This window comes from Cobetia sp. BL01, from assembly GCF_056493605.1.
Window position 1 is genome coordinate 173,014 of sequence record NZ_JBVBEE010000001.1, and the last position, 57,671, is coordinate 230,684.

The 57,671-nt window shown below is 64.1% G+C and carries 49 protein-coding genes (1 of these 49 running past the window's edge); 21 read left to right on the plus strand and 28 right to left on the minus strand.

The genetic code is table 11. The annotated features are described in order from the left end of the window. Positions 1-172 precede the first annotated feature (172 nt). Positions 173-934, plus strand: coding sequence for a sulfite exporter TauE/SafE family protein (locus ACZYGA_RS00690; protein ID WP_167592983.1), 762 nt, complete (start codon positions 173-175; stop codon positions 932-934). Then, positions 934-1,230, plus strand: a complete 297-nt coding sequence (locus ACZYGA_RS00695; protein ID WP_404625270.1) for a hypothetical protein — start codon at positions 934-936, stop codon at positions 1,228-1,230. The genes ACZYGA_RS00690 and ACZYGA_RS00695 overlap by 1 nt, the downstream gene beginning before the upstream one ends. Before the next feature lie 124 nt (positions 1,231-1,354). On the opposite strand, the gene glmS is transcribed toward ACZYGA_RS00695, so the two are convergent. The 11 genes from glmS to ACZYGA_RS00750 all read right to left on the minus strand — a co-directional run bounded on the left by glmS (position 1,355) and on the right by ACZYGA_RS00750 (position 17,255). Continuing rightward, complete coding sequence (gene glmS, locus ACZYGA_RS00700) at positions 1,355-3,307, minus strand: glutamine--fructose-6-phosphate transaminase (isomerizing) (RefSeq protein ID WP_404625268.1); 1,953 nt, start codon at positions 3,305-3,307, stop codon at positions 1,355-1,357. Positions 3,308-3,543: 236 nt separating this feature from the next. Then, positions 3,544-4,890: a UDP-glucose dehydrogenase family protein gene (locus ACZYGA_RS00705; protein ID WP_404625266.1), complete on the minus strand. Its 1,347-nt coding sequence runs from the start codon at positions 4,888-4,890 to the stop codon at positions 3,544-3,546. A 265-nt stretch (positions 4,891-5,155) separates the two neighbouring features. Next, a complete protein-coding gene (locus ACZYGA_RS00710; protein WP_167592982.1) occupies positions 5,156-6,022 on the minus strand; it encodes a glycosyltransferase family A protein in 867 nt (288 codons plus the stop codon). Between the two features lie 43 nt (positions 6,023-6,065). Next, complete coding sequence (locus tag ACZYGA_RS00715) at positions 6,066-6,821, minus strand: glycosyltransferase family 2 protein (protein WP_404625265.1); 756 nt, start codon at positions 6,819-6,821, stop codon at positions 6,066-6,068. Beyond that, positions 6,814-8,052, minus strand: coding sequence for a glycosyltransferase (locus ACZYGA_RS00720; protein ID WP_404625263.1), 1,239 nt, complete (start codon positions 8,050-8,052; stop codon positions 6,814-6,816). Before ACZYGA_RS00720 ends, ACZYGA_RS00715 begins: the two co-directional genes overlap by 8 nt. Before the next feature lies 1 nt (position 8,053). Then, positions 8,054-9,550, minus strand: coding sequence for a polysaccharide pyruvyl transferase family protein (locus ACZYGA_RS00725; protein WP_303563982.1), 1,497 nt, complete (start codon positions 9,548-9,550; stop codon positions 8,054-8,056). Positions 9,551-9,650: 100 nt separating this feature from the next. Beyond that, a complete protein-coding gene (locus ACZYGA_RS00730; protein ID WP_404625262.1) occupies positions 9,651-11,003 on the minus strand; it encodes a polysaccharide biosynthesis protein in 1,353 nt (450 codons plus the stop codon). Beyond that, positions 11,000-12,067, minus strand: a complete 1,068-nt coding sequence (locus ACZYGA_RS00735; RefSeq protein ID WP_404625260.1) for an EpsG family protein — start codon at positions 12,065-12,067, stop codon at positions 11,000-11,002. Before ACZYGA_RS00735 ends, ACZYGA_RS00730 begins: the two co-directional genes overlap by 4 nt. Positions 12,068-12,069: 2 nt before the next feature. Next, the gene (locus ACZYGA_RS00740) at positions 12,070-13,365 is read right to left on the minus strand and encodes a sugar transferase (RefSeq protein ID WP_404625258.1); all 1,296 of its coding nucleotides are present in this window, start codon (positions 13,363-13,365) and stop codon (positions 12,070-12,072) included. Between the two features lie 274 nt (positions 13,366-13,639). Beyond that, positions 13,640-15,988, minus strand: coding sequence for a polysaccharide biosynthesis tyrosine autokinase (locus tag ACZYGA_RS00745; RefSeq protein WP_404625257.1), 2,349 nt, complete (start codon positions 15,986-15,988; stop codon positions 13,640-13,642). Positions 15,989-16,058: 70 nt separating this feature from the next. Next, a complete protein-coding gene (locus ACZYGA_RS00750; protein WP_084208231.1) occupies positions 16,059-17,255 on the minus strand; it encodes a polysaccharide export protein in 1,197 nt (398 codons plus the stop codon). 782 nt (positions 17,256-18,037) lie between these two features. On the opposite strand from ACZYGA_RS00750, the gene ACZYGA_RS00755 reads away from it, so the two are divergent. The 6 genes from ACZYGA_RS00755 (at position 18,038) to ACZYGA_RS00780 (ending at position 23,657) form a co-directional block, all read left to right on the plus strand. Further along, positions 18,038-18,367: a hypothetical protein gene (locus ACZYGA_RS00755; RefSeq protein WP_404625255.1), complete on the plus strand. Its 330-nt coding sequence runs from the start codon at positions 18,038-18,040 to the stop codon at positions 18,365-18,367. Between the two features lie 170 nt (positions 18,368-18,537). Continuing rightward, a complete protein-coding gene (locus ACZYGA_RS00760) occupies positions 18,538-18,963 on the plus strand; it encodes a hypothetical protein (RefSeq protein WP_404625253.1) in 426 nt (141 codons plus the stop codon). Then, a complete protein-coding gene (locus ACZYGA_RS00765) occupies positions 18,963-19,736 on the plus strand; it encodes a hypothetical protein (RefSeq protein ID WP_404625251.1) in 774 nt (257 codons plus the stop codon). Before ACZYGA_RS00760 ends, ACZYGA_RS00765 begins: the two co-directional genes overlap by 1 nt. Then, the gene (locus tag ACZYGA_RS00770; protein ID WP_404625249.1) at positions 19,736-20,704 is read left to right on the plus strand and encodes a hypothetical protein; all 969 of its coding nucleotides are present in this window, start codon (positions 19,736-19,738) and stop codon (positions 20,702-20,704) included. Before ACZYGA_RS00765 ends, ACZYGA_RS00770 begins: the two co-directional genes overlap by 1 nt. 99 nt (positions 20,705-20,803) lie before the next feature. Next, positions 20,804-23,248 carry a YjbH domain-containing protein gene (locus ACZYGA_RS00775; RefSeq protein WP_404625247.1) on the plus strand — a complete coding sequence of 815 codons (2,445 nt, stop codon included), beginning with the start codon at positions 20,804-20,806 and terminating at the stop codon, positions 23,246-23,248. A 79-nt stretch (positions 23,249-23,327) separates the two neighbouring features. After that, a complete protein-coding gene (locus tag ACZYGA_RS00780) occupies positions 23,328-23,657 on the plus strand; it encodes a YkgJ family cysteine cluster protein (RefSeq protein ID WP_077374131.1) in 330 nt (109 codons plus the stop codon). A 139-nt stretch (positions 23,658-23,796) separates the two neighbouring features. Here the strand turns inward: ACZYGA_RS00780 and ACZYGA_RS00785 are convergent, their stop codons facing one another. Both ACZYGA_RS00785 and ACZYGA_RS00790 read right to left on the minus strand, forming a co-directional pair. After that, on the minus strand, positions 23,797-25,488 hold the full coding sequence (locus tag ACZYGA_RS00785) for an acetyl-CoA hydrolase/transferase family protein (RefSeq protein WP_255304534.1): 1,692 nt from the start codon (positions 25,486-25,488) through the stop codon (positions 23,797-23,799). A gap of 282 nt (positions 25,489-25,770) precedes the next feature. Further along, entirely contained in the window at positions 25,771-26,712 is a 942-nt protein-coding gene (locus ACZYGA_RS00790) for a LysR family transcriptional regulator (protein WP_077374134.1), read from the minus strand. Between the two features lie 293 nt (positions 26,713-27,005). Here ACZYGA_RS00790 and ACZYGA_RS00795 point away from each other — a divergent pair, with 293 nt between their 5' ends. Together ACZYGA_RS00795 and ppnN are read left to right on the plus strand one after the other, a co-directional pair. After that, positions 27,006-27,305 (plus strand): hypothetical protein, encoded by a 300-nt coding sequence (locus ACZYGA_RS00795; RefSeq protein ID WP_077374137.1) that lies wholly within the window; start codon positions 27,006-27,008, stop codon positions 27,303-27,305. Positions 27,306-27,321: 16 nt separating this feature from the next. Beyond that, positions 27,322-28,734, plus strand: coding sequence for a nucleotide 5'-monophosphate nucleosidase PpnN (ppnN, locus tag ACZYGA_RS00800; RefSeq protein ID WP_077374140.1), 1,413 nt, complete (start codon positions 27,322-27,324; stop codon positions 28,732-28,734). 94 nt (positions 28,735-28,828) lie between these two features. Here ppnN and ACZYGA_RS00805 read toward each other — a convergent pair whose 3' ends face one another. The 3 genes from ACZYGA_RS00805 to ACZYGA_RS00815 all read right to left on the minus strand — a co-directional run bounded on the left by ACZYGA_RS00805 (position 28,829) and on the right by ACZYGA_RS00815 (position 32,199). Then, a complete protein-coding gene (locus ACZYGA_RS00805; RefSeq protein WP_404625244.1) occupies positions 28,829-29,242 on the minus strand; it encodes a hypothetical protein in 414 nt (137 codons plus the stop codon). 87 nt (positions 29,243-29,329) lie between these two features. After that, complete coding sequence (locus ACZYGA_RS00810; protein WP_077374146.1) at positions 29,330-29,791, minus strand: flavodoxin domain-containing protein; 462 nt, start codon at positions 29,789-29,791, stop codon at positions 29,330-29,332. Positions 29,792-30,177: 386 nt separating this feature from the next. Then, positions 30,178-32,199, minus strand: coding sequence for a TonB-dependent receptor domain-containing protein (locus tag ACZYGA_RS00815; RefSeq protein WP_404625241.1), 2,022 nt, complete (start codon positions 32,197-32,199; stop codon positions 30,178-30,180). Positions 32,200-33,009: 810 nt separating this feature from the next. Here ACZYGA_RS00815 and ACZYGA_RS00820 point away from each other — a divergent pair. Both ACZYGA_RS00820 and ACZYGA_RS00825 read left to right on the plus strand, forming a co-directional pair. Continuing rightward, complete coding sequence (locus ACZYGA_RS00820; protein ID WP_077374153.1) at positions 33,010-33,918, plus strand: LysR family transcriptional regulator; 909 nt, start codon at positions 33,010-33,012, stop codon at positions 33,916-33,918. Positions 33,919-34,066: 148 nt separating this feature from the next. Then, complete coding sequence (locus ACZYGA_RS00825) at positions 34,067-34,498, plus strand: secondary thiamine-phosphate synthase enzyme YjbQ (protein ID WP_404625239.1); 432 nt, start codon at positions 34,067-34,069, stop codon at positions 34,496-34,498. A 24-nt stretch (positions 34,499-34,522) separates the two neighbouring features. On the opposite strand, the gene ACZYGA_RS00830 is transcribed toward ACZYGA_RS00825, so the two are convergent. The 6 genes from ACZYGA_RS00830 to ACZYGA_RS00855 form a co-directional block, all read right to left on the minus strand. Continuing rightward, positions 34,523-35,077 carry a DUF6161 domain-containing protein gene (locus tag ACZYGA_RS00830; protein WP_479398296.1) on the minus strand — a complete coding sequence of 185 codons (555 nt, stop codon included), beginning with the start codon at positions 35,075-35,077 and terminating at the stop codon, positions 34,523-34,525. A gap of 223 nt (positions 35,078-35,300) precedes the next feature. After that, a complete protein-coding gene (locus tag ACZYGA_RS00835; RefSeq protein WP_479398298.1) occupies positions 35,301-36,680 on the minus strand; it encodes an IS1380-like element ISPsp9 family transposase in 1,380 nt (459 codons plus the stop codon). A 78-nt stretch (positions 36,681-36,758) separates the two neighbouring features. Next, on the minus strand, positions 36,759-37,463 hold the full coding sequence (locus tag ACZYGA_RS00840; RefSeq protein WP_479398299.1) for a hypothetical protein: 705 nt from the start codon (positions 37,461-37,463) through the stop codon (positions 36,759-36,761). A 251-nt stretch (positions 37,464-37,714) separates the two neighbouring features. Further along, positions 37,715-38,158 carry a phosphate-starvation-inducible protein PsiE gene (locus tag ACZYGA_RS00845; RefSeq protein ID WP_240916616.1) on the minus strand — a complete coding sequence of 148 codons (444 nt, stop codon included), beginning with the start codon at positions 38,156-38,158 and terminating at the stop codon, positions 37,715-37,717. Positions 38,159-38,291: 133 nt separating this feature from the next. Beyond that, positions 38,292-38,990, minus strand: coding sequence for a DnaA regulatory inactivator Hda (hda, locus tag ACZYGA_RS00850; RefSeq protein ID WP_084208224.1), 699 nt, complete (start codon positions 38,988-38,990; stop codon positions 38,292-38,294). 37 nt (positions 38,991-39,027) lie between these two features. Then, positions 39,028-40,137 (minus strand): AI-2E family transporter, encoded by a 1,110-nt coding sequence (locus ACZYGA_RS00855; RefSeq protein ID WP_127734819.1) that lies wholly within the window; start codon positions 40,135-40,137, stop codon positions 39,028-39,030. Positions 40,138-40,445: 308 nt separating this feature from the next. On the opposite strand from ACZYGA_RS00855, the gene purM reads away from it, so the two are divergent. Beyond that, a complete protein-coding gene (gene purM / locus ACZYGA_RS00860; RefSeq protein ID WP_077374169.1) occupies positions 40,446-41,528 on the plus strand; it encodes a phosphoribosylformylglycinamidine cyclo-ligase in 1,083 nt (360 codons plus the stop codon). After that, entirely contained in the window at positions 41,525-42,301 is a 777-nt protein-coding gene (gene purN / locus ACZYGA_RS00865) for a phosphoribosylglycinamide formyltransferase (RefSeq protein ID WP_176494409.1), read from the plus strand. The genes purM and purN overlap by 4 nt, the downstream gene beginning before the upstream one ends. 132 nt (positions 42,302-42,433) lie before the next feature. On the opposite strand, the gene ACZYGA_RS00870 is transcribed toward purN, so the two are convergent. The 4 genes from ACZYGA_RS00870 to ACZYGA_RS00885 form a co-directional block, all read right to left on the minus strand. Beyond that, the gene (locus ACZYGA_RS00870; RefSeq protein ID WP_404625235.1) at positions 42,434-44,425 is read right to left on the minus strand and encodes an autotransporter outer membrane beta-barrel domain-containing protein; all 1,992 of its coding nucleotides are present in this window, start codon (positions 44,423-44,425) and stop codon (positions 42,434-42,436) included. A 264-nt stretch (positions 44,426-44,689) separates the two neighbouring features. Further along, positions 44,690-45,256: a dCTP deaminase gene (dcd, locus tag ACZYGA_RS00875; protein ID WP_043334107.1), complete on the minus strand. Its 567-nt coding sequence runs from the start codon at positions 45,254-45,256 to the stop codon at positions 44,690-44,692. A gap of 127 nt (positions 45,257-45,383) precedes the next feature. Continuing rightward, positions 45,384-46,184: an iron-sulfur cluster carrier protein ApbC gene (gene apbC / locus ACZYGA_RS00880; RefSeq protein WP_404625233.1), complete on the minus strand. Its 801-nt coding sequence runs from the start codon at positions 46,182-46,184 to the stop codon at positions 45,384-45,386. Between the two features lie 167 nt (positions 46,185-46,351). Further along, entirely contained in the window at positions 46,352-47,065 is a 714-nt protein-coding gene (locus ACZYGA_RS00885) for an RNA pseudouridine synthase (RefSeq protein WP_404625232.1), read from the minus strand. Positions 47,066-47,469: 404 nt separating this feature from the next. Here ACZYGA_RS00885 and ACZYGA_RS00890 point away from each other — a divergent pair, with 404 nt between their 5' ends. Next, positions 47,470-48,174: a cell wall hydrolase gene (locus ACZYGA_RS00890; RefSeq protein ID WP_404625230.1), complete on the plus strand. Its 705-nt coding sequence runs from the start codon at positions 47,470-47,472 to the stop codon at positions 48,172-48,174. A 122-nt stretch (positions 48,175-48,296) separates the two neighbouring features. On the opposite strand, the gene ACZYGA_RS00895 is transcribed toward ACZYGA_RS00890, so the two are convergent. Further along, positions 48,297-48,770 (minus strand): tellurite resistance TerB family protein, encoded by a 474-nt coding sequence (locus ACZYGA_RS00895; RefSeq protein WP_077374187.1) that lies wholly within the window; start codon positions 48,768-48,770, stop codon positions 48,297-48,299. 247 nt (positions 48,771-49,017) lie between these two features. Between ACZYGA_RS00895 and metG the strand changes: the two genes are divergently transcribed. Then, complete coding sequence (metG, locus tag ACZYGA_RS00900; RefSeq protein ID WP_404625228.1) at positions 49,018-51,069, plus strand: methionine--tRNA ligase; 2,052 nt, start codon at positions 49,018-49,020, stop codon at positions 51,067-51,069. A gap of 109 nt (positions 51,070-51,178) precedes the next feature. Here the strand turns inward: metG and ACZYGA_RS00905 are convergent, their stop codons facing one another. After that, on the minus strand, positions 51,179-51,679 hold the full coding sequence (locus ACZYGA_RS00905) for a DUF3465 domain-containing protein (protein ID WP_136938641.1): 501 nt from the start codon (positions 51,677-51,679) through the stop codon (positions 51,179-51,181). A gap of 341 nt (positions 51,680-52,020) precedes the next feature. Between ACZYGA_RS00905 and rsxA the strand changes: the two genes are divergently transcribed. The 5 genes from rsxA to rsxG form a co-directional block, all read left to right on the plus strand. Then, positions 52,021-52,602 carry an electron transport complex subunit RsxA gene (rsxA, locus tag ACZYGA_RS00910; protein WP_077374196.1) on the plus strand — a complete coding sequence of 194 codons (582 nt, stop codon included), beginning with the start codon at positions 52,021-52,023 and terminating at the stop codon, positions 52,600-52,602. 1 nt (position 52,603) lies between these two features. Continuing rightward, entirely contained in the window at positions 52,604-53,251 is a 648-nt protein-coding gene (rsxB, locus tag ACZYGA_RS00915) for an electron transport complex subunit RsxB (protein WP_176494413.1), read from the plus strand. Then, on the plus strand, positions 53,251-56,214 hold the full coding sequence (rsxC, locus tag ACZYGA_RS00920; RefSeq protein WP_404625226.1) for an electron transport complex subunit RsxC: 2,964 nt from the start codon (positions 53,251-53,253) through the stop codon (positions 56,212-56,214). Before rsxB ends, rsxC begins: the two co-directional genes overlap by 1 nt. 91 nt (positions 56,215-56,305) lie before the next feature. After that, positions 56,306-57,346, plus strand: a complete 1,041-nt coding sequence (rsxD, locus tag ACZYGA_RS00925) for an electron transport complex subunit RsxD (protein WP_404625225.1) — start codon at positions 56,306-56,308, stop codon at positions 57,344-57,346. After that, positions 57,343-57,671 carry the 5' end (the start) of an electron transport complex subunit RsxG gene (gene rsxG / locus ACZYGA_RS00930; RefSeq protein ID WP_404625223.1) on the plus strand. Its footprint extends 451 nt past the window's final position, so only the first 329 of its 780 coding nucleotides appear in the window; the start codon lies at positions 57,343-57,345; its stop codon lies off the right edge, out of view. Before rsxD ends, rsxG begins: the two co-directional genes overlap by 4 nt.

The window sequence follows — 57,671 nt, forward strand, 5'->3', positions numbered from 1 at the left end:
GCAGGATGGGCCGAGCTGCTGACACGCTTCATCCGCGAAAGCTCACATGACTCACCCTCGCCGGCTGGCAGCCACGAGACTGTCGCCCTTTTGCGGCTGGCCCGCGCTATCATGGCAGCGCAATGCCTCCACCCTCCCCTCGCGCCGAACGGGGCCACCCAACGGAGTCACCATGACCCTCTGGCAACTCGCTGCCATCCTGTTGAGCCTGGCACTGGCCAGCTACATCCAGACCCTCACCGGCTTTGCCTTCGGGCTCATCGTCATGGGCCTGCTGGCCACTCTCGATGTCCTGCCCATCGAGAGCGCCGCCCTGCTCTGCGCCCTCTTGAGCCTGTTCAACAACTGCATGGCACTGCGGGGCCACTGGCGAGAAATCGACCTGCGCCTCGCGCGGCGACTGCTGGTCACCAGCCTGCCGCTGCTGCCGGTCGGCTATTACCTGGCCACCTGGCTGGGAGAGGAGCGCGCGCCCCTGCTCGGCATGCTGCTGGGATGCGTGATCCTGATCGCCTGCCTGGCGCTGCTGATGCAACCCAAGCCGCGTGAGACGCTGTCTCCCCGTTGGCACTTCCATGCCGCCGGCGGGCTCTCGGGCCTGATGGGCGGGCTGTTCGCCGCCAACGGGCCGCCGCTGGTGGTAATGCTCTACCGCCAGCCGATGACGCTGGTGGCGATCCGCTGCACCCTGTTCGCTGTCTTTCTGGTCGGGGGCGCCATGCGCATGGGACTCTCGATCATCTCTCCCGGACGCGCCGGCGAGCACCTGAGTGAACTGCTGATGATCGGTGCCGCAGGCGTGTTCGTGGTCATCGCCTTCACGGAGCTCGCACGCCGCTTCCCCCCCCCGCTCAGTGACCATCACCTCCGCCAGGTGGCCTACGCCATCCTGCTGGTCTCCAGTGGCAATCTGATCCTCAAGGGGTTGATCTGATGCGCGATATTCCACCGTCACAGGTCGAGGAAGCGCCGGGAGAGGAAGGCTTCATCGAACTGGCGCCAGGCACACTGGAGGCCATCAAGGCCGCGGGCAGGAAACTCGACGATGACGTCAAGGCGGGGCGTGTCAGCTCAGGCAGTTCACGCTGTATCACGGGGCCGGGGGGAGATCGTTTCTGCATTCGTCATCAGGGCCCCACCCCCGAGCCCCCGGACACCTGCGAGACGGACACCACAGCCGGGCGGCGCAGCTGGTGGCGCCGTCTGTCGTCATGGGTCCTGCCGGGCTGAGCTGCATCAAGCAGGCAGCGTCAGGCAACCGCCGGCGGCATGATGCGCGCACACGAAAAAAGGGACTGCCCATGGGCAGTCCCTTTCGTCTTCATGCGAGACACAATTCAGTGCCCGCGCGGGATCACTCTACCGTGACACTCTTGGCGAGATTGCGCGGCTGATCGACATCGGTGCCCTTGAGCACGGCGACGTGATAGGACAGCAGCTGCAGCGGGACCGCATAGACGATCGGCGCGAGGAAGCGACACACCCCCGGCACGGTGACGACGTGCACGCCCTCACCGGCCTTGAGGCTGACTTCCGGGTCGGCGAACACGAACAGCTGGCCGCCACGCGCGCGGACTTCCTGAAGGTTGGACTTCAGCTTCTCCATCAGGTCATCCATCGGCGCGACCGCCACCACCGGCATGTCCTCATCGATCAAGGCCAGCGGGCCGTGCTTGAGCTCACCCGCCGCATAGGCTTCGGCGTGGATATAGGAGATTTCCTTGAGCTTGAGCGCACCCTCCATCGCGATCGGGTACTGGCTGCCGCGCCCGAGGAACAGGGTGTGATGGCGATGCATGAACTTCTCGGCCAACTGGGCGATTTCCCCGTTCAGCCCCAGCGATTGCTCGATGACATGCGGCAGGTCCTTGAGACGCATCAGCAGCTGACGCGTGAGCAGGTCATCTTCCTCGTCCTGCGGCTGTCGACGGCTCTGGCGCAGGGCCAGCGTGGTCAGCATCAGCGCCATCAGCTGGGTGGTGAAGGCCTTGGTGGAAGCCACCCCGATCTCCGGCCCGGCATGGGTCAGCAGTGACAGATCCGACTCACGAACCAGCGAGCTTCCCGCCACGTTGCAGATGGCCAGACTCGCCAGGTAATGCCCTGCCTGCGGCCCCTCGCGGTTGAGCTTCTGGATATCCCGCAGGGCCGCCAGCGTGTCGGCAGTCTCGCCGGACTGCGACAGGGTGATGAACAGCGTGCCCGGTGCCGCGACACGCTCGCGGTAACGAAACTCCGAGGCCACCTCGACCTGCGCCGGAATGCCGGCGACCTCTTCGAGCCAGTAACGCGCCACCATGCCGGCGTGATAGCTGGTCCCGCAGGCGATGATCTGCACCTGACGCACATCGGCCAGCAGCTGCGTCAGTCGCTCGACATCGACGACTTCCCTGCCCTTCTCGGCGCCATCATCCGCGGCCAGGAAGGAATGGCGCGAGACCTCGAAGGCCTCCAGGCGCACGCCCTGCGGGTCGAGACGCTCGGCCAGGGTACGCGACAGCACGGTGGGCTGCTCCATGATCTCCTTCATCATGAAGTGGCGATACTCACCCTTGCCCGCCGCTTCGACGCTGTGCTCATAGCGCACCACTTCGCGGGTCACCGGCGTGAGCTCATCCTGCTCGGCGCCGCGTTCCAGCACCTGGATGCCACTCGGGCTGATGGCCACCATGTCGCCCTCATCCAGATAGATGAAGCGGTCGGTGACCGGCAGCAGTGCCAGCGGGTCAGAAGCGATGAAGTGCTCCTCGATTCCCACACCCACGACCAGCGGGCTGCCCTGACGGGCGCCGACCAGCAGCTCGGGATTCTGCTGTTCCATCACCGCCAGCGCGAAGGCACCATCCAGACGCGCGGTGACCACATTGACCGCCTCCGGCAGCGCACGGCCAGCGCGCAGTTCGCGGTCGACCAGATGCGCGACCACCTCGGTGTCCGTCTCGGAGGTGAAGGCGTAGCCCTCCTGCTCCAGCTCACGGCGCAGCGCCTCGTGGTTCTCGATGATGCCATTGTGCACCACGGCCACGCGCTCGCCCGAGAGGTGCGGGTGCGCGTTGTGCTGGGCCGGACGCCCGTGGGTGGCCCAGCGGGTATGGGCGACGCCGATGGCACCGGACAGCGGCGCTTCACGCAGCTCGTCCTCCAGCGCGCGGACCTTGCCGACGGCACGCGCACGGCGCAGTTCACCGGCGGGGTCGATCACGGCCACGCCAGCGGAGTCGTAACCCCGGTATTCGAGGCGATGCAGCCCCTCGATGAGAATCTTGCTGATGTCACGCTGAGCCAGGCCGGCAACGATGCCACACATGGAAAGCTCCTTGTCTGCTGCCGCCCCGTGCCAGGCACGGAGCGGTTCGAACGAATGGGGGGCAAGGCGGTGCCCTTGCAGAGGTCACGGACGCGACCGCCTTGCCGAGAGGCTGAGTCAGAGAACTGAGCCACAGAACTGAGCCAGAGAACTGAGCCAGAGGGCTGAGTCAAAGACTGAGTCGGGATGCCGCGACGACGGCTTGCAACCGCACGTGTCGCAGGCCGCCGCCTGGGTCAGTCGCGCGTCAGCGCCAGGGTGTCGCCACGGCCGACCGCGTAATACATCAGGCCGGCAGACTTCATGGCGGACGGCTCGAAGAGGTTGCGGCCATCCACCACCACCGGGAAGGCCAGCTGGGTCTTGAGCCAGCCGGCATCCAGCGTGCGGAATTCCTTCCACTCGGTGCAGATCACCAGCGCATCCGCGCCCTTGACCGCCTGGATGCGATCCGCCACCAGCACCAGATCATCGCGCTCGCCGTAGATGCGGCGTGTCTCACGCATGGATTCCGGGTCATAGGCCTGCACCTTGGCACCCGCCGCCCACAGCGCTTCCATCAGCGTGCGGCTCGGCGCGTCACGCATGTCATCGGTGTTCGGCTTGAAGGCCAGCCCCCAGACGGCGATGGTCTTGCCGGCGAGATCGCCATCGAAGGCGCGTGACAGCTTCTCGAACAGCGTGACCTTCTGACGCTTGTTGACGGATTCCACCGCGGTGAGCAGCTCGGCCTCATAGCCTACCTGACTGGCGGTACGTGCCAGTGCCTGGACATCCTTCGGGAAGCAGGAGCCACCGTAGCCACAGCCCGGGTAGATGAAGTGGTAGCCGATGCGGGGGTCACTGCCGATCCCGCGGCGCACTTCCTCGATATCCGCGCCCAGGCGCTCGGCCAGGTTGGAGATCTCGTTCATGAAGCTGATCTTGGTGGCCAGCATCGCGTTGGCGGCGTACTTGGTCAGCTCGGCGGCGCGCACATCCATGAACATCAGCTTTTCATGGTTGCGGTTGTAGGGGGCGTAGCATTCGCGCATGCGCTCGCGCACCTTCTCGGAATCGGTGCCGACCACGATGCGGGCCCCACGCGTGAAGTCCTCCAGCGCCGCGCCCTCCTTGAGGAATTCCGGGTTGGAGCAGACATCGAAATCCACGCTCACGCCGCGGTGCTTGAGCACTTCAGCCACGCGGGCGTGCACGCGGTCTGCCGTGCCCACCGGCACGGTGGACTTGTCGATGATGACCTTGTAGTCATCCATGTACTCACCGATGCTCTCGGCCACCGCCAGCACGTACTTGAGGTCAGCACTGCCATCTTCATCCGGCGGCGTGCCCACGGCGATGAACTGCAGCACGCCGTGCGCGACGGCCTCGCGGGCGTCGGTGGTGAAGCTCAGACGGCCGGCTTCCACGTTGCGCAGCAACATGCTCTCGAGTCCCGGCTCGTAGATGGGAATCTCGCCCTGCTTGAGGCGCTCGATCTTGGCGGCGTCCACGTCCATGCACACCACATCATGTCCCACATCGGCCAGGCAGGTACCGGTGACCAGGCCTACATAACCGCTTCCGAAAATCGTGATCTTCATTGAATGTCATCCTTGTTGGCCTGACGGCCATCTCGAGTGTGAACGCAATGCGCCAAAGCGATGCATGAGCGATACCGGTCGGGGCGGATCTCCACTGCAGGGAGACCGTGAACCACTGACAGATCGCCCCTCGGCCCGAATCCGGCGTGACGTTACCCAACCCACTGACGGGCAACGTCAGTGGGGAGAGAGAAAAGCGCAGAGACTGCCATCCATCGGCGTCTGCCCATGCCGATTCGGGCGTACGTGTGTGTCGCGCGGGCGACTAGCGGAAGAAATTGCCGACGAAGGTCGCCAGATAGCCGCGCTTGAAGGCGATCGGGGCCTTGCGAACCAGGAATGCCAGTGCCAGCGGCGAGAAGCGACTGCCAGTGACCCGGGCGAACATCCGCCCCTTGGTGCGCGCCTTGGCGGGCGAGCTGTAGAAGTCGCTGCCGGAGGTGACCCCCGCATGGGCGACGATGCCCAGATTGGCGCGCATCAGGCGCGCGCCCTGACGGCGGGCATCGCTCATCACGATGAATTCCTCGCCGGAGGGCTGGTCGGTGCCCAGCCCGAACTGCTCATCGAAGCGGGCATGGAACTGGCAGAGATCCAGCGCCATGTCCACCGAGCGCACGCGAGCCAGTGACATCAGGGTGTGGGCCTTGAAGGCGACCGGCGGTGCCGGACGATCCGGGTCCCGTTCGTGCAAGGGGAAGGCCTTGACGTGCGGGAAGCTGATCGCCGCCGCCTCGGTACAGGTGAAGGCTTCCATCACCAGCGACACGGCCTGGGGATGCAGCTGGACATCGTCGTCCAGGATGTAGGCGTAGCGTGTCGGGCAGGCCGCCAGCGCGATGTTGCGGCTCTTGGAGAGACCACGCCCCGCGACCGCCAGATACTCGAAACGGCTGTCGAAATGGGCCAGCACGTACTCGCGGAAGATATCGCGCTGCGCCTCGTCCTGATGGGCTTCCGACAGCTGATGCACGATCAGGAAGCGGGCACCGGGCAGCTCGTCATAACGCGGCACGCTGTAGATCCCGGCATCCAGGGTCGAGATCAGGAAGGTCAGTTCCGGCACCTGACGACGGGCGCTGTCTTCCACCTGACGCTGATGCTTCAGCACACGAGCACGGGATTCCTGCATGGGGCGGCCTGCATGACGAGCGGGATCGACGGAGATAGTTTCATCAACGATGTTTTGCATAACCGTTCACCGCGTAATGGACAAAGTTGCGACTGGCGCTGATCACATCCATCCCCAGCACCTCACGATACAGACGCCACTGGTAGGCGGCGGCCTTGAACTTGTTGGAGGACACGCTGCTCTCGCGACGCGTGTAACGCGCCAGCGGCTCGGGCATGCCCTGCGCCGGGCCCAGCTGACCGATGATGATCAGCCACAGCGCCAGGTCCTGACGCTTGCGGATGGTCGGCATGTAGAAACGCCCGAAGCGCCCCGCGTCATAGATGGCGGTCAGGCAGCCGATGGAGTTGGAGCGCAGCATGTCGTCACGCGTCAGACGCGCCGGCGGTGCGAAGTGGGAGACATGGTTGCCCTGCTCATCCACCATCTCGTAGCCGGTGTAGGACAGTCCGGCGCCGGTCTCCTGCATGAAGGCGATCTGGCGTTCGATCTTCTCCGGCAGCCAGGCATCATCGGCGTCCAGGAAGGCGATGTAGCGACCCTGGGCCTCGGCGATGGCACGGTTGCGGGCACGCCCCGGCCCGCCGTTGGTGTCGGTCTCGAGGATGCGGATCTCGACGTCGCCGGTCGCCAGTGCCGCGAAATCCTCGCGCAGTCGCGCGGCGGCACCATCGGGTGAGGCATCGTCGCTGATCAGGATCTCGCGCACCGGCTCGCTCTGGGCCAGCACGGAATCGACGGCGGCATGCAGGCGGCGGTCATAGCCGTAGTTGGGCATGATGACGGACACATCAGCCATGGGCCTTCTCCTTGGAATGAGGCGAGTGGGATCCACTGACGCTGACGTCGTTCACGAATGCGCGCTGGCGCGAATCGGCCGGCACCAGGCGCGTGATCAGGCGTTGATAGTCCGGCAGCACCGCATCACGGCTGTAGTGGGCAAAGCTCTCGCGTGCGGCCTTCGAGAGATGCAGCAGGCGATGGTCGTCAAATTCGAGACGCGCCAGTTCATGCGCCAGCTCCTGCACGATCTCCACCTCACCGGCACTGTCCGCTTCGGCACTCAGCACGCCATCGACATCGTGGCGAATCAATGCCAGCGGGCCTGAGCGCACCGGGCGTGACAGGCACGGCAGGCCCTCACGCTTGGCTTCCAGCACGTTCATCGGCAGGCATTCACGCTCGGACGTCAGCAACAGCAGACGGGCTCGGCGCAACTCACGCGAGACGTCCTGCAGCGCGCCGGTGAACAGCACCCGGGTGTCATCCGGCACGCTGTCATCGTTGGCGCCCTGGAAGACCTTCAGCCCCAGCTCGTGGCACAGCGCCAGCAAGGACTCACGTTCCGGACCATCCCCGACCAGCACCAGACGCCCGCGGCGGTAGCCCGAATGGGCAAAGGCGCGGATCGCCAGATCGACACGCTTGATCGGCGCCAGACGCCCCACCATCACCACGTCGGCCTGACGCTCGCACTCGGCGCGCGTCTCGCGCTCCGCGAGATCATCCAGATAGTTGGGAATCACCGTCGGTTGCAGACCACGCCGCCGCCAGCATTCCGCATCCACCTCGTTGAGCACCTGCAGGACATCGAGATGACGATAGAGCAGGTGCTTGATGACGCGCTTGGCGCGACGATCGTGATGGTAGGCGCTGTGCTCCTGGGCGATGACGCGGGTCAGCGGGCGCGAATTGCCCGCCTCGTCACGGCCTCCGGTGCCACGTGCCGCCAGCTGGGCCGCCAGATGGAAGGCGAAGTAGCCACTGACCATCACCTCGATACGCGCCTCCAGCATCAGACGACGCAGATGCGTCACCCAGTGGCGGAAGTTCTTGCGCGTACCGGTGGCGGGCAGGCCCAGGGTGCGGTATTCGACACCCTCGAGACGGCCCCAGTAGGGCTCGCCTTCACGCACCGATACCAGCGTGACCTGATGGCTGTCGCGCAGATCACGCGCCAGGCCGTGCATCACCTTCTCGACGCCACCGCAGGCGCTGATGTCCTGGATCAACAGAGCGACATGGGCCATGTCAGACTCCTCGCACGACAGGCTCGCTGTCGTGGGTGGCGTGCTCAGCGGCCGGGGCGTCCGTGGCCACGGGGTCCGTCGCGTCAGGTGCCTTGGCAGCCGTCGGCGCCGGATAGGCGTCATCATTGAGCTTGAGCTCACGCTGGCCCCAGACACCGGCGCGTCCCGGTGCGCGGCGCAGGAAGTCCCGCGTGATGTCGGCGGTGATCGCCAGCTTGTCAGCGATGACGCGCTCGGCAAGCGCCGGGAAGGCCTTGTCGGCGACCAGCGCCTCGATGTCGGCCACGATGCGTGCCGGGTCGAAGTTCTCGATGTCCTGAACGCTGTCGCCGAGCCCGAAGTCACGCATGATGCCCGGCGCCTTGGGGCCACAGTAGGACAGCGCGTAGACCGGCGTGCCGGACATCAGCGCGAAGATGACCGAGTGGAAACGCGTGCCCACCAGGAATTCGGCGTCGCGGTAGAGATCCACCAGCGCATCCGGGCTCGGGTCGCCCTGCACCAGCTCGATGCGCGTGGCGAGCTCCTCGCCCCCGTCAGCGGCGGCCAGTGCCTTCTGCAGGTGATCGAACACCAGCTGGGAGATGCGCTGGTCATTCTCGATATCGGTCGGGCCCAGCACGTGCGGCACGATCATCAGGCGCTCGATGCCCAGACGCTCCCGGGATTCCAGCAGTGAACGCGACAGCACCTCGACACGCTCGGCGAAGGCCTGCTGATCCAGCCCCCACCAGTCACGCAGGGTGATCACGGCATAGGGAGAGGCCACGCCGCCCGGTGCCTTGACCTCGGCATGTTCATCGCTCGCCCGCGGGGCCATGGCGAAGGCCATGTCGGTGCCCAGCAGCGCATGCGGCAGCTTCGGGTCGGCCTTCTGGGTCATGGCGTGGGTGATCTCCTCACGCGAGACCACCAGGCAGTCGCTCAGGGTGCGCAGGAAGAAGCGCTCCTGGGCCGGAGTCTTGAACGGGCCGAAGGAGTGGCCCAGCAACAGCACGCGCTTGCCGGCCTTGCGCGCCAGCATCACCGGCGCCAGATAGCCGATCAGCGCCAGCCAGGAAGACAGGGTCTTCTTGAAGCTGCCGTTGTGGAAGATATGACCGCCCTTCACCACCACCAGGTCGGCACCGTCGATGACATCGTTGCCGCTCTTGCCCTGCTTGCCGAATGCCATCTTGGCCCCCAGCCCCAGCAGCGAGGTGACGAAGCGCAGCTTGTCACGCATCGGCGGCATCAAGGGCTGACCGACGGTGACGCGCTCGCGGTAGCGGCGACGAATGTGGCGGAAGGGCCCGCGCTCGGTGGCGAACACCTGATCATCGATGGGCAGGATATCGATGCGATGGCCTTCGGCCTTCGCCACGCCTTCACCGGAGACATCGCTGCGGCCGTGTTCGGCATCGATCAGCTGGTCGAGGAAGTCGATGGTGCCCATCAGGATGGCGGAGTCGCCCTTGTTGTCGTCATGCCATCCGTGCGTCATGCATATCTTGGCCATGCTGTTCGTCCTTCTGTCCGTAATGTCGCTGTTCGGTGTGCACGATGCCCGGGCATCGCCACGTGAAATATCGTGTACTCGTCGGCCCCAAGGCCGAACGTCAAGGGCTGGCCGTCGCGGCCGCCTCTTGCTGGCGAGCCGGCTGGAAGAGGATCGCCATCGCCAGCATCACCAGCTCCGCGGTGACCGGCACGCACAGGAAGAGGTGGTAGAGGTCGATGCCCAGAAGGCTGCCGCTCTCGCCGGACGCGTTGCCGAGCGAGTGATTGAGCGCCGCGATCGAAAGGCCCCCACCGACCACCAGAATGGCCCCGGTGCTCTGGCACAGCAGGCGCTTGCCATTCAGGCGCAGTGCCGCCAGGCGCGTGAAGGCGCAGGTCACGAAGGCGTGCACCAGGTAGACCAGCGCGAAGGCGCGCAGTGTCATGGTCAGGCGCGGGTAGGCGCCGCTCAGGAAGTGCTCGGCCAGCCACGGCGCCACCAGTGCCAGACCGCCCGCCACCGGCAGCGCGAAGCCGCTGGCGATGATCAGGTATTCCTTGAGGCGGCCATCACCCTGGGTCAGCTTGGGCAGGTAGTAGCGATACAGGCTGGTGGGGAAGACATAGAGCGCGAACACGATGGAGGTCACCACCGAGACACTGGCCACCTGGGCGGGCGCGAAGGCGAGCCCGGCCAGGATCACCCAGGCCTGCAGGTAGGCGAATGACATCAGGTTGTTGTAGAGAAAGCCGCGTCCACGCGCGAAGTCCGCCTTGCTCGGCAGGCGACCCGAGCTTGCGCCATCGCGGCTGGCAGCCGCCGCCCGGGCATCCGCCGCCGCGTCATGTGACAGCCACATGCCCAGCGCCATCACGATGACCAGCGCGAGGGCACCGACCATCACGAAGGTGGCCACCGGTGCCAGGCCGAACATGCCGGACGGCGTGGTCAGCTCGGCGCTGAATTCGGCGCCGGTCAGCAGCGCGACGCCCTGATGATAGAGCGCCGGACCTGCCGCGCAGGCGACCGCGATCGCCACCGCCAGCGAGATCAGCACCGTCATCAGATTGACGCGCCCCAGGCGCTCCTGACGCTGCAGGCGCGAATTGACCATCTGCAGGCCGACCTGCTCCGCCCCGGCACGCAGGGCACAGAAGGCGAAGATGAAGGCAGACAGCCCCAGCAGCGGCGCGATGCCCACGGCGAAGGCGATGGCCAGCAAGGCGTAGAGGCCGATGCCGACGCCCATCCAGCGGCGCAGCGCCGCGCCGCTGGCGCCATCTTCGGTGACCAGCAGCACCTCGTTGCCGCCCATGCGCGCCAGCACCCCCAGCAACACCGCATAGTTGAGGGCCAGGGCATATTCCCCGAAGGCCTCGGGCGCCACGGCTCGCGCCAACAGCAGGCCCGCCGCGGACGACAGGCCACGCGCCATCAGGTTGAACAGCGAGAAGATCAGCGCTTCGCTCATGACTGACCTCCATTGCCGACCACCAGTGCTTCATCGCTCAAGAAATAGAGTTGGTAGTTGTTCAAGAAATCATGATCCTGATTGCCGGCCGCCACCTTCAGCGACATGAAGAACAACGCCATCATCAGCGCACCGCTGATCAGACTGGGCAGCAGCTTGTCGCGGAAGTGCTCGATGACGTCACAGATGACGAAGATGGCAAACGGCAGGAAGTAGTAGCTGGCGCGGGCCACGTGCTCACCATAGGTGATGAACAGGGTGTAGAGCGCCACGCCGATGAACATCAGATTGAAGGCCCAGGGGTCCAGTGACAGGCGGAAATGCTTCCAGAGTCCCAGCGTCCCCAGGCAGATCAGCAGATAGATGACATAGAGCTTCTGCCCGCCCCCGGAAAAATCCTCGAAATAGTGGGCATAGAGCCCCAGCGCACTGAGCGCGCTCTTGGCCAGCGGTCCTGCCACGAAACACAGCGGCAGCAGCCCCAGATAGACCCAGAAGGGATAGGCGCGTCGCAGCAGCGGGTAGAGCACCAGCAACGGCAGATACAGCGCCAGGGTGTAGTGGAAGCTGGTGCCGACGAGCATCAGCACCAGCGCCGGCAGCCGCATGCCACGCTCCAGACAGGCCATCGCCACCATGAACAGGGCGATCGCCACGTGCTGCTTGACGAAGCCGAAGGCCGAGAGATAGATCAGCGGCAGGCAGACGAAGAACAGCAGGCACCAGGCCAGGTTGCGGCGGCTCATCACCAGTGCGGTGACGAAGCACGACACGTAGAGGAAGGCAGTGATGAAGAAGAACAGCTGCGGTTCCCCCCAGGCCCGTGCCATGCGCGCCAGTGCCGCCGGCGCGGGTTCGAGGAAGCTCAGGTCGACCTGCCAGGTGGCCATCTGGCGATACGAGAAGTAGTCGTATCCTGCGTCGTAACGCAATGCCATGAACGCCAGACACAGCCCGCCACCCAGCCAGGCACCCACCATGCGGGTGCGCTCGCTGGCCGCCAGTGGCAGAACTGCCACCAGCAGGGCCATGAAGCCGACGTAATAGCCACTGACGGTCAGCATGCTCAGCGTGCCCCGAAACCGGTCAGCATGGTCTTGATGGTACGACCGACGATCAACAGATCCAGCCACACGGAGAAGCGCTTGATGTAATAGAAGTCGTGCTCGAGCTTCTCGCGCGCCTCGTCAGCGTCGGAGGCGTACCCCTGGGTCACCTGCGCCCAGCCGGTGATGCCCGGACGTACCACGTGACGGTAGTTGTAGAACGGGATCTGTTCGGCGAATTCATTCACGAACTTGACCTGCTCCGGACGCGGACCGATGAGGCTCATCTCGCCCTTGAGCACGTTGATGAACTGCGGCAGCTCATCGATGCGGGTCTTGCGGATCACGCGGCCGATACGGGTCACGCGCATGTCGTTGGCCTGGGCGAACTGGGCACCGGACTTCTCGCTGTCATGGCACATGCTGCGGAACTTGAACATGCGATACGGACGACCGCCCTGACCGACACGCTCCTGCACGAAGAACACGCCACCCGGCGAATCCAGACGGATCAGCACGGCAGTCACCAGGCAGATCGGCAGCACGAACGGGGCCACCGCCAGCACGGCCAGCACATCGAACAGACGCTTGAACAGCTCATATTCACTGTTGGGTGCCAGCTGACCGAAGCTGTTCTCGCGCACCTGGTTCAGCTCCACGCGGCCGGTGAGCGACTCGCGCACTTCACTGGCGTCGTAGACCGGAATGCGGTTGAGCACGCAGTTGGCCAGGAAACGCTGCCACTCGGCCGGCATCTCGGCTTCCAGGTCCGCGACCACGCCGTTGTAGCGCTCCTGGCCCAGGTCCGGTGCGCGCATCAGGTTCCAGCGCGCCCCACGAGTGGTGAACAGGTTGCGATAGTCACCGAACGGCACCACGGCCAGCTTGCGGATGCGGGTGCGCTGCTCGGCCCAGAAGCCGATGGAGCAGATCAGCATCGCCGCGAGCCAGGAGCTGCCCAGCACGATACGGCTGAAGCGCAGATCCAGCGCGATCAGCACGCTCATCGCCAGCAGATAGCTGATGGTGATGGCCGGCAGCACGTAGGCGAACGCCTTGGCACCGGGGTAGCGCGACATGTGACGGATCGCCTGCAGCGCGAGCAGGAAGCCACCGCTGGCCGCGATGACGCTGTGCATGCGCATCTCGCTGACCCAGGGGCGCAGGCCATTGATCAGCAACAGCGGGACACCCACCGCCAGAATCAGACCCACCAGCGCCTGACACAGCGAGTTGAACATCAGACGTTCGTACATGCGCGAATGTCGCTGACGCCCCTCGAGTCCGGTCGTCGCTGGATTTGTCGTCGTGTTCATGTGCCTGTCTCCCCCTTGGTTTGCGTTCGAGTGGTGTTTCCGTTCATCACACCCGGTGCCGTCTCTCGCCGCCCTTGCGGCCTGCACCGGTCTATCGCAAATCGTGCTGTCTTCTCATCACGCCGCATGCGCCCTTCGGGCCGGCATGCCGCGCCGTGTCGGTGACGTGGTGTCGAGTGACACCGGGTCTTGCGATACGTCGTCTTCCGCCTGGGTGTCTGTTGACGAGCTGTCATCAGACATAGGGGCGTCGCCGTGGATGGCTAGTCAGCACTCACGTATTTGCGCCGCCCTGATACTGGTAGTCGTGATAGCTGTAGCCGTAGCTGTAGGCCGTGGTCGCCTTGCGCTCGACGGCGTTGAGGATGGCGCCATCCACGCTCACGCCACTGGAAGCGAAGCGCTCCAATGCGGCTTCGATTTCCTTGGGCGAGTTGTGCATGAAGCGCGTCACCATCACGCTGACGCCGCACAGCTTGCCGACGATGGCTGCATCGGTGACCGCCAGGATCGGCGGCGTATCCACGATGACCATGTCGAAGTTCTCGCTGGCCCACTCGAGCAGCTCGGAGAAGCGCGCCTGCAGCAGCAACTCGGAGGGATTGCTCGGTGAGGTGCCGCGAGCCACGTAGCAAAGGGTGTCCGGCGTCTCCCCGCCTTCACCGACCACCGCCAGGCTCTCGTCGGCGATGCTGCGGATGATGGCGCTGCGCTCCACCTTGCCGAGCAGGTAGTCGCTCAGCCCCGGTGCCACGGCGCCCACCTGTTGGCCCGCCATGCTCTGATGCACGTGACCACGGCGCATGTCGGCATCGATCACCAGCACGCGGTTGCCTGCCTGGGCACAGACGGCGGCCAGGTTGGCGGACACGAAGCTCTTGCCGATGCCCGGGCTGGGGCCGCAGATCATCAGGCGGTTGTCGGGAGCTTCCATCATCGCGAAGTGCAGGCTGGTACGCAGACCCCGCAGACCCTCGATGGAGAGATCCGCCGGATTGCGCACGGCCAGCAGGCCAGGCGCGGCATTGCCGGCCGCCGCCGTGGCGCCCTTGCCGAGCTTGAAGGAGGAGAAGCGCTTGATGCCACGCGCCAGACGACGATTGAGGCGCGCCTGCTCCTCGGAGAGCGGCAGGGTCGCATGCACGTTGAGGCCGAGATCGGAAAGCTCCGACGGTGTCTCGATGCCACGATGCAGCAGCGAGCGCAGCAGCACGAAGACCACACCCAGCATGGCGCCCAGCAGGGTCGCGATCACCACGATCATCGCCTTGCGCGGGCTGACCGGGTGCGGCTGCGCCACGGCCTCATCCAGGATGCGGATGTTGCCGATGGTGCTGGCCTGGGCGATGTTCATTTCCTGGGTCTTGTTGAGCAGCTGCACGTAGATCTGCTGATTGACCTCGACTTCACGCTCCAGACGCAGGATCTCCTGCTGGGTGTCCGGAAGATCCCCCACCTGCTTCTCGAGCTCACTGCGCGTGCGCTCAAGATCCGCGCGCTTCTTGCGCAGTGCCACGTAGCTTGGGTGACTCGGGTTGAACTTGCCGGAGAGCTCCGCTTCCTCGAGCTGGGTCTGGTTGAGCTGGTTGTCGATGTTCACCAGCTGCTCGAGCACCGACTTGGTCTCGAGATCCAGATTCACGCTGTCACTCTTGCCGCGATAGGCATTGAGACGCTCTTCGGCCTCGGTCAGCTTCTTGCGGACGGTCGGCACCTGTTCCTTGAGGAATTCGAGCGACTTCTCCGCTTCCGCCGATTGACGGTCGATGTTCTGCTGCTGATAGGTCTCGGTGATGCGTTCAAGCACCTGCTGGGTGCGCAGCGGGTCTTCCCCCACCAGTGCCAGCCCCAGCACGCCGGTTTCCTTGCCCATCTCGGCCACCGCGAAGCGCGCGCGCAGCGCATTGGTGGCTTCCAGAGTGGACTGGTGCATCAGGGTGAACTCGGCCCCCTCGCCCGCGGTGAGCGAGGTCACCTCGAGACTCACCTCGCCCAACGGTCCCTCGAAACGCTCACGCTTGCCCACCGAGCCTGTGCCGAGCACCTTGCCGTCGTAGCGCAGTTCATAGCGGCCCTGCTCACCCGAGCCGAGCGTCACCAGCGTCAGCGGGACGTTGTCCCAGGCCTTGGGCACGGCCAGGCTGGCCACTTCCAGTGACTCGCCGGCCCACACCATGCTGGAACCGGACAGCCAGCTCGGGCGCTCCACCTCGTGGCTGCGCAGGAAGGTCCCGATCACCGGGTACTGGTAAGGCTTGACCACCAGATCCAGCTGCTCCTTCTTGACGGTCTCGCCCAGCACCAGGCGCGAGGTGATGGTCTGGATCTCGGATTCCGACGGCGGCGCCTCCCCCCGCAGCATGCTGGAGACATCCCGCAGCGGATTCATGTTGCTGCCACCATCCTCGACCTGCACCAGCGCATCGGCCTTGTAGATCGGCGTCGCCAGCAGCGCATAGAGCACCGCCAGCACGGTGAAGGTGCCGGTGATCAGCGCCAGCGTCAGGCGGCTGTCATACAGCTGACCCAGCATGCGGCCCAGATCGAGACTGGTGCGCGCCGGTACCGCTGCGGGTTCGGTGGCCCCCGTCTGACGGGAGGAATGGGCATTGCGAATCGACATCGTTGAGTCACTCTCCTGGTGTCCTGCCCGTGCATCGCGACGGGCAGGGACGCCTTGACGACCCCTCGCCTTACTGGCCGAGGGTATCGAGGTTGTCCTGGATTTCGGTGCTGTAGTAGATGGAGCTCACGGTGGGCAGCAACTGACTGATCACGCGGTTCCAGCGCGACACCGGCGCGGCCGTGACATAGACGACATCCTGCGGCTTGAGCGCGAAGTCGGCGCCCAGAATCAGGGCCGTGGTGTTGCGAGCATCCAGCTGATAGACGGTGGCCAGCTTCTCGGGGTCTTCCCGGTCCCGCCGTACCACGAAGATGCCGGAGGCATCCGCGGAGTCTTCCTTGATGCCGCCCGCCTGGGCGATGGCATCGGTCAGCGAGATGGGGCTTCTGCCCAGCGGCAGGCTGACCGACTTGTCGACCTCACCCATCACGAACACCTTGCGGGTCCCGACATCCGGCACATACAGGACATCACCGTCCTTGAGCAGCCGATCACGTGCCTCGCCGGTCGCCGCATTGCGCTGTGCCAGCAGCTCATAGAGGGAGATGACGGTCTCCTCGCCATTGCGCTTGAGCACCACGTTGTGCCAGTCCGCGTCTCCTGTCATGCCGCCGGCGGCGGCGATGGCATCGAGCAGACTCAACGGCACATCATTGATGGGCTGCACGCCAGGCTGCTCCACCTCACCGCTGATCCGCACCTTCTGACTGCGGAAGGCCGCCACCTTGACGTCGATCTGCGGCTCGTTGAGATAGGGCTGGAGGCGCTCGCCCAGCACCCGACGGATCTCGTCCAGGGTCTTGCCGCTGACCTGGACACGGCCGATATAGGGATAGAAGAGCGTGCCGTCGGCATGCACCACGTTGCCGGCTTCCTGGGCGCTGCGCTCGGAGCCCGTGGGCAACGACAGCTCCGGGTGGTCATAGACGACGATATTGAGAATGTCGCCCGGCCCCACGTGGTACTGATAATCCGGCGCCAGTTGCGCACGGGTGCTGCTGTTGAGCTCCTGGGTCAGCGCCTGCTCCAGCTCGCGCTGGGTGCCGTCACCCCGAGCCGCCTGGCGTGCCTGGGCATCCGCCCGCGCCTGGGCCTTGATCAGGCCGAAGGTGATGGGCTCCACATCGACGATGTCATCCACCGGCGCGGCCGAGGTGTCATAGTCGATGTCGCCGCCGGGCGCGAAGACGCAGCCCGCCAGTCCGGTGAGGGCGCCGAGGCTCAAGCTGGCGCCCAGAAGTCGTGCGATCAGTGCATTTTTCATCTGAAGTCCGTTGAGTCGACAGACCCGAGCAGCGATTGATGCGAGGCTGCCCCGATCATTCCCGCCGCACGCTGACGCCGGGACCAATTCGATAACGTCTTCGGTTCGCCTTGCGTAACGCGATGGCCCCATGTGCAACGACGGTTGCAACGACGGTGACCTCGGGCCGAGGGTGATCCCTCGTGCTGGTGTCATGTCTTGGTTTGCTTGAGTACTTGCGCCTGCTGGCGTCCCGCCCCTTGCATGACGGCTTGCGCCTGTCTGGCAATGGCGCGAACACTCCCTGGAGCAATCACGCGAATGCTGGCCCATGAAGACGATGAATGTGATTGAGGATCCTTCGATTTACATGAAGTCTTCCTCATCAAATCACGTCTCTGCTGCACATCGATGACACCTTTACAGGCACACATTCACGCCATCGACAGCGCCCACCACACCCACCTGACGGCGCAGGCTCCACAACGTGATGGCAACGTTTATCGCACTGTCCGCTGCGTCGTCTTCATGGGCATCAAGAGTGGAGTGACCAGACTCCATCTGTTGCGCATTTTACCTGATCCACGCCGCTCGCCAATCGAGCGCTGTTACAAAAATCCAATAAAAACATTGCTTTGTATCATCATTAGCACGACGTGTGTCGCTAACCGCCACATGGCGACGTAGGCGATTACAGACAGTGAAACGCTGGGTTCGTCTGCAAATCGACACATCCTTCACAAGAATTTCAGCAGCCATGCGGATCAAGTCCAGCGCCCGCGGTGTCTGAAAGATCGACAAGCATGTCTGCTTTTATCCACACCACGATTACTCTTTTTTACATAAATATTTCGCTTTCCATCAACGCCACATCGACGCGACTTCTCTCGCTAGACAGCCGACATTTTCTGGTTAACATGGGCCTCGCTTTCACGGGGGATAGAGAGAGGCGTCCGTCTGAAATGTGCATGCACATTTCTCATGACGACGGCGATGTCATCACCTCGAAAGCGAGCAATACGGTGGCCAGGGAATGCGGCCATGGCAGGAACACCTCAGGACGAGGCTGCGCCAGGGAAGATGCTACGGACGGTATCAGGGACGGCGCCCTGCACATCATGGAACAGGCGTGAGCTTGCTCACGCACACCACGACGCAACTCTCAGTAGCAGTGTTGCCGATGGTCAGAGACAGCACGGTATCCGGCATGCACGACGCTGGCCTTGGCCACCCATCACCGAGCCCAGTCATCGCAGCGCCCTGACTGGCAGATGACCGGCAATGCTCATCAAGGAGACTTCATATGCGCAAGTCACATATCGGCGCCATTCTCGGCCTGTCCGGTGCCCTGCTGTTGGCAGGCAACGCCATGGCGGAAGAGGAGGCACCTGCCGCTGGGCAGGCTGCGACGGGGACGACCGGCACGACCGGTACCACTGGCACCACCGGTACCACCGGCACGACTGGTACTACCGGCACGACCGACACGACTGGCACCACCGGCACGACCGGCACGACTGGCACCACCGGCACGACCGGTAGCGTTCCCACCGGCAGCGCCGCTGGCAGCGGCACGGCTAGCCAGAGCGCGTCCGGCAGCGTGACCCCGAGCACCAACGGCGGCAGCATCGCGGCCGGCGCGGCCACGGGCACCGTCGGTGGCGGGACGACCGGCACCACCGGTACCACCGGCACGACAGGTACCACCGGCTCTACCGGGACACGTTGATGACGTCGCGCTCCGCATCGCGTCATTCAGGCGCGAATCATCGCCAATCGCCAGCCAGGCACCTTCCAGGCATCCGGCGCTCGCTGACGCTGCTGGGCATCACTGCCTGTGCCGTGTCAGTGAGCGGCTGTGCCCAGATAGTGGCCAGCTCGGTGGGCGATGCCTTCGGCAAGGATGACTTCGAGGCGGCGCGCGCCAGTGAACTGCCCTACGCCTCCCTCAAGTTCCTGCATGGCAACAACACGGCACTGGTCGTGCTGGCCACGCTCGAGGATGAGGGACGCATCGCGCGTTTCGAGAGCCAGGACCGCGGCATCATCGAACTGCGCGACGGCGTACTGTCCGCGACATCCGGCTTCACGCGAGACATCGCGGACAGGCATGAGCAAAGCACTACCGGGCGCGCCTTGGCGCGTCCGGCCTGGCTGATGGCTGACGACAGCCGCTATCGCGTCAGTGTCAGCGCCCTGAGCCCCTATCCTCGCCGGCTGGAGCGGGCAGATGCCGCTTCCTCCGGCAGTCAGCATCAAGATGACGTGCCGGTGATGCAGGTGCATGAAGCCGATGCACATCTGCGCTGTGAGGCCGCCGCGCCACACGCGCTGCCACTGGCCGAGCTGTCGCTGCAACACTGCACCGAGACCCTGGCATGGGACGATGGCCACACCACCACCAACGAGATATGGCGCGATGCCACTCGGGTGTGGGCCGCCGACATGACGGCCTGGCCGGACGGGCCACGCTTCGGCTGGGAGATCGCCAAGGCATGGTAATGCGCTTTTCACGACCTGATTCTGCTCGCCCCGCACACGACTCGGCCCGCGTCGAGGGGCCGCTGCGCGCCCTCGCCCGCACATTGCCCACGGGAGTGTGCCTGGCCGCCCTGCTGATCCCGACCCTCGCCCGAGCGAACGAGACGCCGCTGCCCTTCAGCGCCGCCAGCACGCCACTGGCCAGTCAGGTACTGGAACAGCAATGGTCCTCCCATCAGACCCGCATGGCGCTGGACTGGCGCTACAGCTTCGTCAGCACGCCGCTGATTCGCCGGCAGATGGCCGCGACCGCCAACCGCCTGAGCGCCGAGATTGAACTGATCGCGGCTCGCTACGCGGTAGGAGCGCCTGAGGGCAGCTCCCGGGCCGCCTATGTCGAGGGGTTGCACGCCTGGCAGCGCTATCTCGATCAGGGCCGTCAACAGGGTGAGCCACGCAGCGTGCTGGCACGCCTGTCCGGCCAGCTGAATCCGCTCACTGACATGCGCGATGGCCCGCGGGCGATACGCATCGCCCCCGGCATGGTGATCGGTGCCTGTCAGGCCCCCCGCGACGTGGTGATTCTGGACGCCAGTGGCGTGCACCAGCGCCAGTGGAGCCCCGGCCTGACACTGGACGCCTTGATCGATGAGCGCCGCGCCGCCGACTCGCTGGGCCAGGCGGCACGGGCCAGCCTCGTCACCCCCCAGGGACAGGTGCTCACGCGGCCCATCGCCAGATGGAATCGCCTCACGCGTGGCGCAGCCGACCTGCCGGTCGCGCCGGGAGCCAGTCTGGTGATCCATACCCCCGCTATCGATACCGCGCAGCAATGGGTCAACGAGGCGCTGCCGCAATGGCTGGCCAGCCGCCTGCCCGGTGAGAACTGTCACAGCTGGCAGCTGGACGCCGCCTCGCTGCCGTCAGCGGACGACGAGCCGACAGCTCCCGGGACGTCAGGCAGTGACCCGCAAGCGCCGGCCCGCTAGCGGTCGTTCCCGGCACTGCCGGCATCGCCTCAATGTTTCTATCCTCCATACCCTCATTCACGCTCACGCACCTGTCGCGCGGGAGCATGCGAGACGCCCATGTCGAGTCCTTTTCGCCCAGCCCATCCCTCCACGCGCTCCCGAGACGAGCAGCGCCCTGCTCCGGCACGCACCGGCTGGCTGGCGCTCGGCATGGCGGGAGGCCTGCTCGGCGCCCAGATCGCCCACGCCGCTACCGGGGAATCCCAGAGTGATTTCGGCGGCGTGGGGCTGATGCAGACTCCCACGGCACGCTTCGCCCCACAGGGCGAGCTGAGCTTCACCTACAGCCGTACCCAGCCCTACAAGCGCTTCAGCGTCAACGCCGCCCCCTTCGAGTGGATGGAGCTGGGCTTTCGCTATGTCTCGGTGGAAACGGTCAGCTACGGTGAGGCCGCCCCGGACCGCGACTACCTGGATAAATCCTTCGACACCAAGTTCCGGCTCTGGGAAGAGGACCGTTATCGCCCGGCACTTGCGGTGGGCCTGCGAGATCTCGGTGGTACGGGGCTGTTCAGCTCTGAATATCTGGTGGCCAGCAAGCGCTATGGTGATCTTGATGTCAGTCTGGGGCTTGGCTGGGGCTATCTGGGCACGCGGGGCGACTTCAGCAACCCTCTGGCGCTGGTGAGAAGCAGCCTCGAGACGCGCAGCGATACCACCAGCGACAACGGGGGCGACTTCCAGCTGGGCAGCATGTTCAGTGGCAGCCCGGCCGTCTTCGGCGGTATCGAATATCAGACGCCCTGGGACCCGCTGACCCTGATGCTGGAATACGAGGGCAACGACTACTCCGACGAGCCCCTGACGGTGGAGATAGACCAGGATTCACCGTTCAATCTGGGCGCGACGTTCAAGGTCAATGACAACCTGTCGCTGCATGGCGGCTGGGAGCGCGGCAACACCGCCATGCTGGGCCTGTCGCTGTCCACCAATCTGGCGGGGCTGGCTCAGGCCAAGGATGACGGCACCCCGGAAGATGTCGCCCCCAGTCACCATTCGCGCTACCGCCATGACCAGACCCCGGAAGCCTTCCGGGTGCGCTCGCTGGATGCCGTCAATCGTGGGGACAGCGAGACAGTCCCGTCGGATCGCCCTCCACGTCCCGCCGGTGCCACGCCGGCCTCAGCGCCCTCGCTGACCGGCGACGAGGCTGCGCCGCTCTCAACGCCCTCGCCGACCGGCGACGAGGCTGCACCTCAAGGCCGCCTGCTGACGCTGCCGACCTCCCCGAGTGCCACCACGGGCGAGCCCGCCGCAAGCCCGCCAGCGCCGATACGGCTGGAGGACGTCGACTGGCAGGCACTGGCCGCGACACTGCGTGCCCAGACGGGGCTTGAAGTCTCCCGCCTGCGGGTAGAGGGCGAGACCTTGGTCATCGAGGCGGAGGCCACGCGCTTTCGCAAGGACCTGCAGGCCGAAGGCCGCGCCAATCGCGTGCTGCACAACCGCCTGCCCGCCGAGATCACCCACTTCCGCTACCGCCTGAGCAGCAACGGCCTGGCGCTGCGCGAGGATGAGCATCCGCGAGAGGCCTTCGTCGCGGCCGCCAACGACAGACGTTTCGGTGCCGAGTACGAGCATTCCATCACCGCTCGCGCCGCCTCTCCCGCGCCTGACGACGACGCCAGCGCGGATGCCGCCACGGTGCTGGACAGGGAACCCGCCGGCTTCAACTGGGGATTCTCGCCCAACCTGAAACAGAACTTCGGCGGACCGGACGGCTATCTCTACCAGCTCAACCTGCAGCTGGATGCCCTGTGGCGCACCGATCGCAATGGTTGGTTCTCCGGCGTGGCCACCTATCAGCTGGCCGACAACTACGAGAACTACGAGTACATCGCCGACTCCGACCTGCCACGCGTGCGCACCTACGTCGGGGATTACGTCAAGGAGACCGATCTGGGCATCACCAATCTGCAGTACACCCGCACTCATCAGTTCGGGCGTGACTGGTATGCCCAGGCCTACGGCGGCATTCTCGAGATGATGTATGCCGGTGTCGGTGCCGAGGTGCTCTATCGCCCGATGAACAGCTCGCTGGCACTGGGGCTGGATATCAACCGCGTCCGCCAGCGGGAATTCGATCAGCAGTTCGGCCTGCGCGACTATTCCGTCACCACCGGCCATGCCACCGCCTACTGGCAGTCCGGCTGGCACGATGTGCTGGTCAAGGGCTCGGTGGGGCGCTATCTGGCCGGCGATATCGGCGCGACGCTGGATCTGTCCCGCCGCTTCTCCAACGGGGTCAGCGTCGGGGCCTGGGCGACCATGACCGATGCCGGCGATGACTATGGCGAGGGCAGCTTCGACAAGGGGCTCTACGTCAGCATTCCGCTGGACGCCTTCTTCACCACCTCCAGCAAGGGCAGTACCGGCTTTGCCTGGGCACCGCTGACCCGTGATGGTGGTGCGCGCCTCAATCGTCGCTACCAGCTCTATTACATGACCGATGACCGGGACCCCGAGGGCTACTGGGAAGGGATCGACAAGGTCTACAAGTAATCCGTGCGTGAGTATGTTTCACTGCCGGCTGAAGCGTGCCGATGATGGCACCTGACTCACTGTGGCTGACCCTGACCCGATGAATATTCCGATTACCGACGTATCGCCGTTCGCTACCGGCGATACGACACCTGTGAATCCCGAGATCACCTGCAGCAACTGCCAGGCCTGCTGCTGCAGGCTTGAGGTCATCCTGCTCACCGATACCGGCGTGCCGGACTATCTGATCGACGAGGATGAGTGGGGGGGCGAAGTCATGCGCCGCCTCGATGATGGCTGGTGTGCCGCCGTCGATCGCGAGACGCTGATGTGCACCATCTATGATCGCCGCCCCCAGCTATGCCGTGACTATGAGATGGGCAGCCCGGAATGCGAAGACGAGCGCAAGGAAAACGGTCTGGATCAGTGATCCGCCCTCCTGTCGCTCGTCGCTTGTCGCTTGCCGCTTGAGTCAGTCGCTTGAGTCAATCGCCTGAGCCGCCCTGGTTTCTGGCGTCTGGTGGCTGGCCTCTGGCCGCCCCGATGGCGAGAGCGGCCTGAACGCCGCGCTAGCCGGCGCTGACCTTCTCACCTGCCTGCTCCGCCGGCACATCGCCGCGTTGCTCAGGCGTGCACAGGGCGCGCATGTTGCCGTGCACTTCCACCTCGCGATGCCAGCTGAGCGCCTGCTCCAGGCAATGCGGGGTATGGCCGCCCCGCCGGCAGGCCTCCTCGAAGTAGGCCCGCAGCGCGGGACGATAGCGCGGGTCGGCGCAGTTCTCGATCACCAGCACCGCGCGTTCTCGCGGTGCCAGACCCCGCAGATCCGCCAGGCCGTGTTCGGTCACCAGAATGTCCACGTCATGCTCGGTGTGATCCACGTGACTGACGAAGGGCACCACGCTCGAGATATCCCCGCCCTTGGCCAGTGATTTGGTGATGAACACCGAGAGCTGGGCATTGCGCGCGAAGTCCCCGGAGCCGCCGATACCGTTCATCATCCGCGTGCCGCACACGTGGGTGGAGTTGACGTTGCCGTAGATGTCGAATTCCAGCGCGGTATTCACGGCGATGACGCCGAGACGCCGCACGATGCCCGGATGATTGGACAGCTCCTGCGGACGCAGGATCAGACGGTCACGGTAACGCTCGAGGTCCTTCCACAGGGTGCGCCCGCGCTCCTCGGTGACGGTGATGGAGGAGCCGGAGGCGAAGTCGAGCTTGCCGGCATCCAGCAGATCGAAGGTGGAGTCCTGCAATACCTCCGAGTACATGGTGAGGTGCTCGAAGGGCCCCTCCTTCAGTCCGCTCATCACCGCGTTGGCCATGCTGCCGATCCCGGCCTGCAGCGGCAGCAACGCAGGCGTCAGACGCCCCAGCGTGACCTCCTGCTTGAGCAGTTCGACCAGATGGTCCGCCATCCGCCGGGTATCCTCATCCGGCGGGGTACAGGTCGAGGGGCTGTCCTTGCCACGCGTCAACACGATGGCGGCGATCCTGGCAGGATCGATGGGGATGTACGGCGTGCCGATACGCGAATCCGGCGCCACCACCGGGATCGGCTGACGGCTGGGGCGCATCTGCGGAATGTAGATATCGTGCAGTCCCTCGAGTGCCGCCGGGGATTCGAGATTGAGCTCGATGATCACCTTGTCGGCCAGAATCGCGTAGCTGGCCGAATTGCCCACCGAGGTGGTCGGCACGATGCCGCCGTCGGCGGTGATGGCACTGGCCTCGACCACCGCGACGTCCATGTCACTCAGCTGATGGTTGCGCAGCAGCTCCACCGTCTCCGAGAGATGCTGATCCATGAACATCACTTCGCCGGCATTGATGGCACGGCGCAGCACCGGATCGACCTGGAACGGCATGCGCCGCGCCAGCATGTGCGCATCCGCCATCTGACCGTCCAGGTCATTGCCCAGCGAGGCGCCGGTCATCAGCGTGATGGAGAACGGCTCGCGGCGCGCCTTCTCCACCAGCGCCAGCGGCAGGGCCTTGGCCTCCCCCGCCCGCGTGAAGCCGCTCATGCCCACCGTCATGCCATCGCGAATCAGCTCGGCGGCCTGGCTCGCGCTCATGTGGCGTGACTCCCATCCCTGCCAGCGACAGCGCCGGGCGAGCTCGCCACGCAGCGCCTCGTCAAGCTCCGTCACCTCCATGCGCGACAGCAGCGAGAACGACTGGCGAAAGGACTGGGCATCGGCCACGTCGCTCGCGGCAGGCGGTGCATCAACGAATCGGGACTTGGAAGAAGACACGGTACGGGTTCCTCGATGACAACGAACAAGGGGTAGGCAGCAAGTCGCGCAAACACCTCACGACACTGGTCAGGCTGTCATCCAGCATCCCACGCGCCGTGGCGGCGTCGCATCAGGCCTTGGTCGCAAGCCGGGGTCGCGCACTGAAACAGGACGGTGCGCTCCAAGCGACGCCCTGACGCGGGCCTGTCCCTGCCCCGGAAACACGAAGACCCGCTTCGAGGAGCGGGTCTTGCGATGCCAGGCAGGCCTGAGGGGAGCCCTGTCACGTCATGGCAGGCGTTACACCATGCCGTCGAGGTCCATGTTGTCGAAGCTTTCCGGGGCATCGGCGTAGCCGTAGAGCGTGTTGCGGCGCTGCAGGCGGAATTCGCCCAGCAGCTGCTCATAGCGACGCGGCACCTCGGCATTGTCACGCGTGACGATGTACAGGTTCTCGTAGACGGCCTCGGTGAGCGGCATCTCGCGCACCTGGCGCTGCCACGGTGACGTCTCCAGCACCGTGCGCGAGACGACGGTGAAGCCCAGGCCACGTGCCACGGCATCCAGCACCATGCCGATGTCGTTGGTGAAACCCTGCTGCGGGAAGTGGCTCATCGAGCGGAATTCACCGGCGAAGTTCTCGCGCAGCAAGGCGCTGGCGTTGTTGACGCCGTCGGCGTAATTCATGAAGCCCAGCGCCATCAGCTCATTGAGACTGTTGCCGGCGAAGTCGGCGGGCACCACCAGGCACAGCGGCTCCTGATGCCACAGCTCGAAGTTGAGATCCGGATGCTTGACCGGCTCGGTGACGATGCCAAGATCGAAGCGCCCCGCCAGCACGTCCTGCACGATCTCGGAATTGAAGGCGAAGCTGTAGCTGACCGTCAGCCCCGGATGCTGCTGCTGATAGCCGAGCGTGAACGGATAGAACATCAGCCCGACGCTTGAGGGGCTGGCCACACGGCATTCCCCGCTGTCAGGCGAGTCATCATCCAGCGAGTGCATGAACTGGGTGTGCTCGGCAAACAGCTTGACGGAGTAGTCGTAACAGCGACGCCCCGCTGCGGTGAGCGAGAACTTGCGTCCCTGACGGTTGAGCAGCGAGCGCCCCAGGTACTGCTCCAGCTTGCGGATATGCTGGCTGACGCCGGGCTGGGTCATTTCCAGCTTGCGCGCGGTATGGGTAAAGCTGCCGGTCTCCACCAGGGTGATGAAGGTACGAAAATACTGGGCGTTGAACATGGAGGCACTGACCACTCACGAACGGGGGACGCGACTCGGCGCGTCGTGTTGCCGATAGCTGCCTGAATGTCTGCACAGGGCCACCGACCCGCAAAGCCCATGATTCTACCAGAGCCAGCCGCCATGCGCAGCGCTGCGCCGTGGCGCCCTCGCGTGTTAGCATCATCCTCATTGCCAGGTGCCGCTCTGGCTGCGTCTTTCGTGGGCGATGCCCGAATGACGCGGCAGGGCTCGGCGCCTTTCCTCTGCCCCGACCAGTCCTCGCGACTGGCCCGAATCACGAGATGCTCCAGATGCTTGATCCACTGGCCGCGCGCGGCGAAGCCATCCACAAGGCACTGCTCGCCATGGAAAGCGAATGCGCCGAAGTCGACCTCTTCCCGCTGGGATACATGATTCCCCAGGTGGAACTGGTTCTCGAGAACGCCGATTACGATGCCGCCGATGTGGTCGCGGAAGATTTTGACGCCACCTTCGAAGAGTGGATGCAGCACGCCTTTGCCCAGGACGGCATGAGCGTGGACGACCGCGAGCGCATCGCCGAACTCTGGGCAGAAGCCCGGAACCGCGCCCAGTCAGCCGTGGGCGCCTGACACAAGGAAGACGGTCATGAACTCTGTCACCAGTGAAGCTACCACCTACTCCCGCGATGCCAGCTCGACGCTGGTCTCCACCATCATCTCACCGGAAGGCAGCCTGGAAGTTCTCTCCCAGGATGAGGTCAATCGCCTGCGCGACACCTCCTCCAATGGCCTGCATGACATCCTGCGCCGCTGCGCGCTGGCGGTGCTCAACTGCGGCAGCCAGACCGATGACAGCGTCTCGGTGCTCAATGCCTACAAGGACTTCGAGATCGAGGTGCTGCAGCAGGATCGTGGCATCCGTCTGAAGCTCGACAATGCGCCGGGTGATGCCTTCGTGGATGGCAAGATGATCCGCGGCATTCGTGAGCACCTCTCGAGCGTGCTGCGCGATATCGTCTACGTGGCCAACGAGATCCAGAACACGCCCCGCTTCGATCTCTCCACCACCGAAGGCACCACCAACGCGGTGTTCCATATCCTGCGCAACGCCGGTGCCCTGAAGTCCTCGCGTGAGCCGAGCCTCGTCACCTGCTGGGGTGGCCACTCGATCAATCGCGAGGAATACGAGTACACCAAGGACGTGGGCTATCACCTCGGCCTGCGCGAACTCGACATCTGCACCGGCTGTGGTCCCGGCGCGATGAAGGGCCCGATGAAGGGGGCCAACGTCGCGCATGCCAAGCAGCGTCGCAAGCAGGGCCGTTATCTGGGCATCTCGGAGCCGGGCATCATCGCCGCCGAGTCACCCAACCCGATCGTCAATGAACTGATCATCATGCCGGACATCGAGAAGCGCCTTGAGGCCTTCGTGCGGACCGCGCATGGCATCATCGTCTTCCCGGGCGGCGTGGGTACCGCGGAAGAGATTCTCTACCTGCTGGGTATCCTGCTGCATCCGGAAAACGAAGGCCTGCCATTCCCGGTCATCTTCACCGGCCCGGCCTCCAGCGCCGACTACTTCCAGCAGATCGACGAGTTCATCACCTATACGCTGGGTGAGGAAGCGCGCTCGCGCTATACCATCATCATCGACAATCCAGTCGAGGTGGCGCGCACCATGCGAGGCGGCATCGATGACGTCGCGGAGTTCCGTCGTCAGCATCACGACGCCTTCTACTACAACTGGCGTCTGCATATCGCCCCGCACTTCCAGCAGCCCTTCGCGCCGACCCACGCCAACATGTCAAGCTTGGCGCTGCATCGCAACCAGCCGGTGCATGAGCTGGCCGCCAACCTGCGTCGTGCCTTCTCGGGCATCGTCGCCGGCAACGTCAAGAAGGAAGGCATCGAGGAGATCGAGCGCGATGGGCCCTTCCGCCTGACCGCCGAAGCCGAGCTGATGGAGCGTCTCGACGCCCTGCTCACCTCCTTCGTGGCCCAGGGCCGCATGAAGCTGCCGGGCAGCGACTACGAGCCCTGCTACACGCTGTGCAAGTGAGGCCGTGATGCCCGGGCCATCAGCCCCGGGCCTGATGCGACGACGCCCCCGACCATCACTGGCCGGGGGCGTCGTCGTTTGCGGCAGACAGGGCTCAGTCGCTCTTGCGGCCCCGATGCATCCACAGACTGATGACATGCGCCACCAGCCCCAGTGTCAGGCCATCAACCAGCACTTCCAGCGCCCCTTCCCTGGGGCGGTCAAGCATCGGCGCGGCGAAGTTGAAGGCTGCCATCGCCGCCAGGCCCACCACCAGCCACACGAACACGCGACGGATCAGCCTCGGCACTTCGCCCTGGGCGACATCGGAGAGCTGGCGATAGATGTAGACCCCCAGCGCCGCGACGGCCACGGCAAAGCCACTGATCAGCATCAGGCGCGTGGTGTCACCGCTGAGCAGAAAACGCGGAATGTTGGCGACCATCACGATGGCGAGGCCCGCCAGCACGGAGACACGTTGCGGTGTCAGGTTGCGGGCGCGCGGATGATCAGGATTGAGTTTCGGCATGTGCAGCAGTCTCGAGGAAAGGTCGGGCAACGTGGAAATTGAACACGACGAAGAAGTCGGACGCCGGGCACGCCCGGCGTGACGGGATCAGGCGGTCGCCGGCAGCGTCGGAATCCAGCTCTCGACCCACGGCAGGGCCGCGTCATCCGCCATGAAGGTCTCCATGGCATCGATCTCGAGGCGCTCGCCGTGGCGCGTGGCGCCCAGATCCGCCAGACGCTCGTCCAGCTGACGCCCGGCACCGCAGTAGGTCTCGCCGTAGGAGCTGTCGCCGAGAGCGATCAGACCATAACGCAGCCAGTCCAGCGCCGGTGACTGGGCCGAGAGCGCATTGAGGAAGCCGCTCAGGTTGCCCGGCACATCGCCACTGCCGGTGGTGGAGGTGACGAACAGCGCCAGATCCGGGCGTGTCTCCGTCAAGTCTTCCAGTGTCGGCTGGTCAAGCACTTCCACCGTATAGCCTGCCTGCTCGAACAGCGGTTGCACCTGCTCGGCCACATCCAGCGAGCCGCCATACATCGTGCCGACAAAAATCTTCAGAAGCGCCATGCATCCTTCCTTATTCGTACGATCACCCGCCACGGGCGGGAACGTGAGTGCGGTGCGAAGAGCCGTGCAGCGGCTCTCCGACATTTGGTCGCGATGGTAGCACAGCCTGCCCGCGGGACGCAGGCCGGCCGGGGCCCGCGCCATGCAGCACGCGTACTCCAAAGACAGGACAGCGCCACCGTGAAATCACGATGGCGCCGCTTTGTTCTTGCGCTGATGCTCCTGCGCTGATGCCCTTGCATCGGTGCTGCCGCTGCCGCCGTGTCGCTACCTCGTTCTCTGGAGCAGGGCTACGCGTCAGTGAAGCCTCCCGGGGTGCGAGCCTGGATCACGACCGCTGGCGATGCCCTTCCGTCAGAGACACGCTGGCTGACAGCACCTTTTGATCAGAAGCGATACGCCGCCGACAGACGCACGTCACGCCCCGGACTGGTGATGGCGCCCGGCGTGATGCCACGTGGGCTGTTGGTTTCCAGATAGAAGGTGTTCTGGTCGGAGTATTCCTTGTCGAACAGGTTGTAGATACCAGCCGTCAGGGTCAGGTCCGGCATGTCACCCGGCACCCAGCTGGCGTAGAGGTCATGCGTGGCGTAACCGGCACGCTCGCTCTGGTCATCTGGCAGGTCGGTGAGGCGCTCGTAGGCGGTCACGGTCCAGCCCAGGGTCAGCTGCGGGTCGGCGAAGGTGTAACGGTTGTCCAGGCTCCAGCGGTCTCCGGTCTGGTTGCCCAGCCCCATGTCATCCACCACGGTCTCGCCCTGGTTGTCTTCCAGGTCCATGGTCAGGTAGCCCAGCGTCATGTCCCAGCCGCCCAGTCCGTAGGTGGCTCGCGCCTCGACACCCTTGCTGGTGACGATACCTTCCATGTTGGTGATGGTGGTCACGTCACCCGCCGACCCTTCGGTGATGTAGTTGTCGAAGTGGGTATCGAAGTAGGTGACTTCCAGTCCGGCACGGTCACGCTGGGTGAGGATGCCCTCGCCTTTCCAGCGGGCACCGACCTCGGTGCTGCGCGAGGTCTCGGCCTCGAGACCCGGCTCGACCACCAGCGTCTCGCCCGGGCCGACGCCCCCGTCGATCAACAGGGCTTCGCGGCCCTTGTTGCCACGCACGGCCGTGGCGTACCCGGTGAACAGCTCGACACCCCCGCCGACACGCCAGTTGAGGCTCGCGTTGGGGCTGACATCGGTGTCATCCAGCGTCTCACCATTGGCGTATTTGGTCCGATAGTCATCGACTCGGGCACCGAAGGACAGATCCACCGCGCCGAGCGTCATGCGGTGCTGGGCGTAGAGCGCGATGTTGCGCGCCGTCTCGTCGAAGCCAGCGGTGCTGGATTCATCCTCGACGTAATCACTGCCCAGGGTCAGACGGTTGTTCATCGCCTCGGGGCCGAAGCGGAAGGTGTTGTTGAGATCCCCCCCGACACTCTCGACCTTGGCATTCGAGCTGGCCCCGGTAGCGAGGGACGTGCGGTCCACTTCCGTACTGGAGTGGAAGACATTGGCGTGCACATCCACCAGCCGCGAGCCCGGTTCGAAATCGTAGTTGGCGGTATAGGTGTCACGGCTCAGCTCGGTATCGACCTTGGCGTTGTTGAACGGCTGACACTCCATGTTGGGACGCACGCAGTAGATGCCGGTGTCCTCGTTGTGCTCCGCGCTGAGTCGCAGGCTGTGCGCGCCCTGATCCAGCAGGCTGAACTTGCCGAAATAGCTGCGCTGATGACCGCCGGTGCCCTCTTCCTCATCACCGCCGCCGGTGCGGTAGTCATCGCTGTTGCGTGCGCTGGTGGTGAACAGCAGCCCCGCGTTGGGCGCCACCTCCCCATACACCGACAGCGTGCCCTTGACGGCATCTGCCGCGGATTCCGTGCTGCCCTTCACCATGCCACCGACACTCTGACCCGGCTTGAGCAGGTCCTGGGCATCCTTGGTCACGAACTTGATGCTGCCACCCAGCGCGTTCGGCCCGTTGTCCGCCGCCCCCGGCCCGGCCTGGACCTCGGCGCGCTTGAGCAGCTCCGGCTCGATGTTGAAGTTGGAGCTGTGGTGGAACAGGTAGCCGTTCTGGCTGGCGCCATCGATGCTGATGTTGAGGTTGGTATCTTCCAGCCCGCGCACGTAGAGCTTCTCGGAGGAGGCAGTGGTGCCGCCAACGGTGACGGAAGGCGTATCGCGGAAGATGTCCTTGAGGTCACGCGCCTGATGCAGGGCAAGCTCTTCGCTGTCCACCACCGCCGTGGCCTCGAGGCGATCCTCCTCGACCTGCAGTGTCTGCATCTGCAGCGGCTCGGCATTGACCGTCCCGGCACACAGCAAGGCGATGGCCGCGACCAGCGGACGAGGAGTGAAGACCGTCGCGCGTGAAGCGCTGACGGTGTGGCGCGAAGAGAGGCAGACTGTCATGAGCGGAGCGTTCCCAAGATTAATAATAATAATGATTCTTCTTTGCAGGCGAGATAATGCACTTTCTTGCACATTTCCGTCATCTACCGTTTCTGCAACGCCTCTTCTCGAAACCTGCAATCGGGTGCTCTCCTCACGGGCACGCCCACTCGCCTCATGCCCATCTGCCCCCTCGACGATTCCCGATTTCTCGCGGCAGAAGGCCCTCCCCAGCCGCGCTAGGACCTGCCCTGCGCCTTGCCTAACGAAAAAGACACTTTTTCTCACCTGTCTGTCATCAGATACGGAACCATCTCCGGTCACTGACGTCTGAGCCGTCATGCCGCCAATGACGCCAGTCCCCCGCCGTTGCGCATTCTGCCGAGGTGTCACGTTTCACGGAGATCGGAATTGCGCAATGCGTGCGGCTTTGGATGCAACAATGACGGGATGGTGATATTGTTAGCCTGCTCAGAGTCGCCGGCATCCAGCGCCTGAAAATCGTTCTCGCGTTTCTGGCGCGGCACTGTGCGCGAAGCCGGGTTTCGAGACCGGTTTCAAGACCGAGCTTCACTAGCCGGCCGCAAGAGCTGAAGGCAAGAATCAAGTGCAAGACCTGTCGACGTGCGCTGTGGTGCACGACTGACAGGAGCGGTTGTTGATCGATGAGCGCGTCTTTTCCCGGGGCATCCCCCGCGGTACGAGGGGCACGGTCATCGACAGGCAATCCGTTGTGCAGCCCCTGCGCTGCGACGGGCCCGACATGGCCCGTACAAGGTGGGTGTTTCCCTGACGACACACCCCGACCCCCTGAACAACCGGACCTATTCGATGAGCGATATCGACGCCTATAACACCTTTCTGATGGTCGCGGATCTCGGCAGCCTGTCCCGCGCTGCCGAACGCCTGCGCCTGCCCAAATCCACCGTCAGCCGTCGCCTCGACGCCCTCGAGGGCCGCTTCGGCACTCGCCTGGTGGAACGCGGCCATCGCGGTATCCGCCTGTCGGAAGCGGGTGAGACCCTCTACCGCTACGCACGATCGATGGCCAACCTCGATGATGAAGCGCACCGCGCCATCGAGGATCGTCAGTCGGACCTCACCGGCACCATTCGTATCCACGCCACCCCAGCGCTGGGTCGTCACTTCCTGGGCCACGCTCTCACCAGCTTCCTGTCCGAGCATGACGGAGTCGATATCAAGCTGAAGCTGTGGCACAACGGTCGCGAGATTCTCGAGAACCAGCCGCATCTGGTCATCGGCTTCCCGCACCTGGCCGGCAGCACTCACGTCTTCCGCCCGCTGACCCAGTGGCAACAAGCCGCCTACGCGGCCTCGCATGTCGAACATCCCGAAGAGCTGCCGTGGGGCGAGCTGGAACCGCTGGTCTCCGGCACCTCGCTCTCGCGTCACCCGGAAGATCCGCGCCCGAATCACATCCAGTCCGATGACCTCGAAGTCCTCACCGACTACGTCGCCGATGGCCTGATTCGCGCCGTGCTGCCCATCGACTGGGTCAACTCGCTCAGCGAGCGCAACGGCCAGTCCTTCAAGCGTCTGGAATGCGACGAGATCCCGCCGGTCGAGATCGGCATGCTGCTGCCGCGCGGCCCGATCCCGACCCGCGTGCGCATGCTCGCCGACTGGCTCGCCCGCGAGATCGGCAAGACAGAACCGGAACGCGTCACCGCCAAGGCCGCCCGTCGCACCGTCAGCGAAGCCGCCACCACTGCCGGGTGATGGCAGCGGTGCCATGCTGTCGCCCTCCTCTCGCTTGAGATGAACCAGCGCAGCACGCAGCAAAAAGGCCAGCCCTCCGGGGCTGGCCTTTTGCGTTCTGGCTTGTCATGTTTAGCATGGACTGAATCAATGACAGGCAGGGCTTCTCATGTGGCAACGCGACACTCTCACCCTCTCCGCCCGCAAGCGCGGTTTTCACCTCATCAGTGACGAGGTGGAACAGGCATTGGCCGAAATGCCACCGGTCAGTGTCGGCCTGCTGCATGTGCAGCTGCTGCACACCTCCGCCTCGCTGACCCTCAACGAGAACGCCGACCCCGACGTGCGTCACGACATGGACGCCTTCCTGCGCCGCCTGGTGCCCGGCAACCTGCCCTACTTCCGCCACACCCTCGAAGGTGATGACGACATGCCCGCCCACGTACTCGCCAGCCTACTCGGCACTCAACTCACGCTACCCGTCGAAGCCCGTCGCGGTGTCAACCGCCTCGCCCTCGGCACCTGGCAAGGCATCTGGCTTGGTGAACACCGCGACCACGGCGGCAGCCGCAGGTTGCATCTGACACTGAGTGGTGATTAATCAAGAAGATTAAATTTTTAATATTTATCTTTTATTTAATTGCTCAACAACTCCACTAATACCCGGCATAGTGATACCACTATCTTGTCCAAGCAAACCCGAGTCGCTTCTACTAAACAATGCTTGCAAAACTATTTCACGTGATTTCTCATCAACTGCCGCCTCATTACTAAGAGAGAGATACAAATATGTCAAATGTTCGCGCTCTTTGGTATCTCGCATAAGGTGAAGCGAGCTAAATATTAGCTTAGTCAAAATCCTCATCATAAATGCATATATTGCAGCAATCGAACCAAAAATTATAGCGCCCTGCAAACTACCCACACTAAGAGGGGTCGGTTCACCATGTAACCAGCCAAAGAAAAACTCCATGAAATACACAAGTGCAAAAATATTTATGCACATAAATGCAACAATACCGAAAAGGCTTTCTAACCCATACTTCCTTGATGCCTTACGCCAGTAATCAGCAGGACCTTGCAACTTGAGTTTCTCTTCATATGTTTTCTCAAGCAAGTCAATTTCTTCTTTCCATTCTTGAATTTGTGTATCAAATCTTTTCTTTTTAACCCGCCTCATTCACGAGGGTGCTGATTGAGCGGTCTGAAGGTACTGACTGGTGGCATCGCTTATCAGGATCGGCTTCTTCAGTGCGAATGGCCGTTGAGTAATGCCAAAACGCTGAAATTTTCCCGCTTTCTTATAGCTCTTTGGAATCAATTGCGACCGTCCAAGCAGCCGTGATCGCCGCCCGCCGCTCCGGTCGCTCGCTTTCTGATGCTGTGGTGGTCTCGCAGGAGCGTCAGCTCAGTGCGGTCAGCTTCGGCAGCCCCTTCAGCAGCGTCGGCCACCACTTGTCGGCGGCGGCACCCAGATGAACGGTGATTCGCCGAGCGTGCAGCCTCAGCGTGGCGGCGACCTTCAGCACCTGCTCGCGCATCCGGCTGAGGCTCCAGCCTTGCCGGGTCTGCCGCTCCAGCAGGCAGCGCAGGCCATGCAGGACCTGGTAGGCGTAGAGGCTGAGCAGCAGGCTCACCTCGTTGCGTGCTATCACGTCCTGAACGGTGGAGGCGCCGCGATCGGTCGACGAGAGGTGCACGTCGAGCGCCGACTTCACCTCGCCCATGTGCGCCTCGGCGCTGCCGCGCTTGCGGTAGAGCGCCAGGACCTTCTCCGGCGGCCAGTCGAACTTGCCGAGGTTGGTGACCAGGAAGAAGGCATGCAGCAGCAGGTCATCGGGGCGTTCCTGCACCACCAGCACCACGCGACGCGGTGCCGACCAAGAGCCCGCTTGATACTCCAGGTCATGGCACCACTCGCGAGGCTGCTCGGGTGGCCGGCCGGGTGGCCGCTTCAGGTGCGGTGCCGCCAGCTTCTGCAGACCGGTGTGACTGCGCAGCCGGCCCAGGTACTCGATGTCACGCTCTTCCAGGGCCGCCAGCGTCGCGTTGTCGGTGAAACCGGCGTCGATGCGCACGCGAACCTGAGCCCCGGTGCTCTCGTTGAGTCGCCGCACCAGATGCGGGATCCAGGTGTCGGCGTTCTCGGCCGGGCCGGCGTTGCCCTCGCGCAGCAGGCCGCCCACCATGTCACCGGTCTCGGCCAGCGAGGCGACCAGCGGCGAGTAGATGCGGGCCCCGTAAAGGCCATGATAGGCCGACCCGCCCTGGTGGCCATGCACCTCGATCGGCAGGCCGTCGATGTCCAGCGTCAGCTGTTTGGGACGTTCACCGTTCTGCAGCGAGGTCAGGCGCCAGACCACCAGCCGCAACAGGCCTTCGTGCACGGCATCGATATTGTCGTTACGACCGAGGCAGCTCAGCAGCCGCGACAGCGTGGCTTGAGACGGCCGGTCCTGGACCAGGGGCGTCATGCCGCGCGCATCGCTGCAGGCCAACTGCCAAAGCGGGTCACGGCGCAGCGTGTCGGTATCGCTGAGATCGATCCAGCCCATCGCACGCTGCAGCACCAGGGTACGCAACTGGCTGGCCAGCGAATGACGGATGCGCAGCGGGTGGCGTCGATCGACCAGATTGTCTTCCAGCGCCTCGATCACGCCGCTGTTGTCGAGGGCCTCACGCAACAGCAGAGCGCCGCTGTCGCTGGTGGTGCGCTGGCCGCTCAGCTCAACACGGACAGCGCCGTTGCACGAGGGCGTCCAGGTGGATAGGCTTTCACCCATAGCGGATGGCTCTCTTGGTTCAGGTTCTTGGCGGAACACACTGAATTTTCAAGAGAATACCATCCGCTATCTTCGTTTTCAGACCGACCTCATGAATAAGCCGGGTTTAAATCTCTCACCCCTCATCCCAAGTTTAATCTGCAGATCATAAAGTCTTTTAGCTCTTTCCCTGGCCTCTGAGTTCCATTCTTCAAAGCTATCTTTTGAATTTTGCACGTGAATAAAAAGTGCATTTTGCTCGACAACAAATTTATCTCTGAGTGTTGATAAAGATGCCTCTTCTCCTTGCGTACGACTAACTATATCGGAATCTTTATTTAAATATTCATAGCCATATAGCTGTCCCTGAAACTCCTCATAGCTTTGTGCTCCAGAAAAGCCTTTACCTATAACAAAGCTAACGAATGAATTCGCTCTTGTTATACCATATTCCATCAAGCAATCTATATAATTACGAATAAAAGGCAACCCACTCCATAGCCAATCAGTACTTAAGCCTCTAAGTGCACCGGATTTTATTTGATTAATCTTTTGGTTTAGCTGCGCATCAGTAGCGCTGTTCAAATCACTCCACCCTTCTAATTCATCGGCAGCAAACTTAAATCTCACTCCGGACTCGACATACTTGTTATTATTCCTAAATTGAGAAGGAATTTCTTCTTTAAGTCCTCTCCAAAACTCACCTTCACTTCTAAAAAACTCATATAACAAATTAAGAGATGTAAACTCGATCTCATGACCCGTACAGTCTACTAACTTAACACTTACGACTTTATCTCCCATGAATTGATACTCCATAAAGCGAACTACTAGTTAAATTAAAATATCATGAAGCCTAGCAGATTAGATCATAAGAAATACGTAAGAATAAAAGAAAATACTGATTCCTTACTACTAACATAGCATTTAAGGTTTAAATTTTCACCGCGATCACGGTAGCAGCCGCAGGCTGTGTTTGACGCTGAGTGGAGAATGGAAAAAGGCCGCGAGTGATCGCGGCCTTTTGGGTCTTCCGATACTACTGAAACACGGGTTTATCGCGTCGAATCCTCGTCCCCTACCGTGCCGCCCATCGGGTCCATGGCGCGGCTGGAGGGATATTTGTAGGAGGCGAATCGCACGGCGAGTACCGAGAGGGCGAGGAAGAAGATGCCGCCGCAGAGGTAGAGCAGGCCGATATCGGGGGCCTTGTGGTGGGAGACATCGCCGATGAGGTAGCGCGTCAGCGCGGTGATGGCGATGTAGAGCAGAAAGCGGATCGGCAGGTGGTTGGTCTTGAAGTAGATGCCGACCATCGCGCCGAGTTCGAGATAGATGAACAGCAGCAGGATGTCATCAACGCTCGCCGAGCCCTTGGCGAACATCTCGAAGAAGGCCGACACCGAGGCAATGGCGATGGCCCCGCCGATGGCGAACAGGCCGAGATAATGGAAGCCTTCGACCAGGAAGTTGCCGATCGAGTTGGCTTGCTTGTGCATGCGCTCTCGATGCTTGTCTAGCCTGTTCATGCCGCGTGTCCTCAGGCAGAGATGATGAGAAAGAGACTGCAATATCGGTGCCGCGGTCGTGATGAAGGCAAGATTGGGCCAAGTAGCCCGCGCAGGCGCTGCCCTACCAGCCGAGGGTCTGCTTGACGAAGGGAATGGTGAGCTTGCGCTGGGCGGAGAGCGAGGCGTTGTCGAGCTCGATCATCGCGGCGAACAGACCCGGCAGGCTGCGCGGCCCACGATGCAGGATGTAGCGGGCGACCTCATCGGGCAGCGCGAGGCCGTGGTCCTTGGCGCGCAGCTTGAGCGCCTCGAGACGCTGGGCATCATCCAGCCCGGAGAGGTGGAAGGTGACGCCCCAGGAGAGGCGTGAGGCCAGATCCGGCAGGGTGACGGGAAGCAGGCGCGGCGCACAGCTGGCGCTGACCAACAGGTGGCGGCCACTGTCACGCAGGCGGTTGTAGAGGTGGAACAGCGCCTCTTCCCAGCGCTTGCGGCCGATCACGCTCTCGAGGTCGTCGATGGCGACCAGATCCATCTCGTCCAACCCCTCCAGCATGTGCGGCGGGAAGTGACCAATCTCCTTGAGCGGCAGGTAGAAGGCACGCTTGCCCTGCTCTCCCGCCAGATGGCATGCCGCCTGCAACAGATGGCTACGCCCACTCTGCTCACCGCCCCATAGATAGACGAAGGGCTCCCCGCCGTCAGCAAGCTGCCCCTTGAGGGCCTCTGCCAGCGAGGTGGAGGTGAAGTGGTAGTTGTCGAAGGTCGCGGCGTCGCGTACCCCGACGCCGAGTGCCATCTGTCCCTGTGTCATTGCCATCCGTCATGCTGGTTGTTGTTGCCGTGATCTCTCTCGATCACTGGGTATCCTCTGCCGCCGAAGACGCGGGTGGCTCACTGGCGGCCACGGGGCGAGAATCACGCTGTTGATCATATAAAGTACTGTTTTTATAGCGATCATGCAGATAACGCAAGAGCACCATGATCACGGCGGCCACCGGCAGCGCCAGCAGAATGCCCGTGAACCCGAACAGCTGCCCGCCGGCCATGACGGCAAAGATGACCGCCACGGGGTGCAGGCCAATCTTGTCGCCCAGCAGCAGGGGTTGCAACACCACGCCTTCCAGCAGCTGCCCCAGCGCGAAGACACCGCCCACCGCCAGCAGCGCCCACCACTCGCCGAACTGGAAGAAGGCCACCGTCGCCGCGATCAACACCCCGACGATGACGCCCAGATACGGCACGATACTCGCAAGCCCCGCCACCAGCCCGATCAACAGCGCGAACTTGAGGCCGATGATGGCCAGGCCGATGGCATAGACGATGCCCAGACTCAGCATCACCAGCAGCTGCCCGCGCAGGAAGGCACCCAGCACCTCGTCGCAGTCATGGGCCAGCCGCGTGGCGGTCGGCTCCATGTGGCGCGGCAGGAGCCCCTGCAGCTTCTCCTTCATGCGGTCCCAGTCGAGCAGCAGATAGAAGGTGACGACGGGAATCAGCGCCAGGTTGCCCAGCCAGATGGCCATGGCGAGCCCGGATTTGGAGACGGTGCCCAGGAAGGCGGCGGCGAAGGTACCGGTTTCCTTCCAGTTGCCCAGCAGCAGCGAGCGCACCTGATCGAAATCGGCGCTGAAATCCATGCCGGTGAAGGCCTGCACTTCCGGCAGGATCGTCTCGCGTATCCAGTTGAAGACCATCGGCATGAAGCTGATCAACTGCGCCAGCTGACGCCCGAGCAGCGGCACCAGAATGAGCAGCGCGATCAGCAGCACCACCGAGAGCACGCTGAACACCAGGCTGACGGCCAGTCGGCGCGACAGGCCCTTCTCTTCCAGCCAGTCGGCCAGCGGGTCGCCCAGATAGGCGAGAATCATGCCGATGAAGAACGGCATCAGAATCGGCTCCAGCAGAACCAGCAACCCGAGCAGGGCCACCCCTGCGGCCAGCAACCACCATTTACGCTGCATCATCACTCCTTGAGACAAGCTGTGTGGCTCACAGAGGGCATGTCGCCGACGGTCCACGCATGCCCCCATTGTTGCCTGTCACTGACTCACCCACAAGCGCCCGGCGAACGGGACGACCCGCCTGACGAAAGATGGCCAAAGGGACTGGCGCGCCTTCAGGAAAGCGCTCGGGGCGTGTCTTTCACATCATGGCCATTTTTTGTGAAACGCCACGGTGTCAGCCGTGAAGCGCAATGCTACAATAGCCGCCTTTCTTTCCCCCGATCGATCGTGTCTCACCGCTCAGGCCGCACCGACAGGAACCTCACATGACGCAACGCCCCCAGGACTCCTCGCCCAGCAAGACTTCCTTGAGCTACAAGGATGCAGGTGTCGATATCGATGCAGGCAACGCCCTCGTGGAACGCATCAAGGGTGTCGCCAAGCGCACTCACCGCCCGGAAGTGATGGGTGGTCTGGGTGGCTTCGGCGCCCTGTGCGAACTGCCGCAAGGCTATCGCCAGCCCGTGCTGGTCACCGGTACCGATGGCGTGGGCACCAAGCTGCGCCTGGCCATGGACCTCAACCGTCACGACACCATCGGCATCGATCTGGTCGCCATGTGCGTCAATGATCTGGTGGTCGCCGGCGCCGAGCCGCTCCAGTTCCTCGACTACTATGCCACCGGCAAGCTGGACGTCGACATCGCCGCTGACGTCGTCACCGGGATCGGCGAAGGCTGCCTGCAGTCCGGCTGTGCACTGGTCGGCGGCGAGACGGCCGAGATGCCGGGCATGTACGAAGGCAGTGACTACGACCTGGCCGGCTTCTGCGTCGGTGTGGTCGAGAAGTCCGAGATCCTCGACGGCAAGAAGGTCGGCGAAGGCGACGTGATTCTGGGTCTGGCCTCCTCCGGCCCGCACTCCAACGGCTACTCGCTGATCCGCAAGATTCTCGAAGTCGCCGATGCCTCGCTGCTGGAGCAGCAGATCGACGGCCAGCCGCTGGCTGACGCCCTGATGGCGCCGACGCGCATCTACGTCAAGCCGCTGCTGTCCCTGCTCAAGGAAAGCGATGTCAGCGTGCACGCCATGTCCCACATCACCGGTGGTGGCCTGCTCGAGAACATCCCGCGCGTGCTGCCGCATGACTGCACCGCCGAGATTGACGTCGCCAGCTGGAAGCGTCCGGCCGTGTTCGACTGGCTGCAGCAGCAGGGCAATGTCGAGGAGCACGAGATGCACCGCGTGCTCAACTGTGGCGTCGGCATGGTCGTCGTCGTGGCCGCGGCGGATGCCGATGCCGCGCGCGCTCACCTGGAAGCCCAGGGCGAGACGGTCTTCACCCTCGGTGCCATCCGTGCACGCAAGGGCGAAGAAGAACAGGTCCAGCTGGAGAATCTGTCCGCATGATCGAGCCGACTACCAACGCCTCCAACGGTGACACTCTCGGCGGCTTCGGCAACGGTTTCGAGGCGGATGACACGCCGGTACGCCCACGCGTCGTGGTACTGATCTCCGGCAGCGGCAGCAACCTGCAGGCGCTGCTGGAGGCTCAGGAGCACGATGAGCTGGGCGGCGACGTGGTCGCGGTGATTTCCAACAAGGCCGATGCCTACGGCTTGGTGCGCGCACGCGAAGCGGGCGTGGATGCCGTGGTGCTGCCGCATGACGAGTACGAGAATCGCGAGCACTATGATGGCGCCCTGATCAAGGTGATCGAACGCCACGAGCCGGATCTCATCGTGCTGGCCGGCTTCATGCGCATCCTGTCGCCGATCTTCGTGCAGCGCTTCTTCGGTCGACTGATCAACATCCATCCGTCACTGCTGCCGGCCTGGCCGGGCCTTGATACCCATCGCAAGGTTCTGGAAGCTGGCGAGAAGGAACACGGCGCCAGCGTGCACTTCGTCACCGAGGAGCTCGACGGTGGTCCGGTGGCGATCCAGGCCGTCGCCAACGTGCTGGAAGGTGATGATGAAGCCAGCCTCAAGGAACGCGTGCACACGCGTGAGCATCTGATCTACCCGATCGCGGTGCGCTGGTTCCTCGAAGGCCGCCTGAAGCTCGACGGCGAAGTGGCCAAGCTCGACGGCCATGACCTGCCGGTGGGCGGTCTGCGCCTCTCCCACGCCGATGTGGAAGAAGAGCTCAGCGATGAGCTGCCGGAAGGCGAAGAAGACTGATCCGCACTGTCTGCCTTGCTGACAAGGCAGGCTGAGCTGACAGCGAGCTGAAAACAGAAGACCCCGTGACATGCCAATGTCACGGGGTCTTCTTGTCTCTCACGCTTCCCTTCTCTCTCGGCGCTTGCGCTTCTAGAAGGTATAACTCACGCCCACCTCGCCGCGCGCCGTCACCTCATCCCAGGTCTCGATGCCGGCGCCCAGATGCAGCATGGCATTGCGACCCAGTTGCATGCGCCAGCCGCCATCGACACGCAGGTAGTTGTCACTGCCGCGATCGAGATCCTCGGCGCTGTAGGCGTTGGTCGGCAGGCTCGCCAGACGCACCTCGGCGCTCTCGGCGTCATCATCGAGACGCTTGCCGTAGGCCAGCTCCCCGTAGAGGCCGAAGCCATCCGCGACGGCGCGATCGACCATGAAGCCCAGCTCGACACGCCGATCGCGCAGCGTCTGATCCGAGACGCTCAGAGCATTGGCGGCAGAGCCGGATTCGGTGTAGCCATCGAGGTCGGACTCGGTGTGGCGATAGGCCACGAAGGGCGCGTTGTACCACAGCGAATCGGCGGCGGTGAGGCGATAATCGAGACGCGCCTCGGCGCTGAAGCCATCGCCATCCGTCTCACCGGACAGGGTGCGCGATGACTGGCCCAGCGCGACATGGCGGTCGAGGTCGTACTCGAAGTCACCGTAGCTGGCCACTGCCTGCATGCCAACTCTGCCCAGCTGCTGACGGGCGAACAGACTGAATACCTGACCTTCCAATTCAAGCTCACTGCCGTCGTCGACATCGAAGTCCGCATGGCGCTGACTGACCGCCACCCCGCCCCAGGCGCGGCCGAGCGCGTTGTCCAGCGGCAGCATCACGCCGACACCCGCGCCGCGCTGTTCGCTGTCAACGCCTTGCTGGCCGGTGGAGGTCTCGCCATCGCCGGTGCCGCCAATGGCCGAGCCGATGGCGAACACACGCACGCCCGTCTCCCCTCCCACGTGCGGATGCTGCGCCCCGGGGCGCAATTCATCGGCGAGACTACGCTGACTGGCATTGAGCGCCCCCGTGCCCAGCTGCGGCGCCAACCCCAGTACCGAGGGCGCGGCGAGCATCGCATAGGCGTAGTCGGCGAGAATCTCCTGGCCGGCGGTGGTCGGGTGCACCCCGTCATTGAACAGCAGGGAGTCCGGGTCTTCTGCAGCTCCGCCCAGCCCATAGGGCGTGACGTTGCAGCTGTCCGAGAAGCACACCTGGGTCAGCGGCACGTCGCTGGCAAAGCCGAACTCGGCCGGCGATGCCAGTACCTCCTCGAGAATGCCGACGGTGTCGAGCCGGATGATGTTGACCTGACCATCCAGCGCCGCCAATCGCTCGCCCAGCGCGTCATTGAAGACGCCCACCAGCGCGGAGGTCCCCGCCGCCTGCGCGGCACCCGCCGACTGACCGGCCGGCGTGCTGCCGACATCCGGCAGGTTGGAGACCATGATGGTGGTCGCCCCCGCCGCCGCCAGTGCCTCCACCGCCGCGACCAGATTGCCGGCGGAGGCGACCGCCGTGGCCGGTGAGGTGATCACGCCCTGCAGGAAGTCATTGCCACCGCCATTGACGTAATAGAGGGCGTCGGGGTCGGCACTGCCGCCGGTGCTGACCAGATAGCCATCCTCGACCCTGAGCACCGTACCACCGCCCGGGCTGCCCGCGGGGATGACCACCTCAGAGCCATCTTCATCTGTCACCGAGGCCAGAATCTGCGCCGTGGTATAGCCGCCCACGGCGTAGTTGGTGCCGTCACTGAAGCCGGCCAATTGATAGATCACCGAGGTGGAAGGCTCAGCGGCAAGCCCAAGCTCCGTGGCCAGCAACTGGGTCGAGACACTGCCATAGGGCGAGTTCTCGTAATCCGGCCCGCTGCGGTTGGTGAATCGCAGGCTGTTGAGGCCGCCCAGGGTGGTATCGGGGAACTGCCCGGAATCGCTCAGGCTGTCGCCGAAGAGATAGATGTCGGAATAGGCCTGCGCGGGAGTCGTTAGCAGCGTGGTGCTGATGGCGAGCGCGAGACTGCTCAGAGTGAAACGTCGGACCAGACCGCTGGCGCTGGTCGGAGGGAATACAGCGCGATGTGAACGCGATGGCATGGCGTGCCCCTTGCTTGTGGGAGGTATCCGTCCTGCAGCCACTCTGGGGTGGCCTGCAGACAAGCATAGGCAATAAAACAAGTGATTGAATCGATTGTTTCGTTCAACTTCCGACTAATGCTTCGGCTCGCAAGCAGCAAGCCAGCGAGCACATCCGCGACGGATCTCGCCTGCGTTCACGCAAAGAAAAAGCGCCTCCCGGGGGAGGCGCTTTCGGCAATCACAGGTGCGGCTGGCAGCGGAAGCTGTACCGCTACCGGTGCCTCAGGTACGCGGCAGTGTCACGCCACGCTGGCCCTGATACTTGCCACCGCGATCCTTGTAGCTGGTCTCGCAGACTTCGTCGGACTCGAGGAACAGCATCTGCGCCACGCCTTCGTTGGCGTAGATGCGCGCCGGCAGGTTGGTGGTGTTGGAGAACTCGAGGGTGACGTGCCCTTCCCACTCCGGCTCCAGCGGCGTCACGTTGACGATGATGCCGCAGCGCGCATAGGTGGACTTGCCCAGGCAGATGGTCAGCACGTTACGCGGAATGCGGAAGTACTCGATGGTACGGGCCAGCGCGAAGGAGTTGGGCGGAATCACGCAGGAGTCGCCTTTCACGTCCACGAAGCTCTTCTCGTCGAAGTGCTTGGGGTCCACCGTCGCCGAATGGATGTTGGTGAAGACCTTGAACTCATCCGAGCAGCGCACGTCGTAGCCGTAGCTGGAGGTGCCGTAGGAAATCACACGGCGCTCATCGTGAAAGCGCACCTGATCGGGCTCAAAGGGTTCGATCATGTCGTGGCTTTCGGCCATGCGACGGATCCACTTGTCGGATTTGATGCTCATCGAGCGTACCTGACTGACTGATGGGGGAGAGACGCGTGAGCGCCATGAAACGCGGGCCAGCATGATACCGGCCCGCTGCGCCGCTGGAAACCTCGCGACGAGGCGACGGCGGCGTGTCGGCTCAGGCTCAGCTGAAGCTGATGCTCGGGCCTTCGTCCGCCTCGGCAGTGTCCAGGGTCTCGATGACCTGACGCGCGATGGAGAGGAAGCACTTGGCCACCTCGCCTTGCGGCTCCGCGATCACGCTGGGACGACCACCATCGGCATTCTCGCGGATGCTCAGGGTCAGCGGCAGCTGGCCCAGCAGGCGAGTCTGGTATTCCTCGGCGATGCGCTCACCGCCACCGGCACCGAAGACCGCTTCACTATGGCCACACTGGCTGCAGGTATGCGTGCTCATGTTCTCGACCACGCCCAGCACCGGCACCTTGACCTTGCGGAACATCTCGATGCCCTTCTGGGCATCCAGCAGCGCGATATCCTGCGGCGTGGTGACGATGACAGCCCCGGAGACCGGCACCTTCTGTGACAGGGTCAGCTGGATGTCACCGGTGCCCGGCGGCATGTCGATCAACAGCACGTCCAGCTCTCCCCAGGCAGTCTGGTTGAGCAGCTGCTGGAAGGCACCCGCGACCATCGGGCCACGCCAGACCATCGGGTCCTTCACGTCGACCAGGTAAGCCATCGACATGGTCTTGATGCCGTGGGCCTCGATGGGGCTGAAGACCTGCTCACCGGCCATCTCCGGACGCTGACCGGCCGGCACGCCGAACATCTGCGCCTGACTCGGCCCGTAGATGTCGGCGTCCAGCAGGCCGACCTTGAGACCTTCCTGAGCCAGCGCCAGTGCCAGATTGGCGGTGACGGTGGACTTGCCGACGCCACCCTTGCCGGAGGCGACGGCCACGATGTGCTTGATACCTTCCATACCTTGAAACTCCTGTGACGGCCTGCGCGGCGCGATGAACGTGGCGCGCAGGCGTCTGAACTGTCAGCGAAAAAAGCCGTGGAACACGATGGGCACAGTATGCCTGCCACCGCGATACGGGCCAAGCCGATGCACCATGTCCAAGGAAACCATGCCCCCGGGGGCAATCAGAAACGCACGTCGACCGGCAGGAAACGCCACTCGCCCGGTGCCATGCGGCCCAGCAGGATCGCGCCCAGGCGCAGACGACGGACCTCGATGACCTTGAGGCCCTGCTCCTCAACCGCGCCACGGATACCGCCCACCGGCACGCGCTTCATGGCGATGCGCAGACGGGTATCGCTCTGCCAGCTGATGCTGACCTTGGGCTTGCGGCCACGGATGTCGGCGCACAGCGCGAAGCCGATACGCTTGAGGCCGTCGTCATCAAGCGTGCCTTCCACTTCGACGACGTATTCCTGCTCCAGCTGGTCCAGGTCATCACCGAGCTTGCGGATCACGCCGCGATTCTGTGACCACACCGCGAGACCGGACTCCTGCTCGGCCAGCTCCGCCAGCGGCTGCTGGGACAGGAAATGCACCTTGAGCCAGTCGGCACCGCTGTGGTCCAGCGCACTGCGCGGCGCGCCGTCACGCAGGGTGAGCGGGTCCGGCAGCGGAGCGCCCGGCGGGCGATACCACACCAGAGTCATCGGCGCGATGGGCTCCATGCTGGCGCCCTCATCGACCGTGACTTCCTCATCCGTGACCTTGAAGAACGGCGCCTCGACGACTTCGCCCGCGACTCGCACCACGCCCTGGGCGATGAGATGCTCGGCTTCACGACGTGAAATGCCCTGCTGATGGGCCAGGAACTTGGATAGACGGACGGGTTCAGTCATGGAAACTCTCAAGGACAGCGACGCTAGCGACCGGAGGCAATGGCACGCACCAGCGCAGGATGACGAAGTGTGATGCACGATGGACAATCACGAAGACTGGCCATGATAACGACATGCCGGCGCGATGACACGGGAGAATGCCCGCCGCCGCCCGGCGTGATTCAATGGCGGCAGGGAACTCTTCCCGACTGTCGTCGTCTGAGCTGCGTCAGAGTTGCGTTGAAGCCGACAAGGGGCATCGAACGAATGACATCGGGCAAGATGGCGCGTCTGCGCGACTCGCCCTCATGCGACCATCACTGCTCGATCGCGCCCGAAGGGTCATCACGCCGGGGGATGCCTGTGTCACTGCCTAGATTGGCACACCACCCCAAGCCTACAGGACATGTCTACAGGTAAACTGCATGCGTCCATCGACATCCGCGCACCCCGTGCGTGCCCACGCTCCACCCCCGGCACCGCGCCGCGGCATTGCCGGCATCGACCGCCACGCCACGCTGCGTGGACTGCGTCATCTGCTGCTTGTCGCGGGGCTGACGCTGGCGGCTGGCTGCTCGGCGCCACAGGCCTCGGACACCCCTGCCGCTGCCAATGCCGTCAGCGCCGCCGCCAAGGCCGAGCGCCTCGAGAGCCTGCTGGTGCGAGGCCAGGACGACATCCCCGATGAGCTGTTGCTGACCAAGGCCGGCGCCCGCGCCATCGACCCCAATGGCCAGCGACCGGTGGACGACCCGCTGACCTGTCTGGCGCGCGCCGCCTACTGGGAAGCCAAGGGCGAAGGCCGAAGCGGCATGCAGGGCATCGTCAACGTGGTGATCAATCGCGCCGCCGACCCGCGCTTCCCCGACAGCCTCTGTGGCGTGGTCAAGCAGGGCGGCGAGAGCGGCAGCTGCCAGTTCTCCTGGTGGTGTGACGGGCGTTCCGACAGGATTCGCGAGCCGGAAGCCTACGCCGAGGCACGCGACGTGGCTCGGCAGGCGCTCAACCATCAGCTGGAAGACGTCACCGACGGCGCGCTCTACTTCCACGCCCGCTACGCCACGCCCTACTGGGCCAAGCGCTTCGTGCGCACCGCGCGCATCGGTCAGCACCTGTTCTATCGCAACTGAGCGCGAGCCGCTGCTGCTGGATGACCGCTGTTGAGAGCCAACCGACACTGCGACCACAAGTCGGAAACACGACGCCCCCGTTGCCATTGGCAGCGGGGGCGTCTGCATGAGAGCGGCTGCGCTTACTTGTCCGGCTGGGCCGCTAGCTTGGTACGGATGAATTCGCTGTGACTGACGTGCAGCAGTCCGGCAAGCCGGCGGATGCGATGCTCCTCATGGGCATCCAGCTCGCCATCGGCGTACGCCAGCTCCCAGAGCATGCCGATCAGCTCGGTGCGCTCCTCAAGGCTCATGTGCTCGTTGAGCTGCTTGACGAAGCGGTAGTGATCCGTGGCCTGTTCGGCATCCTGTTCGGCCTGGGACAACAGGCTGGCAAGCTCATCCTTCTCCAGCGAGAAACGCTCGGCCAGCTGGCGTGCAAGCGCTTCTCGCTCGCGCACGTCGAGGTGGTCATCGGCGCGCACCACCTCGAACATCAGCACGGCCATCGCAAGTTCGGGGCCAGGTTCATCGTTGGGGCGCGCGTTGCTGCCGGGCATCATCACCTGACGGATGAGACGATTGATCTGACCGGCGACGGATAGTTGAGCTGCCATGCTGACCTCCAGAAACGGGAAAAGTGGCGTATAGCATCCTTCATGAGGGCGCCGGGAAGGGATGCAACCGCACAGTTGCGCATGGCGGCGTTGCTGGTGACGCGACGCGCCCTTCGCGCCGCCCGCACCTTCGCGATATAGTAGCGCTCATCCCGACGGGGCGATGCGTTCGCCCCTATCACGTGTCATTCCGGCGAGCCGCTGCCCTTCACGCAGCAGGCGCCCTTTACCGTCAAGACGAGGCCTCATGTCAGCGCGCAAGATTCTGGTCACCAGTGCCCTGCCCTATGCCAATGGGTCGATCCACCTGGGTCACCTGCTTGAGTACATCCAGACCGACATCTGGGTACGCTTCCAGAAAAGTCGTGGCCACGAATGCCATTACGTGTGCGCCGATGACGCCCACGGTACCGCCATCATGCTGCGTGCCGAGCAGGAAGGCGTCACCGCCGAGCAGCTGATCCAGCGCGTGAGTGACGAGCATCAGGCCGACTTCGCCAAGTTCGGTGTCGACTTTGACAACTACCACTCCACCCACTCGCCGGAGAACCGCGCCCACAGCGAGCGCATCTATCTGGCGCTGCGTGATGCCGGCCATATCGCCACCCGCGATATCGAGCAGATGTTCGACCCGGTCAAGGGCCTGTTCCTCGCCGACCGCTTCATCAAGGGCACCTGCCCGAAGTGCAAGACCGAAGACCAGTACGGCGACAACTGTGAAGCCTGCGGCGCGGCCTACACCCCGGCCGAGCTGATCAATCCGGTCTCGGCCATCTCCGGTGCTACCCCGGAAATGCGCACCTCCACGCACTACTTCTTCAAGCTGCCGAACTTCGCCGAGTTCCTGCAGGAGTGGACCAAGAGCGGCCGCGTGCAGAGCCAGATTTCCAACAAGCTGCAGGAATGGTTCGAGGCGGGTCTGGCCGAGTGGGACATCTCCCGCGATGCACCCTACTTCGGCTTCGAGATTCCCGACGCGCCGGGCAAGTACTTCTACGTATGGCTGGACGCGCCGATCGGCTATCTGGCCAGCTTCCAGAACCTGTGCGAGAAGCAGGGCATCGACTTCGACAGCTACTGGAAGGCCGATTCCGACGCCGAGGTCTATCACTTCATCGGCAAGGACATCGTCTACTTCCACGCCCTGTTCTGGCCGGCGATGCTGGAAGGTGCCGGCATGCGCACCCCGACCGGCGTCAACTGCCACGGTTTCGTGACCGTGAACGGCGCCAAGATGTCCAAGTCGCGCGGCACCTTCATCAAGGCCGATACCTACGCGCAGTTCCTCAACCCGGAATACCTGCGCTACTACTTCGCCGCCAAGCTGACCTCCGGCGTCGATGACCTCGACCTCAACCTCGAGGACTTCACCGCCCGCGTGAATTCCGACCTGGTCGGCAAGGTGGTCAACATCGCCAGCCGCTGTGCCGGTTTCGTCAAGAAGCTGGGCGACGGCAAGCTGTCCGCCACCTGCGCCGAGCCGGAGCTGGTCGAGCGCTTCATCGCCGCTGGCGAAGGCATCGCGGCGGACTTCGAAGCCCGTGAATTCGCCCGCGCCATGCGCAAGGTGATGGAGCTGGCCGATGAAGCCAACACCTACATCGCCGACAAGGCGCCGTGGGCGATGGCCAAGGAAGACGGTCGCGAGCAGGAAGTGCTCGAGGTCTGCTCCGTAGGCATCAACCTGTTCCGCCAGCTGATGGTCTATCTGGCGCCGGTGATTCCGGAGCTGGCCGACAAGGCGCGCGACTTCCTGAACCTCGAGAGCCTGGACTGGGCCAGCCGCGAAAGCGTACTGAGCGATCATGCCATCAACAAGTTCAAGCCGCTGCTGACCCGTGTCGAGCCGGAGCGCATCGACAAGATGCTCGAAGCCTCGCGCGAAGTGCTGGTCGAGGAGCAGAAGATCAAGGACGGCACCGCCAAGGCGGAAGCTGCCGCCGCGCCGAGCCCGCTCGACGCCGACCCGATCGCCGAGGAGATCGACTTCGACACCTTCATGAAGACCGACCTGCGCGTGGCGAAGATCGTCAAGGCGGAGCACGTCGAGAAGGCGGCCAAGCTGCTCAAGCTGACATTGGATATCGGCGGCGAGACGCGCACCGTATTCTCCGGCATCAAGTCCGCCTACGCGCCGGAAGCCCTGGAAGGCCGCCTGACCGTGATGGTCGCCAACCTGGCACCGCGCAAGATGCGCTTCGGTGTCTCCGAAGGCATGGTGCTGGCCGCCGGTGATGACGAAGGCATCTACCTGCTGGAGCCGCACACCGGTGCCAAGCCGGGTCAGCGCGTCACTTGATCCGCTGATTCAGCCTCGCTGAAGCCTCTTCAGCGCGACGCCCCGCCAGAGAGTCTCTGGCGGGGCGTCGTCGTTCAGGCATCTGGCTCAGGACTCGGCAGTATCACGATCACTCGTAACGACGGCCGGCATGCTCCAGCCAGCCGCCCACATGGCGGCCACCGGGATCATGATGCGTCCAGTGGATCACGCCGCCCTTGTCGGTCCACTCGTATTCCCCGTAGAAGCCGATGCGATCCCCGACCTGAAGACTGTCGATACGCGGCGCGAGATCGATGTTATGCGCCACCAGAATGGTGGTCCCGCCTGCCACTCGAATCAGGAATTTCTGATGACGACTGCCCTTGAGATCATCCCGGAGCAGGCGTATCACCTCCCCCGTGCCGCGCACCTGCACATCACTCTGCTGCGCGCGGATGGCATCGCGCAGGCGCTGCTCATCCGCGGAGCCGGTGCCCTGTTCCTGCGTGGTCTGCGGAGAGCGGAAGTCGCTCCACCACTGTGTGAGCGAAAGGTTGCCATTGCCCGTCAGCTGGGAAATTCCCGCCAGGATGACCACGATGACAATGACCCACAACGGCCGCCTGCCGCGCGAACCCGATCGACGCATATCCCACTCCTTGTGCAATCTCTTGAGGATGAAGAGACACTGGCAACGCCAGAATCATAAAAAGTAATAAAGGAATTCTTCTTTATTACTTCAAGAACCAAGCAAAACACGAAACAATGGCCGTCTCACACTGGCAACACTGCGCCTTGATTGCCACGCTACAGGCTGTCGGCAGGCAGTATCTTGCGTATAATGCTGCCGCGCTCGACGCTCCTTCCTGACGTGCCGCATCCTGACTGCGCACGACAGCGACGCGCCATGATCTTCTGCTAGCGCAGCGTCATGCCTGTCGACCGTACACCAGAGCGCCTTCGAAACACCCTGACCGAGCGACGCCCCTGATGAGTGAATACCTTCTTATCCTGATCAGCACCATCCTGGTCAACAATTTCGTGCTGGTTCAGTTCCTTGGCCTGTGCCCGTTCATGGGGGTCTCCAACAAGCTGGAGTCGGCGATGGGCATGTCGCTGGCCACCACCTTCGTGCTCACTCTGTCCTCGATGTGCGCCTACCTGACCTACCACTTCATCCTCGCGCCGCTGGGGCTTGAGTACCTGCGCACCATCGCGTTCATCATGGTGATTGCCGTGGTGGTGCAGTTCACCGAGATGGTGGTCAAGAAGACCAGTCCGCTGCTCTACCAGGTGCTGGGCATCTTCCTGCCGCTGATCACCACCAACTGTGCGGTGCTCGGTGTGGCGCTGCTGACCCTGAACCGCAATTCAAGCTTCATGGAAGCCACGCTCTACGGTTTCGGTGCGGCCGTGGGCTTCTCGCTGGTGCTGGTGCTGTTCGCCGCCATGCGTGAGCGCCTGGCCTTCGCCGATGTGCCACGCCCCTTCCAGGGCCCGGCCATCGCGATGATCACCGCCAGCCTGATGTCGCTGGCCTTCCTCGGCTTCTCCGGACTGGTGCAGATCTGACATGCTCGATTTCCTCAACGACCATACGCTGATCTCCGCCATCATCGCGCTGGTGGCCATGGCGATCGTCTTCGGTGGCCTGCTCGGCTTCGCCTCGGTGGCCTTCAAGGTCGAGGGCGACCCCATCGTCGAGCAGATCGACCAGCTGCTGCCGCAGACCCAGTGCGGCCAGTGCGGCTATCCGGGCTGCAAGCCCTATGCCCAGGCCATCGCCGAGGGGGACGAGATCAACAAGTGCCCACCGGGTGGCGAGAGCACCATCGCCTCGCTGGCCGACCTGCTGGGGCGCGAGGCCACGCCGCTGGATGGCGATGCCGACAACACCCCCAAGGTGGCGGTGATTCGCGAAGACGAATGCATCGGCTGCACCAAGTGCATCCAGGCCTGCCCGGTGGACGCCATCCTGGGCGCCGCCAAGCACATGCATACCGTGATCGCCGACGAATGCACCGGCTGTGACCTGTGCGTCGAGCCCTGCCCGGTGGACTGCATCGACATGGTGCCGGTCGCCACCGACGTGCGCAGCTGGCACTGGCCACAGCCGGCCGGCCCGGCCCGAGACAATACCCGCTTCAGCGGCAGCCTGATCGTCACTGACGCTGCCCCGCAAGAGCGCGCTACCGCCACCTCTGCAAGGAATGTCGCCTGATGGTTCTGTCGTTGCTCAAGTCCATGGTGACGTCCCGTTCTGCCACGAGCACTGCTGCCCCGCGCGCGACAGGCAGTGACAGCGCTCCCCGCATATTCGACTTCCACGGCGGCATTCACCCGCCGGAACACAAGGCACTCTCCAATCGCGCCCCGCTGGTGGCCGCCCCGCTGCCCCATGAGGTGGTACTGCCGCTCAGTCAGCATATCGGCGCGCCCGCCCAGCCGCTGGTGGAGATCGGCCAGCGCGTGAAGACCGGTGAGCTGATCGCTCGCGCCCAGGGCATGATCTCCGCGCCGGTGCATGCCAGCATCACCGGCGTGGTCACCGCCATCGAGCCGCGTCAGATCCCTCACGTCTCGGGCCTGGAAGATCTGTGCATCGTGATCGAGCGTGACGGCGAGATCGATGAATGGGCGCGCCTTGAGGCCTGGCGCGACTGGCGCCAGCAGGAAGCCCAGGACCTGATCCAGCGCCTGCAGGATGCCGGCGTGGTCGGCCAGGGCGGCGCGGGCTTCCCCTCGGCGGTGAAGGCGCGCGTGCGTGAGCGCCACGCCATCGACACCCTGATCCTCAACGCGGCGGAGTGCGAGCCTTACATCACCGCCGATGACCTGACCATGCGCACCCACCCGGAAGCGCTGATCGAAGGGCTCGAGATTCTCGCCAGCCTGATCGGCCCCGAGTGCATCCTGATCGGTATCGAGGACAACAAGCCCGAGGCCGTCATCGCGCTGGAGCAGGCGATTCGCGCCCGGCGTGCCGACAAGCGCCTGCCGCCGCTGGATTCACGTCTGGAAGTCGTGGTGGTGCCGACCAAGTACCCCTCCGGCGGTGAGAAGCAGCTGATCAAGCTGCTGACGGGCCGCGAAGTGCCCAGTCGCGGCCTGCCCGCGGATGTCGGCGTGGTGGTGCACAATCCGGGCACCGTGCGCGCGGTGCAGCGTGCGGTGTGCTTCGGCGAGCCGATGATCTCGCGGGTCGTCACCCTGACCGGCGAGGCCCTGCAGCACCCGCACAACGTCGAGGCCCGCCTGGGCACCGCCATCGGTGACCTGCTGCGCCTGGCTGCTCCTTCTGCGAGCGGCATCGCCCGTCTGGTGATGGGTGGGCCGATGATGGGCTTCACCCTCGAGAGTGACGCCCTGCCGATCATCAAGACCACCAATTGTCTGCTGGCCTCCTCGCCTGAGGCGGTGCCGGCCCCTGCTGTCGAGCAACCCTGCATCCGCTGTGGCATGTGCGAGCAGGCATGTCCGGCGGAGCTGCTCCCGCAGCAGCTCTACTGGTTCTCCAAGTCTCGCGAGTTCGACAAGGCCGAGCTCTACAACCTCGCGGACTGCATCGAGTGCGGTGCCTGCTCCTATGTCTGCCCCAGCCAGATTCCGCTGGTGCAGTATTACCGCTTCGCCAAGGGCGAGATTCGCACCGCCCAGCACGAGGCGCGCAAGTCAGAGCGCGCCCGTCACCGCTTCGAGTTCAAGCAGGCGCGCATGGCACGCGAGGAAGCCGAGAAGGAAGCCAAGCGCCAGCAGCGTGCCCAGGCCGCCCAGAAGGCCGCTGCAGCGCGCGCCGAGACCGCGACTGCCGCCGATACGACGTCCACAGCGAGTGCCGCCGCTCCGTCGGCGCCGGCAGCGGCGACGGACCTCAAGGCCTTCAAGACGGCACGCGCCGCGGCCAACATCGCCCTCAAGAAGGCCGAGAAGGCGCTCAAGGCGGCTCAGGACAGTGGCGAGAGCAGCGCCAGTGATCTTGCGGCGCTTGACGCCAACGTGACCGCGGCCAAGACCCGACTTGCCAGTGCGGAAAGCGCCCTCAAGGCCGCCAGCGAGGCGAGCGAGTCCGCCGCTGCGGCCCCCGCCTCTGCTGTCACTGGCGCGTCCGCCCCCGCCGCCGCAGCCCCGGCTGCCGCAGCTTCGGCTGGCGACCTCAAGGCGTTCAAGACGGCGCGCGCCGCCGCCAACATCGCCGTCAAGAAGGCCGAGAAGGCCCTCAAGACGGCACAGGACAGCGGTGAGGGTGACATCGCGGCGCTGGAGGCCAGCGTCACGGATGCCAGGGCCCGACTGGCCAAGGCCGAAGCCGACCTCAAGGCCGCCAGCGAGACCAGCGAGTCAGCTGCCCCTGCGGCGGCAAGCACCTCCACGACAGGCGCCGCTGCCCCGGCAGCCGATCTCAAGGCGCTCAAGACGGCGCGTGCCGCCGCCAACATCGCCGTCAAGAAGGCCGAGAAGGCCCTCAAGACGGCACAGGATAGCGGTGAGGGTGACATCGCGGCGCTGGAGGCCAGCGTCACGGACGCCAGAGCGCGACTTGCCAAGGCCGAAGCCGACCTCAAGGCCGCCAGCGACCCCAGCGAGTCAGCTGCCCCTGCGCCGGCCAGCACTTCCTCGACAGGCGCCGCTGCCCCTGCAGCCGCAGCGCCGGCTGCCGATCTCAAGGCGTTCAAGACGGCGCGTGCAGCCGCCAATATCGCGGTCAAGAAGGCCGAGAAGGCGCTGGCCCGCGCCAGCGAAAGCGGTGAAGGCGATATCGAGGACCTGCAGACCCTGCTGGCCACCGCACAGGAAAACCTGCGCGCCGCCGAGGTTCGCCTGACCAGCGCGCAAGCTGACGGCACTGACGCGCCGCCTGCCGCCAAGGGCGCGGGTGAATTGATTCCCGAGGCCCCCAAGGCTGCCGCAGGATCGGTGGGACGTGGCAGCATGGCCAGCAACGTGACGCTCTCCCAGGCCGAGATCGAGGCATCGCGCGCCGAGAACCTCGCCAAGCGTCACAAGCAGGTCACCATCGCGGTCAAGGCGGCCGAGGCGGCCCATCGCAAGGCAGAGGCGGCACTGAGCGAGGCGGATGACGAAAGCCGCCAGCGACTGGCCACCAAGGTCGACCGTACGCGCCGCAATCTGGAACACGCCCGCGAGTCGCTGGCCGAGGTACAGGCACTGGTGGACGCGCAATGAGTGACGCGCGTTCCTTCACCGCCCCCTTGGCAGGCCGCTGCACCGCACGCCACACGTCATTGTCCATTTACCGCAAGGATCTGAACGCCTCATGAGCCTGATGCACGCAAGCTCTCCCCATGCCCACGGCCCCACCGCCACCTCGCGCGTGATGGCCTGGGTGCTGGCTGCCACGCTGCCGGGCATCGCCGTACTCTGCTGGCACTATGGCTGGGGCGTGCTGTTCAATCTCGTCTTCGCCTGCCTGACCGGCATCGCGCTCGAGGCGCTGTTGCTCAAGCTGCGCGGACGGCCGGTCAGCTTCTTCCTCAAGGACAACTCGGCGCTCGTCACCTGCGTGCTGCTGGCCGTCTCGCTGCCGCCGCTGGCCCCCTGGTGGCTGGTACTGACCGGAGTGGTCGCGGCCATCGTGGTCGCCAAGCAGCTCTACGGCGGCCTGGGCCAGAATCCGTTCAATCCGGCGATGGTCGCCTATGCGCTGCTGCTGATCTCTTTCCCGGTCGAGATGTCACGCTGGTCGGCCCCCGATGGCTTCACGCTCGGCTTCGCCGACAGCCTCAGGCAGTCCTTCGGCATGATCGCCACGCCGGATGCCCTGACCGGCGCCACACCGCTGGACGCCTTCCGCAACAAGGGCGAGCTTTCCAGCAGCGAGTTCTGGGCCGACCCGAGCCTGCTGCCCGCCGCCAACCTGCTGGCCTGGCAGCAGACCGCCATCGCCTGGGGCCTCGGCGGCCTGGTGCTGCTGGCACGTCGCCTGATCACCTGGCATATCCCGGTGGCGATGCTGGGCAGCCTGAGCGTGATCTCGGGCATCTTCTTCTTGATGGAGGGCGATCAGCATGCCAGCCCGCTGTTCCACCTGCTATGCGGCGCGGCGATCTTCGGTGCCTTCTTCATCGCCACCGACCCCGTCACGGCGGCGACCTCCAACAAGGGCAAGCTCTACTACGGCGCGGGTATCGGCGTGCTGATCTATCTGATTCGCACCTTCGGTGCCTATCCGGATGCCATCGCCTTTGCGGTGCTGCTGATGAACTTCAGCGTACCGTTCATCGATTACTACACGCAGCCCCGCAGCTATGGCCACAAGAAGGCCCGTCGCGGCATCAAGCTGGAGGACAAGGCATGAGCCTGACGCCGGATCAGCCCGAACAGCAAGCCCAGGCCGCGCGAGGCCTGAAGCACAACATCGCGCGGGCCGCCTCGGGCCTGGCGGTGTTCGCCATCGTCACCGCCGGCGTAGTGGCCGTCACCCAGATGACCACCGCCGACACCATCGCAGACAACGAGCGTGCCGCCCAGAGCGCCGCGCTTGCCGAGATCATCCCGCCGTCACTGCACGACAATGACCTGCTCGACGATGCCTTCGTCCTGCCGCCCTCCCAGGTGCTGGGACTGGAAAGTGCCGACACCGGCTGGCGCGCCACTCGGGATGGCAAGACCGTCGCGGTACT

Excerpts from the sequence above, each read along its gene's own strand:
- ACZYGA_RS00690 (WP_167592983.1), top strand. The coding sequence starts at position 173 with ATGACCCTCTGGCAACTCGCTGCCATCCTGTTGAGCCTGGCACTGGCC.
- ACZYGA_RS00695 (WP_404625270.1), top strand. The coding sequence starts at position 934 with ATGCGCGATATTCCACCGTCACAGGTCGAGGAAGCGCCGGGAGAGGAA.
- glmS (WP_404625268.1), bottom strand. The coding sequence starts at position 3,307 with ATGTGTGGCATCGTTGCCGGCCTGGCTCAGCGTGACATCAGCAAGATT.
- ACZYGA_RS00705 (WP_404625266.1), bottom strand. The coding sequence starts at position 4,890 with ATGAAGATCACGATTTTCGGAAGCGGTTATGTAGGCCTGGTCACCGGT.
- ACZYGA_RS00710 (WP_167592982.1), bottom strand. The coding sequence starts at position 6,022 with ATGCAGGAATCCCGTGCTCGTGTGCTGAAGCATCAGCGTCAGGTGGAA.
- ACZYGA_RS00715 (WP_404625265.1), bottom strand. The coding sequence starts at position 6,821 with ATGGCTGATGTGTCCGTCATCATGCCCAACTACGGCTATGACCGCCGC.
- ACZYGA_RS00720 (WP_404625263.1), bottom strand. The coding sequence starts at position 8,052 with ATGGCCCATGTCGCTCTGTTGATCCAGGACATCAGCGCCTGCGGTGGC.
- ACZYGA_RS00725 (WP_303563982.1), bottom strand. The coding sequence starts at position 9,550 with ATGGCCAAGATATGCATGACGCACGGATGGCATGACGACAACAAGGGC.
- ACZYGA_RS00730 (WP_404625262.1), bottom strand. The coding sequence starts at position 11,003 with ATGAGCGAAGCGCTGATCTTCTCGCTGTTCAACCTGATGGCGCGTGGC.
- ACZYGA_RS00735 (WP_404625260.1), bottom strand. The coding sequence starts at position 12,067 with ATGCTGACCGTCAGTGGCTATTACGTCGGCTTCATGGCCCTGCTGGTG.
- ACZYGA_RS00740 (WP_404625258.1), bottom strand. The coding sequence starts at position 13,365 with ATGAACACGACGACAAATCCAGCGACGACCGGACTCGAGGGGCGTCAG.
- ACZYGA_RS00745 (WP_404625257.1), bottom strand. The coding sequence starts at position 15,988 with ATGTCGATTCGCAATGCCCATTCCTCCCGTCAGACGGGGGCCACCGAA.
- ACZYGA_RS00750 (WP_084208231.1), bottom strand. The coding sequence starts at position 17,255 with ATGAAAAATGCACTGATCGCACGACTTCTGGGCGCCAGCTTGAGCCTC.
- ACZYGA_RS00755 (WP_404625255.1), top strand. The coding sequence starts at position 18,038 with ATGTCTGCTTTTATCCACACCACGATTACTCTTTTTTACATAAATATT.
- ACZYGA_RS00760 (WP_404625253.1), top strand. The coding sequence starts at position 18,538 with ATGCGCAAGTCACATATCGGCGCCATTCTCGGCCTGTCCGGTGCCCTG.
- ACZYGA_RS00765 (WP_404625251.1), top strand. The coding sequence starts at position 18,963 with ATGACGTCGCGCTCCGCATCGCGTCATTCAGGCGCGAATCATCGCCAA.
- ACZYGA_RS00770 (WP_404625249.1), top strand. The coding sequence starts at position 19,736 with ATGCGCTTTTCACGACCTGATTCTGCTCGCCCCGCACACGACTCGGCC.
- ACZYGA_RS00775 (WP_404625247.1), top strand. The coding sequence starts at position 20,804 with ATGTCGAGTCCTTTTCGCCCAGCCCATCCCTCCACGCGCTCCCGAGAC.
- ACZYGA_RS00780 (WP_077374131.1), top strand. The coding sequence starts at position 23,328 with ATGAATATTCCGATTACCGACGTATCGCCGTTCGCTACCGGCGATACG.
- ACZYGA_RS00790 (WP_077374134.1), bottom strand. The coding sequence starts at position 26,712 with ATGTTCAACGCCCAGTATTTTCGTACCTTCATCACCCTGGTGGAGACC.
- ACZYGA_RS00795 (WP_077374137.1), top strand. The coding sequence starts at position 27,006 with ATGCTTGATCCACTGGCCGCGCGCGGCGAAGCCATCCACAAGGCACTG.
- ppnN (WP_077374140.1), top strand. The coding sequence starts at position 27,322 with ATGAACTCTGTCACCAGTGAAGCTACCACCTACTCCCGCGATGCCAGC.
- ACZYGA_RS00805 (WP_404625244.1), bottom strand. The coding sequence starts at position 29,242 with ATGCCGAAACTCAATCCTGATCATCCGCGCGCCCGCAACCTGACACCG.
- ACZYGA_RS00810 (WP_077374146.1), bottom strand. The coding sequence starts at position 29,791 with ATGGCGCTTCTGAAGATTTTTGTCGGCACGATGTATGGCGGCTCGCTG.
- ACZYGA_RS00815 (WP_404625241.1), bottom strand. The coding sequence starts at position 32,199 with ATGACAGTCTGCCTCTCTTCGCGCCACACCGTCAGCGCTTCACGCGCG.
- ACZYGA_RS00820 (WP_077374153.1), top strand. The coding sequence starts at position 33,010 with ATGAGCGATATCGACGCCTATAACACCTTTCTGATGGTCGCGGATCTC.
- ACZYGA_RS00825 (WP_404625239.1), top strand. The coding sequence starts at position 34,067 with ATGTGGCAACGCGACACTCTCACCCTCTCCGCCCGCAAGCGCGGTTTT.
- ACZYGA_RS00830 (WP_479398296.1), bottom strand. The coding sequence starts at position 35,077 with ATGAGGCGGGTTAAAAAGAAAAGATTTGATACACAAATTCAAGAATGG.
- ACZYGA_RS00835 (WP_479398298.1), bottom strand. The coding sequence starts at position 36,680 with ATGGGTGAAAGCCTATCCACCTGGACGCCCTCGTGCAACGGCGCTGTC.
- ACZYGA_RS00840 (WP_479398299.1), bottom strand. The coding sequence starts at position 37,463 with ATGGGAGATAAAGTCGTAAGTGTTAAGTTAGTAGACTGTACGGGTCAT.
- ACZYGA_RS00845 (WP_240916616.1), bottom strand. The coding sequence starts at position 38,158 with ATGCACAAGCAAGCCAACTCGATCGGCAACTTCCTGGTCGAAGGCTTC.
- hda (WP_084208224.1), bottom strand. The coding sequence starts at position 38,990 with ATGGCAATGACACAGGGACAGATGGCACTCGGCGTCGGGGTACGCGAC.
- ACZYGA_RS00855 (WP_127734819.1), bottom strand. The coding sequence starts at position 40,137 with ATGCAGCGTAAATGGTGGTTGCTGGCCGCAGGGGTGGCCCTGCTCGGG.
- purM (WP_077374169.1), top strand. The coding sequence starts at position 40,446 with ATGACGCAACGCCCCCAGGACTCCTCGCCCAGCAAGACTTCCTTGAGC.
- purN (WP_176494409.1), top strand. The coding sequence starts at position 41,525 with ATGATCGAGCCGACTACCAACGCCTCCAACGGTGACACTCTCGGCGGC.
- ACZYGA_RS00870 (WP_404625235.1), bottom strand. The coding sequence starts at position 44,425 with ATGCCATCGCGTTCACATCGCGCTGTATTCCCTCCGACCAGCGCCAGC.
- dcd (WP_043334107.1), bottom strand. The coding sequence starts at position 45,256 with ATGAGCATCAAATCCGACAAGTGGATCCGTCGCATGGCCGAAAGCCAC.
- apbC (WP_404625233.1), bottom strand. The coding sequence starts at position 46,184 with ATGGAAGGTATCAAGCACATCGTGGCCGTCGCCTCCGGCAAGGGTGGC.
- ACZYGA_RS00885 (WP_404625232.1), bottom strand. The coding sequence starts at position 47,065 with ATGACTGAACCCGTCCGTCTATCCAAGTTCCTGGCCCATCAGCAGGGC.
- ACZYGA_RS00890 (WP_404625230.1), top strand. The coding sequence starts at position 47,470 with ATGCGTCCATCGACATCCGCGCACCCCGTGCGTGCCCACGCTCCACCC.
- ACZYGA_RS00895 (WP_077374187.1), bottom strand. The coding sequence starts at position 48,770 with ATGGCAGCTCAACTATCCGTCGCCGGTCAGATCAATCGTCTCATCCGT.
- metG (WP_404625228.1), top strand. The coding sequence starts at position 49,018 with ATGTCAGCGCGCAAGATTCTGGTCACCAGTGCCCTGCCCTATGCCAAT.
- ACZYGA_RS00905 (WP_136938641.1), bottom strand. The coding sequence starts at position 51,679 with ATGCGTCGATCGGGTTCGCGCGGCAGGCGGCCGTTGTGGGTCATTGTC.
- rsxA (WP_077374196.1), top strand. The coding sequence starts at position 52,021 with ATGAGTGAATACCTTCTTATCCTGATCAGCACCATCCTGGTCAACAAT.
- rsxB (WP_176494413.1), top strand. The coding sequence starts at position 52,604 with ATGCTCGATTTCCTCAACGACCATACGCTGATCTCCGCCATCATCGCG.
- rsxC (WP_404625226.1), top strand. The coding sequence starts at position 53,251 with ATGGTTCTGTCGTTGCTCAAGTCCATGGTGACGTCCCGTTCTGCCACG.
- rsxD (WP_404625225.1), top strand. The coding sequence starts at position 56,306 with ATGAGCCTGATGCACGCAAGCTCTCCCCATGCCCACGGCCCCACCGCC.